Consider the following 57,671-nt stretch of genomic DNA (forward strand, 5'->3'; position numbering starts at 1 on the left):
TTTCACCTCCTGCAAGGGTAATCAATGAAGCCATTGGAGTGTTTTTACCGCTTACCATCAGCATGTTTCCTCTCGCGTAAATGAACAATACTTTTGGTTTTTTAGCAATGGGCTGTACCTGTTTCAGATCAGCGTCAATTTTATCATTCAGTTTTTGATAGTCTGTATTTCCGATCGCTTTTGCAACCTGTTCGATCAGTTTTTTGGTTCCGTCAACGGTGTACTCCTGTTTGAAAACTTCAGTCTGAATTCCTGATGATTTGATTTTTCCCATTAATTCAGGGTTGATATCTTTATCAGATGCAAGAATCAAGGTTGGATTTACAGCCATGATCGGCTCGATAGTCATGGATCTCATGTGACCCAGATCTTTAGCTGTAGCTTTTAAAGAGGCAGGATAGGTACTGGTAACATCTGTTGCTACGATTTCTTTTTCGTGGCCCAGCGCAGCTACAATTTCAGTAATTCCGCCGTTTAATGTTACTATTTTATTATTGGATTTTGGTGCTTCAGAAGTGGCTTCTGTAGTATTTTCTTTTGCTGTTCCCTCTGCTTTTTTGCAGGAATATACTGCTACAAGTACAGAAGCTGCAAGGATGAATTTTTTCATGATATACTATTATTTGATTATTTATAAAGGCTCGAATTCAAAATTGGTGTACCCACGGTTTCCGTTGTCGTCTTTCATTTTATTAAACCTCAGCTTAAAGTAAAAACCTTCTGCATCTTTCAATACAAAAAAACGGTCTGCATATACAAAAGGAACAGGATTAGCTGCCGTACCGGTAGTAGTTCTCCACTTATCACCAATGGCTCTCTGATCATTAAAAACAAATTTAGCCGGCTCTACATCTTTCAGTTTAAATGCAGTGTAAGCCTGTTCCAGACTTCCGGTAACTGTTACCTGATAGGCACCTACTCCATTTAATGTATTGGTGGTAATAAAATCTGCATAGAAATAGCTTCCTGCACTGGTTGTAGGTCCCATGAATACTTCATTGGTAAATGTAGTGAATGCAAGATCCCATTTCTTTTTCTTGGGCTGAATCTTTACCGGTGTTCCCATTTTCAGGTTGAAGAATGAGAAGTTGTATTCCGAATCTTTGGTAATGATATATTCTTTGATATTGGCTCCTGTAGCATTTAGGTCGGCATATCGGATTTTATATCCGTTCTGAGCTCTGAGGATCTGAATTTTTTTCCATCCTCTTGCATCGCCTGATAAAGAGACAGAACCTGTTCCGATATTGCTGGCGGAAGGAATTTCCCTTCCAAGATTGATCAGATAGACAGGGTTATCCGCATCATTTTCTTTTACAGCATCAATCCCGGAAGTCTGAGTAAGAAAATTTCCATTTGGATTGTCCACATATTTCATGTTGGCGGCATCAAAAGTTCCTACCTGGGCGATATCTTTCAAGCTGGCAACGTCAGATTCTTTTACCGTACTGATATCGGAGGCATTAGGAATTTTAATAACGGTCATCGCTATGGATCCATTCATAATTACCCTGTATTCATCTCCTGTATAGAAGCCAAGATCCCAATCTGTTCTTTTATTAATGGCCGGATTGGTATAGTCGCTCAGATCAATCCACACCTGGTTAGGCTCTGTAGGACCTCCTATTTTGGCATTCACTTCAGATCCTGTCATGGGAGGAACCGGAACCGGATCTTCGTCTGCAGAAAGACAAGACTGTGCGGCCATCATAACAGAAAGAACAGAAAATATTTTTAAATACTTCATCATAGTAACTTATTATTTAAAATTGAAACATTAATCGGGCAAAATAACTTCTGCCATAATATAAATTAACAAAACCGTTAGCTGCGTTATGAGCAGTACCTGCAGTAGCAGTAGAATTGAGCCTTGTTACATCAAATATATTTTTCACTCCGGCAGAGATTTCAAAATGTCTGTTCCAGAAAGGCTGGCTCACAATGAAATCCATCATATGAAAACTGTCTATTTTCCCGAGTCGGAAATCATTGGCTCCGTCTGATACGTACAGTCTGTCCGGACCTGTGAATTTATAATAAAGGGCAAAGTTGGTAGCGGTACTTTTCAGTTGGTAAGTTGCTGAAGCTCCTGCCTGCACCAAATACTGGAAATCTGTAGGCGATGAAGATTTTAGATCATTCATAGATACAGATGTACCGTTGACAGATCCTCTTAAGGATAAAGCGAACTGATCTTTTTTGAAATCTACATTTGCTGAAAATAAAAGGTTCTTATAGTTATTAATATTCATGTATTTGTAGGTGGACGGCTCTTTTACCATCACCATTTCAATCCTGTCGCGCACATCCAGATATAATGCATCTATCCCGTACGCGATTTTCCAGCCATTGTCTACGGCAAAATTCTGATTCCAGAAAAGTCCGGCCGAGAATCCTTTTTCAGGATTTAAATCAGGATTTCCCTGTACGTCATGGTTAAGATTCACAAAATAGGTATACAGCTCGTCATACTTAGGAAAACGGTTTGCTGATCCTACTACAGCTCTCAGGTTTGAATTCTCAGAAGTTTTATATCTTGCAGATAAAGAGTAATTGTACTGATTATTAAAATTCTCGCTCAAAGAAAGTCTAACTCCTGGCCTTAAAGAGAATTTATCTGAAACATTCCATTCTGCAGAAAGGAAATTGGAATAGGTAAATATTTTTCTTTTTACCGCTTCTCCAAAGAAGTCACCGGCAATAAGTGCAGCATATCCATTGGTATAATCTAACTCATATCCTAACTGAAAATCAAATATTTTACTATCGAGGAAATTACTGAACATACCTCTGGAATAGATAACATCTGTTTTATAATAAGATCGTTCTTCCTGTCTGCTTTTCACAGTTCTGTTTGGAATATCATAATTGTAGTCGAAGAATTTTCTATCCTGATTCTGATAGGAGAAGTCTCCCATATAGCGGATATGCCCCAGGCTGGTCTGCATATTAAACTGATGAATCCAGCGGTCTGTATTGTATTGTCTGTCCCTGCTTTCGTAAGCTACGCCTCCCAATCCGTCGTTAAGGGGATTTCTGCTTACTTCCGGATTATAGAAGTTAAATTTTTCATTCAGATAAGACAGTTTATAAAAGAATGTGGTTTTATTTTTTGTATACCTTACTAATGCAGAAGCATCATACTGGTCTTTCGGATTCCATTCATACCCTCTCTGGTTATCCTGTCCGAAGTATTTGTAACCTTTGCTCTCCCCTTCATATCCCATAAACTGGTTATGGTTGAAATTGATACTTGCAAACCACTCATTGCTGATATTATAGTCTACATTCAGGTTCTGAATATGTCTTCCGTTTCCTCTTTTCTTAAGATCATACTGGTCTCTTACCGTTTCTTCCTGCAATGAACCTCTTACACTGATCTTTTTTGTATTGGTTTTCTTTGTAATGATATTGATTACCCCTGCCACTGCACCATTTCCGTACTCAACCCCCATACTCCCTTTTACAATTTCAATTCTCTCTATATTGCTTAGCGTAATTTTTGTAAGGTCAATATTACTTCCTAATCCTGTATCTCCTACCACCGGAATATTATCAATAAGAATCTTCACATAATCCCCGTTAAGCCCCATAATATTGGCTGTGGAGTTCCCGGAGCGGGTATCTGGTGTAATCTGTATGTTAAGACTTTGATTTAAAACTTCGGCAACATTCGTAGCGGCCATATTTTTAATCTGCTCGGCATCAATAACGTCAACCTTATAGATAGATTTGTTGATGGACTGCTGCATGTACTGTCCTGTAATAACAACTTCTTCAATTTTCTTTAGATTAAGAGAATCCTTTTCCTGTGCATTCATCCATAAAGCCATGGATAATGATAGAACGGACAGCACTTTCTTCTTCATAAGGGTACAAATTTTCGACAAATATAAAACTTTATTTAGACTCATTAAAAATAAATGTATATTTTTGTGGAATAATTCTAAATAAAAATAATCTCATGAAATTAAAATTACTTTTAGGAGCTCTTGTGTGTACGGCTTTCAGCGCCAATGCTCAGGTAGCTAACATCAATGAAAATTTTAATAATTTCACAGTTGGAAATACTACTTTCCCTCAATTCGGATGGTCTGCCATAGTAGCTCCGATAACAGGAGAATTCCCTCCAGTGCCGCCAAGAATGATTGTTGCAGGAGATTCTAATAGATTTATACAATCGTATGCCGGAAACAATGCTACAGGAACATCTTATCTTATCTCCCCGCAAATAGAAACCCCTGCAGGAAATAAAACATTGACTTTTGATACAACGCTGGTTTCTCCTTCGCCTGGTCCCGGAAGCATCCAGATCGGTGTAGCATCCAATCCCGCGGATATGTCAACATTTGTACCTGTTGGCAACCCTGTTAACGTAACAACTATTGGTACGGTTCAGAATATCAGTGTAAACATTCCGGCTTCTACAGGATCATATCTTGTATTCAAATTTACACCAACCGCTACCCACGTGGCGATTCAGGTAGATAATGTAGTGTACAGCACCACTGCTTCCCTGGGCGTTTCAGACAGCCATAAATCAACGGAAAATTTCAGATTTGCTTTAAATTCTGATCAGTCTGCATTAGAATTTATTGTAAAAAAAGATCCTAAGAATATTGAGATCTACTCTGCTACAGGACAAAAGGCAGCAGAAGGGAAACTGAACGGACAAAGATTTGATATCAGCACACTCCAGACGGGTGTCTATTATATGAATGTAGAAACTGCAGAAGGAAAGCTTATCCAGTCAAAATTCATCAAAAAATAAGGTTTACCAGACTATTATTGACCCTTATAAAGCCTGCACGAAGAATCCTGCAGGCTTTTTTCATGTCCAGATTGATCCTCCTTTATCCTCCTTAAAAACAAAAACACGATAAAAATCATGTTTTTATTTAGACTGATTAAAAATAATTATATACTTTTGTGGAATCATTCTAAATAAGGATTTAAAAAATAGGTTATGAAAATAAAATTACTTTGGGCTTCAGTATTGGCACTTTCTGTTCAGCAGACTATTTTGGCACAAACTGATGCAATGGGATACTCGCAGGTAAATATGACGATGGGAAGCGGATACCAGAACCGCGTGTTTGTTAACCTTGCAGATGGTAATATGGTTTCTCAGCCTGCCAATAGCTGGGATATCGCTTTTTACAGAAACTCAAACTTTGCCTTCGGATCAAGAATAAATGACGCAAAAGATATTGAAGTATATACTGCTTCTACAAACTTAGCAGACTGGGATAATATCAGTATCAGTAATGAATCTTCTTGGGGAGCTCCGCTTTACAACCCGGATCAGACAACTGACTGGAGCCAGGGTGCTTTTGAACAGGGACCTGTAACGTCCCCTAATCCCAATATTCCTTCAACAGGTTGGGGAGTTTACAATCCTGTGAACCATCATATCCAGGGTAAAGCTATTTTTGTTTTAAAATATGCTTCAGGAACTTACATTAAGTTTGCCATTGAGGATGCTTTTGCGGGGTATACATTCAGGTATTCAAAATGGAACGGTACTGCATGGGGAGCTACAGAAACAAGAACAATCGCTAACGGAACAGATGATTCTTATTTCAATTATTTCTCATTTGATACAGGTGCAAAAGTTCCCGGTCTGGAACCATCCAGAACTGCATGGGATTTTGTATTTACCAAATATTACACATTCTACATGGGTGTACAGATGTATCCGCTTTCAGGAGCCATCCAAAGTCCTACAATAAAAGTAGCAATGGTACAGCCCGAAACTCAGGAAACGGCAGCTTCTGCAATCCCTGCAGCCACAAGCTTCTCATCAGCTATCACTACAGTAGGACACTCATGGAAGGGTATCGGAACTGTAAAAAATGATGTTGTATACTACGTTAAAAAAGGAAATGATTATTACAGAATGTACTTTACTACCAACGGAGGTGCAACTACAGGAAATATGTATTTCAAATACAAAAAGATCACGGAAACACTGGGCGTTACTGAGGTAGGGAAAAAAGCTTCTTTCGGTATTTATCCGAACCCTGCAACAGCAGATAAAAAAGTGACTGTTCTTTTTGATGTTAAGGAAAAAGCGGGGAACAAGGGAAGTGTGGAAGTTTATGATCTGACTGGTAAAAAGGTATATGCTGAAGAACTGACCAATCAGGCAGGATTCTACAGGCAGGATCTGAACCTTTCTACCCTTACTTCAGGAAATTACCTTGTAAAAATTACTTACGGCGGGCATTCAGAAACGAAAAAGCTTATCGTAAAATAAAAACTTTTATTGTAATACTTTCTATTTTTTCTAATAAAAAGGCGGTTTCAAACTCTTGGAACCGCCTTTTATCCTTTAAAATGAAAAGATAAAACTGTATAACAATTTTAAATCTTTTAAATCTTTAAATAAACTAATATATTTTAAATCCTTTGTAAACCTCTGCTGAGCTTTCCATGATTCTGGAAGCATCTTTACGGAAATCCAGAAGATGATCCTGACCGTTATGTCTGTTGTGGTGTTCCACACTTTCCCAAAGCTCGATCAGGAAGAAAGTTCCTTTATTATCTTTATCCTCGATAAGATCATACTGCAGGCAGCCTTCTTCTTTTCTGGTTTCTTTCACAAGGTTCTGAAAAAGCTCTACAGCATCCATCAGATAGTTTTCATTAAACTTAAAAAGTGCAATGATATGTAAATTCATGTTCTAATATTTAGTGATGTAAAAGTAAAATATTTTCAAAACCAAATATATATTTCTACCCTTTATTTTTCAACACCGGGTATAATTTCTACGTAAAAACTGATTTATAAATAGTTATGGCACTCATCACAATCACCAAGGTCCCGATAATCACAAACATTTTCTTCACCGGAAGCCTGGCGGTAAGCATAGCTGAAAAAGGAGCAGTAATGATTCCCCCTATTAAAAGCCCGAGAATGATATTCCAGTGCTGAATTCCCAGGGTAAAGAAAAAAGTAACAGCAGCCGTAATGGTAAGAATAAACTTCGCTACCGTAGAACTTCCTACGGCAAATCTTGGTGTAAAAGCATTTTTTATGAGTGTTCCTGTAACCAGCGGCCCCCATCCCCCACCGGCAAAAGAGTCTATAAAACCTCCTATAACTCCCAGTCTTGTCAGGTTGGTTTTTCTTTTCAAGGCTTTATTTTGCTTTTCTTTAAAAGCATTGGAAAGAATCTGAATTCCGAGGTATAACGTATAAAAAGCAATTAATGTTTTGGTGATTTTTGCATAATATTCTCCCAGATAAGTAAGAGATACAGCGCCTATTATTGCCCCGATTACAGCTGGAATTGCCAGTTTTTTCACCAGGCTTTTGCTTACATTCTTCAGTTTGATGTGGCTGAGGCTTCCCGCTGCTGTGGTGAAACTTTCTGCAGAATGTATACTTGCGCTTACAATATGCGGCGGAATATTCAGAAGCATCAGGGTTGTGGTACAGATAACCCCATATCCCATTCCCATAGATCCGGCGACAATTTCTGCAAAAACACCTACCAGAAGCATCCAGTAAAAAATATAATGATCTTTTGCTAAAACCGTAAGCAGCTCATCCAGATATCCTAATTCGTACATTGATAAGACAGCAATGGATATCACAGCGGCTGTCACGAAAAGGACATTAAGCCGTATCTGAATTTTTCTTGAAATTACCATATTACAGAATCTTTTTAGTCCATTTTACTCCATTAGCAGCAGCTTGTATAACAAAAAAAATGGCAAGCAGTTTTTCTTTCCTGGAACTGTTTGTGATATTTTCTTCACATAACATAAATGCAGCATCCGGACGTGCTATGGCTGCAGGGGTTATAAGCTTTTGTAACTGGTTGGCTTCTTCTTTTGAAATCATACTTTATTCATTTGAAGTAGTGCAAATATCTGATAAAAATATTTATTCTACAAAATAAGTAGACTATTAATTCAAAAAAAAGGACCGGGTCAGTCGACCAGATCCATTAAAGTTTTACTTTCCAGAATGTTCAGTGATGCATCCCGAACTTCTATCAGAACATCATGAAGTCCGCAGTGGTCTTCATTGCAGTCTTCACATTTTTCATAGAAATTCAGACTTACACAGGGAAGCATAGCAATGGGGCCATTGACAAGGCGAATAATTTTGGCCAGCTTCACATTTTCAGGGTTTTCTTTAAAAAAGTATCCGCCGCCCTTTCCTTTTTTACTGTCAAGAATGTCCGCTTTTTTCAGTTCAAGCAGGATATTTTCCAAAAACTTTAAGGGAATCTTTTTGTGTTCCGCAATTTCAGAAATAAGAATAGGGCCATCATTTCTTTTTTCAACAAGATATGAAAGCGCCTTAAAAGCATATTGAGATTTTTTTGAAAGCATTACAGCAAAAATAAGAAAATTGTTTAATATTTGAAAAAGTACAAAACAGACTGTTATAAAAGCATGAAAAGGACAGTTTTCGTATCCGTAATTTTACGGTTTTCCGCATGATACGTTGTCTTTCTCCCATTAAATCATTATGTTTGCCATATGTTCAGTAAACAAGAGGCACAGCAATTAAAAAAAGAATTTTGGACTTCTTTTGGAAAATCGTTTCCCCGCAAATGGATTCTCTATGACACCAAAATCAAGGACATGGCATTTAAATTTTCTGCAGACAATAAAAAAGCAGAAGTATCTCTGGATATCGAGATGAAAGACGAAATTTTCCGTAATGCCTACTACGAAAAGATCTGGTCACTGGAAGATATTTTAAAAGAATTCATTGGAGATTTTCACAAAGAAGAACATTTCGCTTTAGAAAACGGCAAGATTATCAGCAGAATATGGATCGAGAAGCATGGCGTTTCCATCTTTAATAAAAATACCTGGCAGGAGATTTTCGAGTTCTTTGTGGACAAAATGGATGGTTTCGAGAGGTTTTACTATGAATATGAAGATTTTATAAAGGATATTTAATATACTTACAAAATAAATACAATTTCATGCTTAGTTTTAAGATAAAAAAAGAAAACTTATCTTTGCCGCACCACTTGAACTAATAGATGAAACTAAACTAACATGATTAAAAATGAGAAAAGTATACAAAAACATTTTTGGGGAAGTTATCTCCAAAAGTAATGCTGTGAAGCTAGACGAATATCATCTGTATTATTATGAGGAAGGTTCTGATTTCCTGAAGGAAATTGAATTCATCAACGAAGACAGTGTTTACAACATCAATTATTATCTAAGTGACGGTGAAGATGAGGCGCAGGTAGTAGATTATCTCAGAGAAAAGTCAGATTTTTTTGATATTGAAAAAAAAGAAATTACCGACCATTTCATTATCTCCACCAATAAGCTGTATTCCCTGTCTGTAGATGAGCTCCCCTTAATTTCCAAGACGGTTTTCAAAACAGACGATCCTGAAAACTTCATCTGTTCACAGGTTATAGACAACGAAACCCATGAGCCGCAGCTTGAAAGAACCATAAAGTGCTGGTATACCCACGACGAAAACGGTGAAAAATACGCAGCCTTAGAATGCAGCTACCAGGAAGACGGAAAACTGGAGCTGGCTGTAGACAAAACTTCAGATCCTGAACATGAAGAAAACTGGTCCCATTATGATTATGATACTTTCCCGGACCTCCAGGCCAAGATCGCTTCTGATATCAGCTATTACAGAACAGCCGCATTACTTCCCAAAGAAGCCCTTCAACAATAATCTTTAGTCTATACCCATCAATCTTACTATTAATCCATGGAATAACTCGATTTTTTGCACATAAAAAAATGATTGAATGAGCAACAATCAAAAAACAATTGACATTTAAGTTACAATAGATAAAGAAACCTTCGGGTTTCTTTTTTTGTTCTGATAAACAGCATCGAATAACAAAAGAGATGAGTATCAGATTGAATAAAACATGGGATAAAAAACTCCCGGAAGACTGCTCTTCCGGGAGTTTGATATTTTATCCAAATTTCTTTTTTCTTAACCAGAAGAATAATCCTCCTATAAGACCGATAATTGCAAGCGGAAGCAGTAAATTCAGCCATTGCCATGTGGATTTCTCTTCAGTAATTCGTTGTCTGTCCAGCAGTCTTTCTTCAATGTTTCTGTTTCTGAGCTCCATCAGGTTGCTGTCATCCAGCAGATAATCCAACGCATTGCGAAGGAATTGTTCGTTTCCAAACTGCTCGTTCGTTAACAGATCTACTCCTAACGGCAGCGGCTTGCCTTTGATTACTTTGTTTCTTCCCACATCTCCATCAGCAATAATGATCATTTTATTTTCCGGGCTTGATGCTTTGAATCCCGGGTAAGATTTTCTTTCAATTCTTGATGCATATGCTGAGTTAAATTTCCCTTCCAGCGCTACAGCGAAGATCTTTGGTGTGCTTGGCTTTTCCATTTGTCCAAGGCTGTCTACACTCGCAATTTCTTTCAGATCCACATAGTTCGGAACCTGTTTCAATAATGTTCTTTCGCTGGATTCAAAAAGAACTTTTGTTTTGATATTCTTTCTTCCCCCCAGGGTATCAATGGAGGTTGGGAATTCAAATTTTACAGGATTGATATTTTTGGTGACCGGATTATTATCTTCAGCAATTCCAAGCGGATAATACGGCCAAGGTAGGCTTGTATACTGAGGATTTCCGCCTACTTCACCGGTTACCAGCCTTAGTAAGGCAAACTTTTTAACATCTTTTACCAATGCAGGATTAATTCTCACTCCATAATTGAAGAAGAAATCTGTCATATTAATATCTACCGGGAAAGGCATTACTTTTTTGGACCTTGTTAAAGTATCCATTTCAGCATTTACCGCATCAATCATCCAAAGCGTTTTCCCTCCATTCATGATGTACTGATCAAGAATTACTTTTTCGGTATCCGTAAATGCTTTTCTTGGTTTTGCAATCACCAGGGCGCTCATTTGCTTTAACAGGGGAACATCTTCTACGGAAAGTTCAGTCTGATTTTTAGGAATAATAGGTCCCGCATCATAATTTTCCATAGCCAGCTGTACAAATCCCTGGAATTCATCCGGGTTCAGTTCATCATGATTTACCAGAATTCCGATTTTCTTTCTTTTTGCGGCGGCTATATTCTTGATATTGGAAACCAGGTTATACTCCAATCCTTCAATAGATCTTGTCAGCTGCTGATCAGCATCAATCCCGGCCTGCTGCACTACTAGTGGTATAGAGACGCCATTACTTCCATGTTTGATTACAGCATACGGGAAAAGAGTGATCTGTGAGATTTTTCCGTCTTTTACATCCGGAAGAATAGAAGGCTGCATACCCATCGCCATCAGGGTATCCTGAGACATTTTTGTTTTGATGGGATCTATGAATTTAAAATCAATCTTCGGATTAATTTTTCTGAATTCTTCCAGCATAAATTTCGTTTCGCTTTGCAGCTGCTTGAAACTCGCAGGGAAATCTCCTTCCAGATATACTTCAACAGTGAGAGGCTTTTTCACAGACTCCAGAACTTTGATGGTATTATCGGAAAGTGTATATCTTTTTTCTTTCGTTAAGTCTAATCTGATTCCCGAATACGCCAGGATAATAACCAAAGGAACAATTACAATTAAGAATATTCCCAGTGGGGATTTAGCATTGAACTTCTTCATAATTCTACTTCTTTTTGTTAATAAAATGATTAGACAATACTAATGAAGCGCCAATAACAAGAACGAAATAGGCTACATCCTTAAAATCAATAAGCCCTCTTGTAAAGCCCAGGAAATGCTGATAAAAGCCGATATTCTGAAGAATAAAATCGGCACCTCCCAATAGTTTATAACTTGCCAGCTGCTCGATTCCAAAATACATAATAAAGCACATGAAAACGCCTAGCAGATAGGCCATAATCTGATTTTGTGACAATGAAGAAGCTAAAATTCCTACTGCAGAAAATGCAGCTATCAATAGAATCAGTCCAAAATAGCTTCCGAAAGTCATTCCGAGATCAATATTCCCTGCAGGAACTCCCAGTACATACACTGTATAAAGGTAAATTAACGAAGGAATAAGGCATAAAATACCAACAATCCAGACAGAAAGGAATTTTCCAGCTACCAGTTCAGAAACTTTTAAAGGCTGAGAAAACAGCCAGTTCAAAGTTCCGGTCTGCTGCTCTTCCGCAAAAGTTTTCATGGAAAGTGCAGGAATGATAAACATCAGCAGCCATGGAACCAATACGAAATAGCTCTGAAGCGATGCCATTCCGATCTCAAAAATATTAGAATCATTGTCGAAAAAGAACAGGAAAAGGGTTGCGATCAGATTGAAAGCAGCAATGATCACCCATGCACTCCAGTTTCCAAAGTAACTCCAAAGTTCTTTCTTTAAAATTGCAATCATAGTTTTTTTGTAAGATGTAAAAAGGATGAATGTATCAGGGACACAGCTCCTACTCCACAATTATTTGTTTTTTTTATTTTTGTTAACCAGTTTCACTGTCATCATAATCAGAAATACAAGAACGAAAAATCCTGCAATTAATTGCCACCAGTATTCGATCACCATAGATTTTAAGATGACCGTAAATACCACCAGAAACAGAATGAAAGTTGCAATTTCATTAGCCTGTCTCAGTTTGATATTGGCAATGGGCAGTGTACTGCCGTTCAGTACTTTTAAATGAAGGACTTTTTTCCAGCACCAGTAATGATAAACAGCTAGCCCGATAAGAAAGGTGAGTTTCAGATGAAACCACGCCATTTTCATCAGCCCCGGATTCAGAAGGATCATGACCAATCCGCAAACCGTCATGATTACCCCTGCCGGAACGGTGATAATATTCCACAGTCTTCTGGCCATAAAAGTGTACTGCTCTCTCAGAATTTTCTTCTTTTCTTCTTGAAATTCATCGGTATCCTTATAGTAAACAAAAATTCTCACGAGATAAAAAATTCCCGCAAAATAGCTTACCATAAAAATAATGTGCAGCGCTTTGATTATTGTATAAAGCATTCAGAAAAAATTAACAGCAAAGATAAGCTTATTATATAATTGTTAAAAATAAATTTCTTTTGATCAGGAAATTATAAGTAAAATAGGTTTATCTAAAAAATAGTTCGGCTCGGGGCAGCAAAGCTGCCCGAGCCGAACATTATATTTTCATTGTTGTAACCAATTCAATAATTAAGAGATCACTCCTAATTCTTTACCAACTTTTTCAAAAGCAGCAATGGCTTTATCCAGATGTTCTCTTGTGTGAGCCGCAGATAGCTGTACTCTGATTCTTGCTTTTCCTTTAGGCACTACAGGATAGAAGAATCCGATAACGTAAATTCCTTCATCCATAAGCTTTTCAGCCATTTTCTGAGAAAGCGGTGCATCGTAAAGCATTACCGGAACAATAGCAGCATCTCCTTCAGGAATATCAAAGCCTTTCGCTTTCATTTCCGTTCTGAAATATTCTGCATTTTCCATTACTTTATCACGAAGGGATGTATCATCAGAAATCATATCCAATACTTTCAAAGCGGCTCCTACAATTCCAGGTGCCAGAGAGTTAGAGAATAAATAAGGTCTTGAACGCTGTCTCAGCATATCAATGATCTCTTTCTTACCGGAAGTAAATCCTCCTAAAGCTCCACCTAAAGCTTTTCCTAAAGTAGAAGTGATGATATCTACTCTACCCATTACATCATTGGCTTCGTGAGTTCCACGACCAGTTTTCCCGATGAAACCTGTGGCGTGAGAATCATCTACCATTACCAAAGCATCATATTTATCGGCAAGGTCACAAACTCCTTTTAAGTCTGCCACGATACCGTCCATTGAAAATACTCCATCTGTAACGATGATTTTAAAACGGTGATTTTTTTCAGAAGCAGCAATCAATTGAGCTTCCAGATCAGCCATATTATTGTTTTTATATCTGTATCTCGCTGCTTTACACAAACGAACACCATCAATAATTGAAGCGTGGTTTAATTCATCTGAAATAATAGCATCTTCTTCTGTAAACAAAGGTTCAAAAACACCTCCATTCGCATCAAATGCAGCAGCATAAAGAATAGTATCTTCAAGACCCAAGAAATCAGCGATTTTTTTCTCCAGATCTTTATGAATATCCTGTGTTCCACAGATGAAACGTACAGATGACATCCCGTAACCATGAGACTGAATCATATCCTGAGAAGCTTTCATTACTTCAGGATTGTTTGATAATCCCAGATAATTGTTTGCGCAGAAGTTCAAAAGCTTTTTTCCATTGGCCTCAATTTCTGCACTTTGCTGAGAGGTGATGATTCTTTCTCTTTTGTAAAGTCCGTCATTCTCAATATTCTGAAGTTCGTTCTGTAAATGTTGAAGGTATTTTTCAGAGATCATTTTTTGGTAATTTTTTAGATGTGCTAATTTACTAAAAAGGCAGTAAAATAAAATCTTTTATCCGTTTAATTCTAAAAAAACAGGATAGATTTCAGTTTTAACATTATCAGTCTACAAAATTAGTAGGATAATATTTATATTTGTTTAAAATTTTAATGCATGAGATTAAAGCCGGTACAAAAAATAAAGCAAATTAGTTCAGAAACCTTTATTAATACTTATATGAAGTCTAGAACTCCTGTTATTCTTGAAGACTTTGTGCATCCGGAAAGTCCAGCCTTCAAAAAATGGAATTACGAGTATTTTAAAGAAATTGCGGGTAACCATGTGGTTAATATATACGGAAGTGAGCTAGACTCTCTGGACAGAGTGGCGAGTGATCCTATCGGACAATCCACCTTTTCAGAATACCTTGACCTCATTCTGTTTGCCCCTACAGAACATAGACTTTTTCTGTTCAATTTATTAAAAATAAAACCCGAACTCAAGAATGATATCATCTACAATGACGTTACGAATGGTAAAATACTGAAATGGCTGCCTTTTATGTTTTTCGGAGGTGAAGGCTCAGTAACCAGAAATCATATTGATATTGATATGTCCCATGTTTTCATCACCCAGTTTCAGGGGATCAAAAGAGTATGGCTGTTCCCTTGGGAACAGTCTGATTTTATGTATAAACTGCCTTACAATTTTCACAGTCTTACTCAGATAAAAAATCCGGATTACAGGAAATATCCGGCACTGCTCTATTTGAATGGTTATGAAGCGATTATCCGTCCTGGAGAAACTCTTTATATACCTTCCGGATGGTGGCATTATATTCAGTATGATACAGAAGGCTATTCCATATCTGTACGGGCGCTTCCATCGAGTGCTCTTGAAAAATGGCGTGGCTTTAAAAACCTTGTCATCACAAGGCATTTTGATAATTTTATGCGGAGAATATTCAAAGAAAGATGGTTTGACTACAAAGTACAAAAAGCAATAAAAAGAGGTGCCAGAGCGGCCAGAAAGCAAAGAAGCTTTCAAATTTAATATAAAAACAAAACGGACTTGGAGTCCGTTTTGTTGTATTTAATTACATTTAAATTTTATTTAGATTTATTTTTTAATAAACTTCTGCGTAAATTCAGATTTTTCTGTTTTTACTTTTATAATATAAACTCCTGTAGTTAAATCGGAAATATGTAAACTTTTATCAGGATTAAAAATATTTTTAATAAGACTTCCTTTTGCATCAAAAATTGAAACCAGACTGATTTTTGCATCGCTCTCAATATTCAGTATCTCTTGAGCGGGGTTAGGCGATATTTTAAAAGTTTGCTCTTTAGATGTTTCATGTACGGCCAAAGATCCTCCTAACTTTGTAATTTTCATATTATCAATGTAGAAACCTCTGGGAAAGGGAGGATAACTGAAATTAATTTTATGTACTGAGCCTATAACTGCATTAGCATTACCTGTTAAAACAAAAGGTGCTGAATATTCGAGATTACCGTCAATATAACAGGTTAAGGAATTTTCAGAATTCTTTAGAACGAATCTGATATTATGCCACACATTGGGTTGAAGAACAGGTCCTGTCGATTCTCCTCCAGTAAATGGTTTTATCCAGTTTATATTTTTGGTAACACGGGTTAGAACAAAACCGCCAAGTCCAGAAGCGCCTGGAGTATTAGTGGAAATGCTAAATCTGAAATTATCCGTGGGATAAGAAACAAAATCAAATACATAATGAAAATCAAATGATATTTCACTATCACTGCTTCCAATCAGAGCAGAGAGGTCTTTACTAATTTCTACAGGAGATCCACTGCCACCCTCTAAAGCTAACGAGCTAACACCATCAGTGGCTTTAGCAGTACTTATTTTTAAAAAATTTAAATCTAAGGATGGATTATTTGTATTCCAGATTTCCCAGCCGTTCTGTCCTACAATTGTTCCCTGATTATATCCTTCAGAAGCCTCAAATGAAATGGTCTGAGTTTGGGCATTTAAAATTAATCCTACAGGAAATAAAGCTAATAAATAAAGCAGTCTTCTTTTCATGGTTAAATTTATAGTATTATAATTTGTAATTTAATATTTTACAAATTTAATATTCTTTTCCTGGATTGTAATAATATAAGTTCCCGGAACCAATTCTGCTATTCCGATTGACTTACCTGGCTGATAAGTTCCTCTTATTACCAACTTACCATCTACTGCATGAATGGTGAAATCTGTAGCTTTCTTAATTCCTTTCAGGTTAATTTCATTTTTGGCAGGATTCGGATATAAGCCAAAGCTTTCTTTTTCAGCAGAAGAAACACTTAATGTATTATCCTGGGTAACTGTAGAGTTTTTCTCAATAATCTGGTATTCATAATTAAACTGAACACTTGCAATCGGGAAAGTTACCGATTGAAGAAAATACTGATTATTAGAAGTATTATTCAGTACCAGATAAGCAGTCTGCCCCGCAGTTCCGGTTACTTTAATCGGTAAAGGCATTTCGAAAAAGCTCACCAGAGCGCTGCTTTGGGTCTGAGAAACTTTAAATACCGCCTGATTACCGCTTTGCATCCATTTGATATTATAAGTAGGATATCCTTCTCCGTACACCCAATCGTTAAAAAACTCTGTAAAGTCAGTTCCCGTAGACTGAAGAAGGGAGGCATTAAAATCAGAGGTACGCACATAACTGTATGCCAGATTCGGTCTTGCATGATAATCTTTAAGTGCCTGATAAAAAACAGCATCCCCTAAAATCCACTTCAGCATTCTCAGGATGTATCCTCCTTTAGAATATGATAATCTGCTATCGAATATTCTGCCGATACTGGATAATCCGCTATCTGGTACATAAACGCTGCCTCCTGCACTTCCTGTAATAAAGCCAGACTGCCCCTGTAAATAGTTCAGGAATTCATTATTGGTCATCAGCAGCTTTTCATTGGCTACGTGCTCTCCGAAGGTAGCAAAACCTTCATTCAGCCAGATATCATTCCATGCACCACAGGTTACTTTATCTCCAAACCATTGATGAGCAAGCTCATGTGCAATAAGCTGTTTGCTCCAGGCTCCCATAGAAGACATGGTCTGATGCTCCATACCGCCTCCGTACATAAACTCCATATGGCCATATTTTTCATTGCGGAAAGGATAAGCGCCAAAATAGGTTTCAAAAGTATCCATCACCTGCTTTGTCCAGTTAATATTGGCGATACTGGTGGCACTTGAATTTGTGGATGGATAAATATAGTTGACAAAAGGAAAAGGAGGGTTTCCGATGGTATCTGTAAGCTTGACAAAATTAGTAATTGACAGTGCTATCAGGTACGCGGGAGTAGGATACATTGTTCTCCAGAAAGTAAGCTTCGTGGATCCTGTAGGAAAAGTTTCGGACATCAGTTTTCCATTAGCTGCAACGCTGTAATTGGAGGGAGTAGTAATTTTAAAATCGAATCTTTCAATTTTATCATTTAAACTTTGTTTTGTAGGAAACCAGTCCTGTGCTCCGTAAGGCTCATTTAAAGTAGACAGAACCGGAGTTCCGCCCTGAAGTGATGTTCTAAAAGCATCATTAACAGTAGATGGCGCACCGGCGTAATAAATAGTAAGCGAGTCTACTACATTGGCAGGTAAAGAAGCTGGAAAGTCAATCTTCAATTCTTTTGACGGAAGCTGTTGAAAACTGGTAATATTAGTTCCGTGATATTTCACCTGAGAAACTGTCAAAGAGTTGGAAAGATCAAAATAAATACTTCCCATGCTCTGGTTAGGCTTAAAGTGAGAGGTTACCGATCCGGAGATATTGTATACTGCAGGATCCAGGCTGACATCCATCCTTTGATACTGTAAATCGTAATTTAATGTATTGGGATTGGTATTCCCAATGTTCATTTTATGAGTGAAGGATTTTTTCTCTTTCTCGATCAATCCTTTCATATCGGTATTCTGCTCATATTTCTGTCCATACAATGGCTGAAACAATACAAAACCCAACAGCAACAGGTACAATTTTGTCATGTTTAGAAAAATTTAATCAAATATAAAAAAAACCTTTTAATCCATGATTAAAAGGCTGTTATAATATATAAAATAAAATATTTCTAAAGATCCAGTGCAGGTTCCAGAATTTTTTCCATTCTCTTTTTCACCATATCTACAGATCCCGAATAGTTATTCACCATTAAGGAGAATACTAATGTTTTTCCGGAATTTGTTTTCAGGTAACCTGCTAATGTTTTTACTTTATTTAAAGTTCCTGTTTTCGCAAAAACCTGTCCGTTCCCCTCTCCGATGAACATTCTTTTCAACGTTCCGGATTGTCCTCCAATGGGAAGAGAAGTCAGATAAGATCTGTAATATTTCTGATCCATCAGAGAAGTAAGAAATTTTGCTTGAGAAATAGGAGTTACATTATTGCTTCTTGAAAGACCGCTTCCATCCATATAATTAAGACCATTCATATCAAAACCTGCCTCTCTTAAGTGATTGGTCACCACTATTCTTCCGGATTCTGAAGTCTGATCTCCCATTTTCTGATACCCTACTGTTCTTAATAAAGCTTCTGCCAATGAGTTATCACTATGTTGGTTCGTGTAGTATATAATATCACCTAAAGTCGGAGATTTATAAGCAGCCAGCATTTTTCTGCTTTCCGGCGCTGAATCTGTCATTTTCGGAGTTACTTTTCCTGTAACAGGAATTCCGCTTTTTACGAGAGTCGTTCTGAATGAGTTGGCAAGATATGCCGGAGCATCAGGCAGCCTGGTTGTTAAAGCTCCGTTTCCTTCGTATTTATCAGCATATACCATTTGATGATTGTATGGAGAAACATAGAAAAATTTTCTATCAGTAGAGAAACTTCCTTTTTTAACAATCAGTTTTTCGTTGGCCGGGTTAATATCTTGAGTGCTTCCTGCAGGCAGATAATAATTATTATTTTCCAACCATACAACATTTTCCGGAAGCACTGAAATATTGCCTTTGAAAAGCGCTGTCTGAATGATAATATCACCGTTTACCTTTTTGATTCCCTCTCTTGAAACTCCGCCTGCGAAATCTGAAATAATATCTCTGTACGATGAAGCACCAGCTTTATTGGTTCCCAAAGACGGGTCTCCGCTTCCTATTACATAAAGATTTCCATTTAAAACTCCATTCTCATCAATAGTCCCTGAATACTCCAGCTGAGTCATCCAACGGTAGTTTTCCCCTAAAAGGTTCAATGCTGTTTCCGTTGTCAGGAGCTTTGTAGTGGAAGCTGGTACTAAAGGAGTGTTTTCATTGTACGAAGAGATTACCTTCTTCGTTTTCGGATCGTACACTACGAATCCCCAGTTTGCATTTTTCAGCACAGGATCCGCCATCATTGTGTTTACGTTTATGTCCACCAGTTCTTTTGCTGACAAAACAGTTTTCTCCACCATCGTACTAACGGGTGAAGGCAGGTTTAAGCTGCTTTTCTGACTGTCATAATTCTGAGAATAAAGAACGGTAGAAACGGTAGATTGAGCCAGGAAAAAACCAGAAGCCAACACCGCCGCACTTGAAAAATATTTTCTGAAATTTACCATCTATCTTCTTTTAGTTCTATAGCTTTGACTGTTCAAAAAATGATAGGTTAAATCATTCAATTCAAAAGTCAAACACTTAATCAACGTCCAAAAGTAGAAATTATTGTTATACAACGAGCTACAAGCGTCTTATAAAAGAGTGTAAAGTTTGTTAAAAATTGTTAAAAATCCACAAAAATATCTTTTTTAATGCTTTGATATGCAGTGATTTCATCAAATTCTTTTAAACTTATCAAAACCAGACTTTTGAATTTCTCATAGTTTTTTCCCCGGGGAAGCTTCAGCATAATCTGAAACTGATAGAGATTATTCAGCCTTGCAATCTGCGCTCTTTCCGGACCTAAAATACAGTCCTCCGGAAGATATTTTCTGAGGATAGAACCTAAAAACTGAGAAGCACGGTCTACCTTATCTTCTTTTCTGTGCTTCATTTCAATCATAATAAGCTTGGTAAAAGGCGGATAGTGGAATTTCTGACGTTCTGTAAGGATGTATTTATAGATTTTTGCAGGGTTATTCATTTTGATCAGCTGAAATACAGAATGCTCAGGATTATAGGTCTGAATCAGGATTTTTCCTTTTCCGGAAACTCTTCCCGCTCTTCCGGAAACCTGCGTGATCAGTTGATAAGCTCTTTCTTCTGCTCTGAAATCCTGTACATATAATAAGGAATCAGCTTTAGGAATGGTGACCAGTTCGATATGGTCAAAATCAAGTCCTTTGGAAATCATTTGTGTTCCCACAATAATATCGGTTTCTCCGTCCTCAATTTTTTCATACAGTTTTTCGTAGGCAAATTTCTTACGCATAGAGTCTACATCCATTCTGTCCACCTCATTCTCAGGAAACAGTTTGGAAATTTCCTCGTGAATCTGCTCTACACCTACTCCTCTTTCGTTCAGCTTTTCAGAATTACATTTAGGACAGGTTCTTGGTTTGGAAGCTCTTTGTCCGCAATAATGGCACTTCATTTCATTGGCTGCCTTATGATAGGTCATTACCACATCGCAATTGGAACAGTAATTAACATAACCACAGCTTTCGCACTCAATTACATTGGCATAACCACGGCGGTTGTGCAGAACAATGGCCTGATTTTTTTCATCCACCGTTTTCTTGATTTCCTCAATCATTTTCAAAGAGAAATTACCTGAAACCTTTTTAGATTCCTGGGCTTCTTTAAAATTGATGAGCTCATATTCCGGAAGATTCACATTCCCGAATCTTTCATTCAGGAAAACGTATCTCATTTTATCTTTCCGCGCTCTGTAATAGCTTTCCACAGAAGGAGTTGCTGATCCTAAAATTACACCGGCATTGTAAAACCCGCCCAGAACCAATGATGCGTCTTTAGCATTGAAATAAGGAGAAACTTCTCTTGGTCTGTATGCTGAATCATGCTCCTCATCTACCACAATAAGTCCCAGATTCTGATAGGGTAAGAATAAAGCATTACGGGTTCCAACCAGAATACGGATATCATTCTGCCTTATTCTTCTCCATACTTCTACCCGTTCAAAATCTGTCAGTTTCTGATGATAGAAGCCGAGCTGTCTGCCGTATTTCTTTTCTAATCTTTGGGTAATCTGCTTCGTCAGAGAAATTTCCGGCAGTAAAAAGAGAACATTTTTTCCGTCTCTGATGCATTCTTCAATTTTTTCTAAATAAATATGGGTTTTTCCTGATGAAGTAACCCCGTGAAGCAGGACATTTTTCCCTTCTTCAAATGCTTCATCAATCTCAGATTTGGCCAGTTTCTGCTGTTCAGACAGTTCTTCGAGTTCCTCAATTTCTCCTTCATAGCCTTCAATTCTGTCTTTTTGCATATAATATTCCTCTATAAGACCTTTGTCTGCCAAAGGTTTCAAGTGGGAGCTTCCGAAGTACCCGTCTTCAAACAGTTCCGATTTCTTAACAGGAATATCAGGATTTTCTGTCTGCTTTTCCAGAATAAGAAGGAACAGATCTTTTTGTTTCTGGGCCCTGTTCAGTTTTAAAAGGATATCCGTAAGGTTCTGATTAGCCAGAACGTCATCATTAATTCTTACATACGCTACTTCTTTTGCTCTGTATTTCTCGGCAATTTTCTCATCAATTTCAATGTACTGAAGGTCAATCAATGAATTGATGGTTTTGATAATATCTTTTTTAGGAATAAAAGCTTCGATATCCGTCAGATTGATGAGCTGGCGGACCTCCAGTGCCTGAATCAGGTACATTTCGTTGACATCCAGATTTTCAAAATTAACAACAGCACCCGGTTTTAATTTTAAATAGGTTTCACTTTCCAGCTTTAATGAGGAAGGAAATGAAAATCTATAAATTTCTCCCAGGCTGCACATGTAATACCCGGAGAGCCAGTTCCAGAAATTGATCTGCTCTTCAGGCATGATCGGCTGATCATCCAGCATGCTGATCACTTCTTTTGCCACAAAGTTTTCCGGCGCATTGTTATGAAGTTCAAATACAATTCCCGTATAGATTTTTTTTCCGCCAAAGGGTACCAGAACGCGCATACCAATTTGGATTTCAGGTATCATTTCTTCAGGAACTTTATAAGTAAAAGATCCTTTGAGATTCAGGGGTAAAACAATTTGAGCGTACTGCAAGGGAAATATTTAAAGTGTAAAATTAGATTTTTCCGGAGAAAACTGCAACTTTGTGGAGATTGTTTCAAGGTTCTTTAACAGACCATGAAATCCAATGAGCAAAAAATATTCAATAGAAATGGACTTTAATCCGTTTGACAGAGGTAAAATTTTAACAGGCTTAGCCAAAACCTGAACTAAACGCAATGTCTGCAAAAGATTAAAAGCACGTTTAATTCGTTCGTAAGGGCGCTCCACTCAGCAAAGAATATCCCTATTACTAAACGATGACTTATCTTTAAAAAAGAAGTTCTGTCATCTCATACCAGAACGCAGAGGTAAAAAATCCGACGAGAATGCTGACTCCAATGATCAGATTGGTGAGTTTTGTATTCAGCCTGAACTGTTCTGCAATAATACTTGAGGTAACCAGTGTTGGCATTGCTGCTTCAAATACCGTAATTTTTGCCACATTTCCTTTTATTCCGAATAATAAAGCCATTCCCAGAACAATGGCGGGTGCCAGAATTAATTTGTAAAGCATCGACATCGACATCTGGGGAATCAGTTTTTTCCATCCGTTGAACTTCAGCTGCAATCCTACTGAAAATAAAGCCAACGGGCTTACTGTAGCCGCCAGTTTATCAAAAAATGGTTCTGCAACAGTAAAATCTATGAACTGTGACAATACTAAAGCGGAGATACATCCTATTAACGGAGGAAATGTGACAAGTCTTTTTAAAATGAATAGTGCACTTACCTTTCCAGATTTGCTTCCTCCTTTTACTGCGGCAATAATTCCGAGTGTGGAGAGGGCAAAAAACATGGTCTGATCACAGATAATGGCAATACTCAGCAGTCCTTCACCATAAAAGGCACTGATTAAAGGAAATCCTATGAATGAAGTATTACTGTAACCGCTTGCTAATTCTAAAGTACTTCTGGAACGCCTGGAATATCCTCTGCTCTTGCTGTAGAGCATCATAAAGAAGAAACAGAACACAGAAATTAAGAACGTAGCTGCAATCGGGAACAGCATCTCTGTTGTCCATTTTACTTTGGGCAGATATTTAAACGAAACTGCCGGAAGAGCAAGATAAAGAATCCAGGTGTTGATACCTTTATGGGCATCGGGGTGGATAGATTTTGTTGCTTTGAATACCATTCCTGCAATGATACACACTGCAATCAGAACAAAATTTACCATAATTATCAAGAAATATAGTGCAAATTTACGGCTGATTTTTGAGTTGGACGGGTAAAAATCATATTTTTTTCTGTAGAATTTCTTACGCGGGATAAGAAACTTAAACCTTACAGGTCCGGAGAGCTTATTAGATTCAGAGAACTTTTATATTTAATTTTTCATCACATCCCAAAGGCTTATGACCTCCATTTTTTCCAAAGGTTTTGAAAGTACGATTCTTTTCGAAGTTCCCGGTAAAAGATCAAAGAAATTATCACTGAAATGAGCGTCTCCAACCAGGTAGATATCTTTTGCCAAAACATCTGTGGATATTTCAATTTCTGAAGGCGAAATTTTTCGGACTGTAATTTCGGGTTTTGAAAGCTTCAAATCTTTCGGTTTATTAAAAAAGAACAGCTTTTCAAATTTTGCATCTATTTCAGCACTGATTTTTAAGACAGCTCCGGAGAGATCAAACTTAGCAAATTCTGATGTACTGATGCTTTTTATCTTCTTGCTGACATCGGCATTGATAAGAACTGGCTGACTGGTTCTCCAAAGTGTTTTCCCCTTAAAATCAATCAATTCGAAATTTACGTCTGCCTTCAGTTCTTTCAACAGATCACTTATGAGATAAACATCATAACTTTTATCGGTGTCGGCTACTGACACCAACACGGGTTCGAAGCTTCTTTTCGCCTGATAATGAAAGGCTTTCCAGTTTCCTAAATAATCTATGGAAGACCATGAAACTACCGGCCAGCAGTCGTTAAGCTGCCAGTACAGGGTTCCCATATTATAGGGTTTTGCACGGCGGTGAGCTTCAATGGCGATCTGCATTCCTCTTGCCTGCAATAGTTGTGAAACGTAATTGTATTGTACAAAATCGGTCGGGATTTTATAATCGCGTTTCAGGTATTCATTAATGATATCCCAGCCCCGGGCATGCTTCTCATGGGCTTTGATGGTTGGATTCTGAAGGTTTAAATCCGGTGTTCCGGAAAACATGGACTTTGTGGTTTCAAGAGTGGGTGTTCCCTGAAATCCGTATTCAGACATGAAACGTCCTACTTTTTCGTTATACATTTCAAAGGGTTGTTCTCCCCACCAGACTCCCCAATAATGGGAATCTCCTTCTGTAAGGCTTTCTTTATGCCCCCAACCGATGGATGGAGAGCTTGGCCAGTATATATTTTTATCAGATCTTAGATTTTCTGCCAATGCATTGGGAATCACTTCATGGAAAAGCTTTTTATAGTCTTTCCAAACCTGTAAGGAGTCGTTTTTTGAATAGTTGAACTGCTTCTGATATCCCCAGTTGACAATAGCCTCATCTATTTCATTATTTCCGCACCAAAGTGCAATTGACGGATGATTCTGAAGTCTGCTGACCTGATCTTTTACTTCTTCTTTTACATTGTTTAAAAAAGCTTCGTCTGTCGGATAAAAGCTTCCTGCGAACATAAAATCCTGCCAGACCAGGATTCCGTTTTCATCACAGGCTTTGTAAAATTCGTCATCTTCATAAATTCCTCCTCCCCAGATGCGGATCATATTCATATTGGCATCTTTGGTATCTTTGATCAGTTTCCGGTATTTTTCTTTGGTCATTCTGGGTGAAAAGCTGTCTCCCGGAATCCAGTTGGTTCCTTTGATGTACAATGGCTTTCCGTTTACTTTAAAATAAAATGATTTTCCTTTTGCGTCTTTTTCCTGTATCAGTTCTACCGTTCTCAATCCAATTCTGATATTTTTACGGTCAATATTTTTATCATTTTTTAAAAGTTGTACTTCAAAATCATAGAGGTTTGCTTCCCCGCGTCCATTAGGCTGCCAGAGCTTCATTCCACGTGTTTCATAAGGAACCGAAATGGTATTGGTTCCTTTTTGTAAAGCTATCTTTTGATGGATTTTATTGAGTTCTAAGCTGTAGTCTCCTGAGTTTTGTGCATAAATTTCCACATCGAAATGTAAATCATTTTCACCTTTATCGGACCTTTTCTGAATATCTTTAACCGAAATGATTTTAGCATTATTCCAGAATTCCAGCCGAACATCTTTCCAGATTCCAGCTGTGACCAATCTTGGTCCCCAATCCCATCCAAACTGATATTGTGCTTTTCTCACAAAGCTTCTGGGTGATTCCGGCATGGTGAACGGAACTTTTTTCGCTAATTCCTTTCCGGTATTGACAGCAGATGTAAACTTGACCTGAACTGTATTCTTCCCTGCTTTCAAATATTGTTTCACCGGAATTGTCCATTTCCGGAACATATTGTCGGTTTTCTTTAATAGTTTTCCATTAAGATAAATTTCCGAAAATGTATCCAATCCATTAAAAACAAGATCAATATTGTCATTCTTCAATTCTTCGGAAGAAACCGTAAATGCAGTCTGATAGTCCCAGTTTTCGTTTTCTATCCACTGTACTTTTTTTTCATTTTCATCTTTGTATGGATCGGGAATAATCCTGTTATTCATTAAATCCAGATGAACGGTTCCCGGAACTTTCGCAGGAAGCCAGTTTTGGTCTTTTGAATTTTTGAACTGCCAGTTCTCTGAGGACAGGTTCCTTTGCGAAAACTGGGCAGATAGAATATTCTGTATGAAAAGAAAAGCAAAAAGGATAGGTCTATTCATCAATAATTTTGTTTACAATTCTATGGATTCCATATTTAATAAGTTCATTATTAAAGCTAGTTGTTGCTTAATATTCAGCCCCAACATCTTTAATTCATAAGCTAAAGCTGTTTTATATGTATTTTCTAAAGACCAACTCCTAGGTTTTTATGTACTTCTATAGCTGCTCCTATTATTTTGTAGGATAATTCGTTTTCGGTCATTCATTTGTGTGTTTTTATTTTTATTGTGTAGTTTTTAAACGCAAAGTTTCGAATCTGGCCTAATACTATTTTGAGGAAGCGAAGATGGAATCGATTTTCAATCAATTGGATTAAGCTGGCTGGTTTTTATGCTTGAACTTAATCAGCGGCACAGTCGCAACGCTTTGCTTCCTCAAAATACAATACAGTTTGTTTTTTAAACTTTGCGTTTAAATATCTTTCATCTTATTTACTCTTCAAGGCAGCCACTTCATCAGGATTGGCAAAAGCTCCGCCATCCGTAATGGCCGAAGAGTGAAAATAACCTGCATTGGTAACCGCTCTTATTTCCTCAATATTGGATGAGCGAAGTCCACCTCCAACAAGGATTTCTATCCTTCCATCTGAAAGTTCGACCAGTTTTTTAAGATTTTCTTTTCCTTCAGATACATTGGGTTTCTGTCCGGAAGTAAGGATGGTTGTAAAGCCACATTCAATTACTTTCTCTAAAGAATCCTCCAGACTTGCGGCGCGGTCAAATGCGCGGTGGAAAGTACAGGGGAGCGGCGCTGCCAGCTGGATTAAAGCTTTATTCTGATCTACATTAACCTCATCATTTTCATCCAGAATACCGAATACAAATCCATCTGCCTTTAAAGATTTTAAATGAACAAGATCCTTTTTCATCTGCTCAAATTCTGAATCTGTGTAAGTGAAATCTCCTCCTCTGGGACGGATCATCACAAAAATCGGGATTGTCATTTTTTCACGAAGGTTCTTCAATGTTTCAAAACCCGGAGTGGTTCCGCCTTCACTGAGGCCATCACATAACTCTATTCTGTCTGCACCATTTCCGAAAGCAATCATTGCTGATTCAGGATTAAAGCATGCTATTTCTATCTTTGACATTGTATTATCTCTATTTAAATTTACTTTGGTTCATCCTGAAGTACATCTGCAATCAGAAATGAGCCGTTTTCTTTTACTACTTTTATGACTGATGGGTAATGAGCTTTAAAGCCATCATCTCTGAGCACAACATTGAATACATATTCATCTTTAGAAGTTGATTTCAAATTACAGCTTTCCACTTCAATATTGATCCAATCCTGTGCAGGGATAAGAAATCCGATCCCAATACCTGCTTTACGGGGATCAAACTTAGACTTCCATTTATCCTGAAATTCTTTTTCCGTAAGACTTCCGTCAACATCCAGATCAACATTCGCAGCATCCGTTTTGTACTCAAAATAATCTTCCGTTGTAATTTTCTGCAAATTCTTTTCTCCGTTTCCAATATCGTCTTTAAAATAATCTACAATACTTTTTTCTAACCACTTTTTCGCCTCTTCTGCTTCATTGGACTGATTATTCTGAACCATTTTCTTTTCTGTTGGATGTGGTTCTACGACTGTTTTACTCTCCTTCTTTTCTTCCTTACAGGCGATCATCATAAATAAGGAAGCAATGACTGTTCTTTTCATATTTTATGTTTTGGCTAAAGCCAATAGGTGTATTGATTTGTTATTTTCTTGTTGGAATAACGCAAAGACGCGAAGATTTTTCCTATAGTATTTATTTTAGGTCGCAAGGATTTTATCTCCGATAAAATTCATCCATAACTCCGGCAATTGATTGTTTTTATTATTCAATTATTTTAAAGCAAATTCCGGTTTTTCAAGGCGGTTTCCTTTCTGATCGTAAACGGCAAAGTTGAAGCCGTCCTGAATACAGTAAGATCCATATTCTCCCTGCTTATTGATGGCAATAAAGCCTACCTGAATATCTTTCAGGTTTTTGTTTCTTCGCTGATTGATTTTTACAATTCTCTCCACGGCTTCTTTGCAGGCTTCCTGTGGATTTCTGCCTTGTCTCATCAGTTCAACCACCAGATGGGTTCCCACGGTTCTTATCACTTCCTCACCATGACCTGTAGCTGTAGCGGCTCCTACTTCATTATCTACAAAAAGACCAGCCCCTATGATCGGGGAATCTCCTACTCTTCCGTGCATTTTGAAAGCCATTCCGCTGGTTGTACAGGCACCGGAAAGATTACCCTGCGCATCCAAAGCGATCATTCCTATGGTATCGTGGTTTTCAATATTGGCAACAGGCTTATACTGGCTGGTTTTTAACCATTCTTTCCATTCTTTTTCTGATTCGGGAGTGAGAAGGTTTTCTTTTTTAAATCCCTGTGAAAGGGCAAACTGCAATGCTCCATCTCCTACCAGCATTACGTGCGGTGTTTTTTCCATTACTGCTCTGGCAACAGAAATGGGGTTTTTAACGTGTTCAAGACATGCAACGGAACCGATGTTATAGTTTTCATCCATAATACAGGCATCCAGTGTTACTCTTCCATCTCTGTCCGGCCGGCCGCCATATCCAACACTTCTTTCTTTAGGGTCTAATTCTACGAGACGGACTCCTTTTTCGACCGCATCCAGAGCTTTTCCTCCTTTTCCAAGGATTGTCCATGCTTCTTCATTGGCTTTTAATCCGAAATTCCAGGTAGAAAGTACAATGGGCCTGTTGATTACTTTAGGATTTTCAGGAATATCTTTAGCGATTAAATCCAGAGGATTCACAGCAAGTGCAAGAGAGGCTGCAGCGGTTTTTTTAATAAAGTTTCGTCTACTTTGCATATCAGGTTTATTAGGCCTACAAATTAACAATTTTCCGGCTGGTAGAAAAGTAAAAAGACTACAGAAAATGATCTGCAGTCTTTATGTACTGTCAATGAAGAAAAACGGATGATATTATTTTGTTCCGAGCATCATCATGATCTTTTTTAATGTGGTAATTTATCCCGGAAATAGCCGTATACCCACGTTCCTGCAATAGCACTTAATAGGGTAACGGATACGGCTAATGCTCCTGTTCCGATCTGTGCAAACAAAGGCCCGGGGCATGCTCCTGTAACAGCCCAGCCAAAACCAAATATCAATCCCCCATAGATCTGACCTTTATTAAACTTTTTGGGAGTCAGTGTGATCGGTTCACCATCTATTGTTTTTATATTGAATTTTTTGATCAGCCCCACAGAAATCATGCCCACCAATACAGCGCTTCCAATGATTCCATACATATGAAAAGACTGCAGCCGGAACATTTCCTGTATTCTGAACCAGCTGATCACTTCTGCTTTCACAAAAATAATCCCGAAGATGATTCCTGCAACCAGGTATTTAAGATTATGATACCAATGGTGGACCCGAACATTTTTGTTCACACCCAAATTATGTTGATTGATATCCTGTTGCTGTTCTTTTGTCATGATAAAACTTGTTTCTTTTAAAATTTAATTACAGGGTAAGAATGAGAGGCAATATTACATTAGCCATTAAAAATCCTCCGATCATAAAACAGATTGTTGCTACCAAAGACGGCCACTGCAGGTTAGAAAGTCCCATAATCGCATGTCCGCTGGTACAGCCTCCTGCATATCTGGTTCCAAAGCCTACCAGAAATCCGCCTACAACCATAGTGATAAATCCTCTGATCGTCAGCAGACTTTCAAAATTCATCAGTTGTACGGGAACCAGATTGCTGTAATCTGTTATTCCGTAGCCTGCCAGTTCTGCTTTCAGATTGGGATGTACTGCTATTTCATTGGGATTCACTAAAAAATGGGCAGCAATCATACCTCCCAAAAAGATACCCAGCACAAAAAATAAATTCCAGGCTTCTTTTTTCCAGTCGTATCTGAAAAAATTCACATTGGCAGGTATACAGGCCGCACAGATATGCCTTAGTGAAGAGCTTATACCAAAGGATTTATTTCCCATAATCAGCAAAGCCGGAACGGTAAGTCCAATCAACGGGCCTGCAATATACCAAGGCCATGGCTCTTTTATAATTTCCAACATTTTTTATTTTTAATCTAATTTATTTAAAATTTTAGTTTGACACACATAATCACTTTTAGGAATTCCTGTGGAGGCAATTGCTTTAAAACCTCCTTCAATTTCGGAAAAATTACGGTATCCTCTTGCCTGAAGAATGCTTGCCGCTATGGTACTTCTGTAGCCACTTCCACAATGCATGTAGAAATGTTCTGCTGGATTTATCTCATGAATCCATTCATTGATATAAGCCAAAGGTTTGCTGTAGGCTTCATGAATATGTTCTGCACAGTATTCAATTTCTTTTCTTATATCTATAATCTTTGCTTCTTTTTCTTTGATTTCGGATTCAAACTGCTGTGCAGAGATACGGTTCACAAAGTCAGTTTCTTTTCCGCTCTTTTTCCAGGCTTCAAAGTTTCCTTCCAAAAATCCTAAAATATGATCAAATCCTACTCTACTCAAACGGGTCACTGCTTCTTCTTCATTTCCATTTTCCGTTACCAATAGAATGGACTGATTTACGTCTGCAATTAAAGCACCAACCCAAGGAGCAAAATCTCCATCCAAACCTATATTGATAGACTGTGGAATAAATCCTTTGACAAATTCATGACTGGTTCTTACATCTAAAATCAAAGCTCCTGAAGCTTCAGCAATTTCTTCAAACTGTTCTGGAGAAAGCGCATGCAGTCCTTGTGAAAGGACCTCATCAAAACTGCTGTATCCTTTTTTATTCATCATCACGTTCATCCCAAAGTAAGCTGGAGGAGGTAAAAGTCCGTCAGTCACTTCATTGATAAAGCTCTGTTTATCCTTTTGATTCAAAGCATAATTGGTTTTCTTCTGATTTCCCAGTGTATCTGCGGTTTCTTTCTGCATATTTTTACCACAGGCGGAACCGGCACCGTGAGCTGGATAAACAGTAATACCATCATCTAAAGGCAATATCCTATGGTACAAGCTATCATATAAGAGTCCAGCAAGTTCTTCCTGAGTCATATTCGATCCCTTCTGGGCCAGATCAGGACGGCCTACGTCTCCAAGGAATAAAGTATCGCCACTGAAAAGCGCTTTTTCTGTTCCATTTTCGTCAATCAACAAGTAGCAAGAACTTTCTAGCGTGTGTCCTGGTGTATGAAGAACTTTAATTTTAATATTTCCTATTTCGAATATCTGCTCATCTTCTGCGATAATGGCTTCAAATTCAGGTTGGGCTGTAGGACCGTAAACTATTGGAGCGCCCGTTTTGCGGCTTAGGTCGAGGTGTCCACTTACAAAATCTGCATGGAAATGGGTTTCAAAAATATATTCTAATTCCACTCCATCCTCATTCAGTCTGCGGATATAGGGCTCCGTTTCTCTTAAAGGGTCAATAATTGCGGCTTTTCCTGCTGAGGTAATATAATAAGCGCCCTGTGCAAGGCATCCTGTATAAATCTGCTCTATTTTCATTGTATTTATATTTCATATTTTTATTATGGTACAAATCTCCTGTTTTTGTTTTTCCTCTACAGCTACTTTTGTTACACAAGAAAATTATAGAAAGATTTCTTTAATGACAATGTAAATGCCCATTATCAGGATAAACCATCCGAATGCGGGCTTGAGTTTTTTACCATCTATCTTTTTTGACCATTGAGAGCCGATTATAATGCCTGCAATGGCAATACCTGTAATAGACAGCAGAAGTCCCCAATCTATTTTCATGTAGCTTACAGAGAAAACAAACCCTATAAGAGAATTAAAGGAAATAATAACCAATGACGTTCCTATGGCCTTCTTCATTGGAGTTTTTAAAAGATTAACCAATGCAGGAATGATCATAAAACCACCTCCTGCACCTACCAGGCCTGTTAAAAATCCGACTATTGCGCCTTGACCCGCTAACAGCAAAATATTGCTTTTATTCTCATTATTTCCTAAAGGCTTTTCCGAAGTATTTTTGCGGATCATTGTATAAGAAGCGAGGATCATTAAGACTGCAAAGATCAGGAGTAAAAAGATGTTGCGTGTCAGAATAAATTTCTGTGTTCTGAAAATTTCCTCAGGAATTACAGGGAGAAGATAAATTCTCGTAAGAAAGATGAATACAACAGAAGGAATTCCGAATAGCAATGCTATTTTAAAATTAACCAAACCTTTTTTGAAATAGTCGACAGATCCTGCCAGACTGCTTATTCCCACTACAAAGAGCGAATATTCCGTTGCCAGAAAAGCATCAATCCCAAACAGGTAAACGAGGACAGGTACAGTAAGAATACTTCCTCCTCCCCCAATTAATCCCAAAGAAATCCCTATGAAAACTGCTGCTGCATACCCTATAATTTCCATTTCACTATTCAAATTATTATGACGCAAAAATGGGAATGTTCAAAGACGGCTACAGCTACTTTTGTTACATAAGGAGATTTTTTAACATGAGGAATACTGATATGTCACAAAGAACAAATAAGTTTTTTAATGTTGAGTAATTTCTCTGCTCAGTTTACTTCACCCTCGGCCTGTAATAATTGCCGGCCACCCTGTTAAAAATTCTTTGAATTTGACACCATTCCGAGGAAGCGGAATCGTACTTTTCCTAAGATTGAGAGAAAGCTTATGAGCTGAAGGTTTTCAGAATCGTGATTTTATTTCTGCCCAGCTTCAGTTTTCCGTCTTCTTCCAGCTGTTTCAGAAGCCGGGACACCACTACTCTTGCTGTTCCCAGCTCATTTGCCAGCTGTTCGTGGGTGGTATGGATGGTTTGAGAGCCGGTAATTCCAGACTTTTTATGCAGCAGATTCAGAAGTCTTTCGTCTACTTTTTTGAAAGCAATCGCGTTGATAATATCCAGCAGCTCTTCAAATCTTTTGTGATATAACCTGAAAATATAGTCCAGCCATTCCGGGTATTCTTTTATGAATAAGGAAACTTTGTCTACCGGTAAAAAAAGAATTTCTGCATCCTCTTCTATTTCGGCTTTAACGATGCTTTTTTCATTGTGCATCCCTCCCAGAAAAGACATGATGCAGCTTTCACCAGCTTTGATATAGTATAATAAAATTTCACGTCCGTCTTCTTCAGTCCTGATGACTTTCAGCATTCCCTTCATCACAATAGGAATAGAGCGGATGGAAGCATTTTCATCCAAAATAATATCACCTGCATGGTATTTTTTTGTTATACCATACTGATACAGCTTTTCTACGAGTTCCGGTGATGATGAGAATTCCGAAGAAAGTATCGTGTCGTCCTGCATTTTTATTAATTTATACCAATTTCATCCACAAACAGCCACGCTTTGGAATCTGCTCCGGGATTTCCAGCCGGAATAATCCCTGCATTTTCAATCGTTACTTTCAAATATTTTGCATTTTGAGTTCCTACATTCACTTTGATTTTTCCATGGGCATCCTGAATTTCTGCGGTTCCGATTTCTTTGATCAGCTTAAAATTCGTATTGTCATCGGAAATAAAAATTTTTGCTGATTTAGCCAGATGAATCCAGCTGCCTTTATTTTCAAGAGTATTAAAATAGACTTCCGTAAAAGCGGTCTTCTTACCCAAATCTATTGTAGCCAGCACATCCTTCCCCTGGAAGCCCAGCCATGTTTTGCCCAACTGTTTTACATTTCCGATGATACCGTCTACCAATGTAAAAGCTCCTCCAAAAGAGTAATTCTCGTTGGGCTGCTGTTCAAGGGTAATGTTTTTTCCGGTCGTCTTTGAAACCGTAAATTCCTGTGCAGAAACTGCGCTCTTCAATTGTCCTTCTTCAAAATAAGCGGATTTAATCGTTAAAGAATTAGGAATCTGAACGGCATTCTGATAGGTTTTAGAATTGATTGTAGGATTTGTTCCGTCCAGCGTATATCTGATACCTTTCGAATTCTGTGAAGTTGAAAGCTCATATGCAATTCCGTTATTGGCAGGAACTACTTTTCCAATGATGTTGTAGATACTTTTTGCATAATTTACCTGCATATTATCCAGCACTTTAAACTGACTGATCACTCTGTTTTCAAATTCTTTGTATTTTTTAGGATCTGATGTTCCCCATCCCACTTCAGACAGAGCCATTAACCGGGGGAAAATCATGTACTGTACATGTTTAAAATCTAAGATATATTCTGTCCAAAGGTTAGCCTGAACTCCCATAATGTACTGAGCCTGTTCTGCATTCAGTTCAGAAGGAATAGGATTGTAAGCATAAACTTTATCCAAAGGGGTAAAGCCTCCAAAAGCATTAGGTTCAGACTGTGGATCTCCCTGGTAGTGATCAAAATAACAATAAGCGCCGGGGGTCATTACGGCAAAGTGTTTTGATTTTGCTGCTTCAATGCCTCCGTTTACACCGGTCCAGCTCATGACCGCTGCATTCGGGGCTAATCCGCCTTCTAAAATTTCGTCCCATCCGATGATTTTTCGCCCTTTGCTGTTGACATATTTTTCGATTCGGTGAATAAAGTAGCTTTGTAAGCCATGTTCATCCTTTAGATTATTCTTCTTGATCAGTTCCTGGCAGTGTGTGCATTCTTTCCATCTTGTTTTCGGGCATTCGTCACCGCCAATATGAATGTATTTGGAAGGGAATAATTGCATTACCTCATCCAAGACGTTCTCAAGAAAGGTAAATGTTTCATCTTTCGGGCAGAAAACATCATCAAACACGCCCCATTTTGTAGCAGGTTCAAAGGGTCCTTTTGTACATGCCAGCTCAGGATATGCAGCTAACGCGGCCAATGCGTGCCCGGGCATTTCTATTTCAGGAACTACAGTAATATGTCTCTCATGCGCATATTTCACGACATCTTTGATGTCTTCCTGAGTATAAAAATAAGGTCCGTAAGGCTTCCCGTCAAATGTATTATCAACATACGCTCCAATCATGGATTCTTTACGTTTTGATCCGATCTGAGTAAGCTTAGGATATTTTTTGATCTCAATTCTCCATCCCTGATCGTCTGTCAGATGCCAGTGAAAAGTGTTCAGCTTATACATTGCCAGATAGTCTATATACTGCTTTACCTCATCCACTGTGAAAAAATGACGGCAGACATCCAGATGCATTCCTCTCCATGCAAACTTTGGCTGATCTTCGATTTTCATCACCGGAATTTTCTTAGTATCCTTATACTGATCAATAATCTGAATTAAAGTCTGCAGAGCCAGAAAATATCCTTGTCTTGTATAGGATTTAATATGAATCTGTTTTGGAGAAATTTCCAATGCGTAATATTCTTTTTTCTCTTCTGCATCTGCTGCGGAAACCGGAGGAATTACAGAATGTATTAAATGAATATCTTCCCCCTTCTGAGCATATTGAAATTCGAGCTGTGAGCCTGTTCTTTTTTTGAAATATTCCGTCTCCTCTTTCGGCAGCTCGCCACTTAGGATGAAAATGTCCGGAATTGCAAATTCTCCCTGCAAAGTCTGAACTTTTTGCGGGTAAGGGATTAAATTTAATGTATTTTGGGCCAGAATCACGTTTGAAATCAGTATAAAAAATGCTAAAAAAGTCCGTATCATGGGATGGGGTTAAGGTTTGAGCTAAGATAATTATTTTTCAAAACTCTTTGAACCTTTTTAAAAAACAAATTTCAATATCTTCCATGGTTCTGGTTCTTCTGAAAGGGCCGCTCTGGAATAGTTAAAATGTATATGTAAGAAATTGTTCTATAAGATTTTAATACTTATGGTTTGTTTTTTGATCAATTTAATCAACTTAAAAAAATTTAAAGGTTTAAATTTGTAAAAAAATACGATGAAAAAAAGCATTTTTCTGGCGGCCGGATTATTATTTTCAATGTCAGCACAAGCACAACTTCTGGATATCATAAAATCTACCGTTAAAAGCAAAACCGGTGTAGATCTGAATCTACCTGTAAAAAATAATGGTACTGCAACTTCTACCACAACCAGTACATCTTCCGGTCAGACGACTCATTCATCTGCCAACCTTGGGAATCTTACTTCTACTCAGATCTCTTCAGGATTAAAAGAGGCTTTAAGCATGGGGGTAACAGATGGAGTAAAAAAGCTGGGAGTAACGGACGGTTTCTTTAAAAACGAAGCCGTTAAAATTTTAATGCCTGAAAAGTTAAGAAAAATAGATGCTACTTTGCGGTCCATCGGAATGGGAAGTCTGGCTGACCAGGGGGTAAAATTACTGAACAGAGCGGCCGAAGATGCAGTAACAGAGGCTGCACCGATCTTCGCAAATGCAATCACCTCTATGACGATTACCGATGCCAAAAACATTTTACTGGGAAGTAATAATGCGGCTACGAATTATCTGCAGGGAAAAACCCAGACTCAGCTGTTTAATGCCTTTCAGCCTAAAGTAAAAGCTTCTTTAGGAAAAGTAGGTGCTGATACACTTTGGAAAAACCTGATTTCAAAATATAATACTTTTACAGGACAGGCTGTAACGACTGATCTTAATGAATATGTTACTACAGAAACCATTAACGGCGTATTCAAAATGGTTGCGGATAAAGAAAGCGGAATCAGAAATACGCCCGCTATGAGAACGACAAGCATTCTGCAGAAGGTGTTCGGGGCTCAGGATGGGAAATAAATATAATTAGACTGAATATATAAAAGCTGTTTCATGATGAAGCAGCTTTTTTGGTTTTAATTTCTTTTGTCCTGAAACAAAAGAAACAAAAGTTCAAGACCTGGATCTCTCCACTAAAAATAATTCCTGTTCTCTAAAAATTCTAAACTTGCGCGAAGTCATTATTTTTTTTAAGTTCCAGATTGGTCTCGCGCTTCAAACAGGAGAATGTTCTTTACGTTCACAGGAGTTATTTTTTGACGCTGCGAGTTCTTATGTCGCTTTTAAGGTGTTCCATAGAAATATTGATCAGTATTTTAAATGATAAAAGATGATTTATGGTGAAGTATTTTTTTGGTTTTCTTTTGTCTTGAAACAAAAGAATCAAAAGTTCAAGACCTGGATCTCTCCGCTAAAAATAATTCCTGTTCTCTAAAAATTCTAAACTTGCGCGAAGTCATTATTTTTTTAAGTTCCAGATTTGTCTCGCGCTTCAAACAGGAGAATTTTCTTTACGTTCACAGGAGTTATTTTTTTGACGCTGCGAGTTCCTATGTCGCTTTTAAGGTGTTCTATAGAAATATTGATCAGTATTTTAAATGATAAAGATGATTTATGGTGAAGTATTTTTTTGGTTTTCTTTTGTCTTGAAACAAAAGAATCAAAAGTTCAAGACCTGGATCTCTCCACTAAAAATAATTCCTGTTCTCTAAAAATTCTAAACTTGCGCGAAGTCATTATTTTTTAAGTTCCAGATTTGTCTCGCGCTTCAAACAGGAGAATGTTCTTTACGTTCACAGGAGTTATTTTTTTGACGCTGTGAGTTCCTATGTCATTTTTAAGGTCAATTATAGAAATATTAATCTAATTTTAAGTGATGAAGGGCTATATTGTGATGAGTCAGATTTTTTATTTTAAATTTCTGACGTGTTATAAAAGTTTCGGCCTCACTTTGTGAGGCCGAAACTTTTATATTTTTTTAAACAGATCAGAACTGCATTTCAGGAATTTCTCCTTCAATAATCAGGTCAGCCTCTGTAGCTTTAACAATATCTTCTACTGAAACACCTGGTGCTCTCTCCACCAGTTTGAATCCTGCCGGAGTGACATCCAGAACAGCTAATTCAGTTACTACTTTTTTCACGCAGTTGACGCCCGTTAAAGGAAGCGTGCATTTTTTAAGGATTTTACTTTCTCCTGCTTTGTTTACGTGCATCATGGCAACGATAATGTTTTCAGCAGAAGCCACAAGATCCATGGCGCCTCCCATTCCTTTTACCATTTTTCCCGGAATTTTCCAGTTAGCAATATCTCCGTTTTCCGAAACTTCCATCGCTCCAAGGATGGTAAGATCTACTTTCTGACCGCGAATCATCCCAAAACTAAAGGCAGAATCAAAGAATGAGCCTCCTTCCAGAATAGTAATGGTTTGTTTTCCGGCATTGATGATATCAGCATCTTCTTCTCCTTCGAAAGGGAAAGGTCCCATCCCCAACACTCCGTTCTCACTCTGGAATTCTACGGAAATCCCTTCCGGAACATAGTTGGCAACCAAAGTAGGAATTCCAATTCCCAGGTTTACATAATAACGATCTTTCAGTTCTTTTGAAATTCTTTTGGCAATTTGTTCTTTTGTAAGCATAATAAAAACTTAGACTGCAATTTAATTATTTTCACTTGAATACAAAAGGGCTTTGTTCTCTGCAACAATTAACACTGTTAGTTAAAATAATATCTGTAATTTTGCTCCATTATTTTATCAGAATGAAAATACTTTTTAAATATCTTAAACCTTATCAGTGGCTGATAATCATCTCGTTATTTCTGGCTACAATTAACCAGGTTTTTTCTTTATTCGCACCGGCTATCACAGGAAACATCCTTGACCAGCTGGTTACTCACCCCAACTTTTTTGATAAAGAAAAACTTCTGCCGAGAAATCTGAATGAATATTTATACGGAAGTTCTGCATATCATGGCGCATTTTATTTTTTGGGGCTTCTTATCGGAACCGCAATGGTGAGCAGAATTGCCAAAGCTTTTCAGGATTATGTGGTGAGTGTGATTACCCAAAAGTTTGGAGCAAAAATATTTACAGATGGCTTAAAGCACTCTATGGCACTTCCTTATCAGGAATTTGAGGATCAGAGAAGTGGTGAAACGCTTTCTATTTTAACCAAAGTACGGGAAGATACCGTAAAGTTCATCACTAATTTTATTAATATTTTCTTCGGAATTCTGGTGAGTATTATCTTTGTTTCGGTATATGCCATCCGTTTACACTGGTCTATCATGCCGGTTTATATCTGCGGAATTTTTCTGATTGCCATTGTGACGAATTTATTGAGCAAGAGAATCAAAGTAATTCAGAAAAATATCGTGACTGAAACAACTGCCTTAGCCGGAAGTACTACTGAGAGCTTAAGGAATATCGAGATTGTTAAAAGTTTAGGATTAACCAATCAGGAGGTAATCCGTTTAAATAACAATACCTACAAGATTCTTGGTCTTGAACTGAGAAAAGTGAAAAGCATCCGTTCTTTAAGCTTTATTCAGGGAACGATGGTTAATTTTCTTCAGCAGATGATTACGCTGACCTTATTATATTTAATTTTTAAAAATATTGTAACTCCGGGTCAGTACCTGTCTCTGATGTTTTACGGGTTCTTTATTTTCGGGCCTATGCAGGAAATCGGGAATATTATTATTTCTTACCGTGAAGCTGAGGCCTCTCTCCAGAATTTTGACCGTTTGATGAAAAAGGAGGTGGAAGAAAAGCCTCTTCATCCTAAAAAAATTGGCGCGATTGAAGAACTGGAATTCAAACATGTTTCTTTCAAGCATCAGTCTGCTCAGTATAAAGCGTTAAATAATATTTCTTTTGATCTTAAAAATGGTGAAACTATAGCTTTTGTAGGACCTAGCGGTTCCGGAAAAAGTACACTGGTAAAGCTCCTGGTTGGTTTATACAGACCTCAGGAAGGAAATATTTTTTATAATGGCATTAATGGAAAAGAGTTTGACTTTGATGAGCTGAGAAACCAGATCGGTTTTGTTACGCAGGATACCCAGTTATTCGCAGGAACCATTAAAGAAAATCTTCTTTTCGTTAATCCTTCGGCTACTGAAGAAGAGCTGGCCGCTGCTTTACAGAAATCAAGCTGTACAGCTCTGCTGGAAAGAGCCGAAAAAGGAATCGAGACAGTTATTGGAGAAGGCGGTCTGAAGCTGAGCGGCGGCGAGAAGCAAAGAATTGCCATTGCAAGAGCGCTTTTAAGAAAACCACACCTGTTAATTTTTGACGAAGCAACTTCTGCACTGGACAGTATTACTGAAGAAGAAATTACCACGACTATCAAAGACATTTCGAAGGAAAGAGAACAGATCACGGTTCTTATTGCACACCGTTTAAGCACGATTATGCATGCAGACAAAATCTATGTTCTGGAGCGCGGGCAAGTAGTAGAAACAGGCTCCCATGCCAATCTTATTGATGAAAAGGGACTTTACTACGCCATGTGGAGACAACAGATCGGAGAAAGAAAAACACTTACTCCTCAGGGATAAAAAAAGCGCTGAATGTATGTTCAGCGCTTTTTTTATTGTTTGAACTTATTCTTTAGTTCTTACTGTTCTCTGTTCAATTCTTTTTTCAAATTTTTCTCCCTGGAAAATTCTCTGAATCATAATTCCCGGAATATGAATCTCGTTAGGATCCAATTGTCCAGGCTCTACCAGTTCTTCTACTTCAGCAATGGTAATTTTAGCAGCACCGGCCATCGGATGGTTGAAATTTCTTGCAGATCCTTTGAAGATCAGATTTCCTGCATGATCGCCTTTCCATGCTTTTACGATAGAAAAATCTGCATCATACGCGTGTTCCAGAATATGGGGCTTACCTTTAAATTCTTTCACTTCCTTTCCTTCTGCTACTTCAGTTCCGTAACCTGCAGGGGTATAAAAAGCAGGAATTCCTGCCTGAGCGGCTCTGCATTTTTCCGCTAAAGTTCCTTGCGGCGTAAGTTCTACGTCCAGTTCACCTGAAAGCATCTGTCTTTCAAACTCGGCATTTTCTCCTACATAAGAAGAGATCATTTTTCTGATCTGTCTTTTATGAAGCAGCAGTCCCAATCCGAAATCATCTACTCCTGCATTGTTTGAAATACAGGTAAGATCTTTCACATCACTTTCTACCAAAGCATTAATTGAGTTTTCGGGAATCCCGCAAAGTCCGAATCCGCCAAGCATCAGTGTCATTCCATCTTTAATTCCTTCAATGGCCTCCTTTGCATTTTTTACTCTTTTATCTATCATGAAATATTAGATTTTTCTGTTGGCTAAATTTAATAAATTTTCTGGTATATCTGATGAATGGAAGCCGTACTGAATTTCATACATTTTATAAACAGCATTTTTTACGATTTAAAAATAACATAATCAAAAAGTTACGTAAAAAACCGAACAAGTCTGTTCATTTTTTGTTTTATTTCTCGTCAATTCGATTTATATTTGAAGCCTCAAAGATGAAAATCAAGTAAATTTTATTGTCTTTGAATATAATTTAAACACAATTTTAATGTAAAAATTATTCTATACGAACATCATTATCTGCTTTATTTAGTCTTCCGCAGACAGATCATCACATTCATTATAATATCAATCAAATTTCAACAAAAACATGAAAAAATTATTGACCTCAGCATTACTTGCCCTGGTCCTGAGTGCCAGCGTATATGCACAGGAAAAAACGTATTTCGATGAAAACTGGGAGAAAACCACTCAGGATAAAATGGAATATTACCGTGAAACAACGCCAAAAGGAAAGCTCACTCTCATCAAAGATTTCTACAAGGACGGAAAGCTCCAGATGGAAGGGCTTGCTTCCGACACTACCCCAAACAATGAAGTTTTCGACGGAAAGGTAACCTGGTATACTCCGGAAGGAAAAGTAATGTCGATAACCACGTTTTCTAAGGGTAAACAGCTGGGAGTTTCTCAGTCTTATGACGAAAAAGGAAGACTTACAGAAGATGTGAATTATAAGGCTGACGGCACTTTCGATGGAAAAGCATTTCTTTATAAAGATCCTGAAAGCGAATATTTTTACAACAGCATTACCACCTATGAGAATTCTTTACCTGTAAAAACAATTGTTTATGATGAAGATATAAAAGGAATAAGATACGAAAACTACTCAACCAAAGACGGCGGTACCGAAACCAAATATTATGATGAAAAAGGGAAACTTATCGGGACGGCTCCTTCAGGCTCCGGAGAAACTCTGCTGGTAGATTATTACCCGAATCCCATGAGAATTTCTAAAATTGAAAAATATAAAAGTGACGGCAGCGTAAAAGAAGGCGTTGTATATGCTAAAAACGGAAAGCTCCTGCAGGAACAGAAAAATAACAAAAAAGACGGCTATAAAACCACTTACGATGAATCCGGTAAGAAAATAGGACATCTTGTATATCAATATGATAAAGAAAATGATGCTTTTAAGCCTATGGATGGTGAAGATTATCAGCTAAATTATGATTATACCCAGATTTCATCCATTGATATTTATAAAAACGGGAGTATTATAACCAGCCGGTATTTTGATGAGGCAGGAAAATTATCATCAGAAAAAACACTGAAAGACGATGTGACACAGGAGATCAAATACTACAGTCCTGACGGAAAACTGAAATCTACACTCACCTATAGTGATGACATGCCCTACAATGGCACCTCTTATGAAGGACTCACCGAGACCCAATATAAGGAAGGTATCGTAGTGAATACCAAAATATATCATGAAGAAAAAAAGCTGAAATCCGAAAAGAAATTAAATGCTAAGCAAACCGCTTATGATGCCACCATCTACGATATTAAAGGTACCGTTTTATACACCTATAACCAGCCTTTGAATGAGGAAGAGGGTAATTATTTCTTCACGGCACAGATTGTACAGTATATGAAAGGAAAACCTGCCGGTAAATCTTCTGTCAAATCAGGGATTCTTCAATCCGGAAAAATAAAGTTAACCACATTAAACGGTTCTAAAGAACTTGAGCGCAGCGGGAAATGGGTGCTCTTAAAGCTTTATGATACGGATGGAAAGCTTATTCAGGAAACCAAAACGCTGGCCGATGTACCCGAAGAGTATTCATCCACAGAAAATCCGGCAATGCTGAGCGAGGATGATCTGTACTATTTTGACTAATCATTTATGTAATAAAGGCAGTTTCAATTGGAAACTGCTTTTTATTTGCCCGCCGCAAGCACAGATTTTCACGGATAATGATGGATAATTCAATAAAAAAGAGGCTGCCATTGCCGGCAGCCTCTACAATGATAATTGCACTCAGCTTATCTTACTGAATGATCAGTTTTAAAGTAAATAGTTTTCTTCCGTGAACTTTCACAAAATAAACGCCTGCCGGAAGATTCTCATTCACCAGGGAGAAACGCTGGTTATTGATATTTTTTGATACATAAAGCAGTTCTCCTGAAGCTGATACCAATTCAATTTTTTCAATCGGGTAATCGCTCTTAATAAAAGTAGGCTGTCCCGGTTTGGTTGGGTTTGGATAGAGCACTACATTCTTTTCTGTGCTTCTTGTTTCTTCAGTTCCCAAAGTAGGTGAAGCCACCTGAAACTGTACCCTGTTGGACACTTCTGTATAAGAATCATTGGTAAACATAACCATGTAATAGTTTCCCGGAGTGGCTGGCACCGCTGTTCCCTGAATTGTTTTCGTTCCTTGGGTGACGCCATCAAAATACGTATAAGAAACAAAGTTATCATCCGGTGTCTGAACACTTTGAGGATAAATTCCTAACCAGTCTTTGATGATTCCCGGAGAATCTGTCCATGAAGCAGTAATATTTTCTCCTAAAGTATACACAGGTTTGTTAATCCATAGATCCGTCACAATATCCCCTACTTTAAAGAAGACTTTTTCGCCGATTCCGTTATATCCGTCCTCCAGCAGGTACTGAGCATAATAATATCCTTTAGGAAGCCCCGTGAAATTAAGCGTTCCTGAAGCCGCTGTTACATAGCTCCATTTGATGGAAGCAGTGGTTCCGGGAGTCTGTCCCATTTTATAAATTCCAATCCAGTCTTTCTGAAGGTTCGGGCCATTGGTAAAGTTGATAACCACTGTTCCTCCTACCGGATAAGTATCAGCAGTAGCCTGAAGCTGCACTTTTGGGCCTACATAGAAATTCTTTCTTGCAGTAATTTCCGTATACCCGCCATTCGCAAAGAATCCTGCAAAGTACTGGCCTTTATTAGCTAAACCATTGGTAAAAGTAGCTGTACCGGCAGTCTGCCCGTTGGTATAAATATATCCCTGAGAAGTGCTGGTGGCCGGAGTCTGTCCTTTCTTATAGATGCCTACCCAATCCTGCTGATTTCCCGGGCCTCCTGTATAAGTAGCTGTGATAGCTTCATTCTGGGCATATTCTGCTTTGTTTAAAGTGAATGTAGGGTTTGAAACCACGCTTCCTGTAATTTCGAACTGCTTTACATCGCTCCAGTCGCTCCACTCAAGGTTTCTGTCTCTGTACCGTGTTTTTACATAGTAGATGCCATTAGGAATAGAGTTTGCAGCTAACGTTGCTTTTGTAATATCCACTCCGTCATTCAGGTTTTTGGTTTTATCAGGAGTTCCGTTTCCGTCTTTCCCGAACCAGTTTTCAAAATCGCGGTAGAATTCTTTTTCAATCACAGAGAAATCCGCAGTTTTGCTGATCAGAAACTGTGTGGTATTTAAAAGTTCTCCGTTTGAAGAAGAGAATGCACTTCCATTCAATGTTAAAGGTAAAGTAGTAGCAGTACCTGCGAAATTGTTTGTGATGGATGGTTTGGCCGGTTTAGGCTGGTTTTTATATCTGTGGAAAGCATCTACAAGCACATTGTTTTTCTTGTTGTACACACCACCGATGGAGTAACATTCAATGTCCACTTTTCCTGTGGGAATATCCACTTCCACAATCTGGTATGTCCAGTCGGTTAAGGTTTTCTGAACATCATCAAAATCCTGTTCATTAGACATTCCCCAATACTGATCCCAAGCCGTTCCTCCAGAAATAATCTGATAGTTGGGTGTATTTTTTAGCTGGCCTCTGTGATACAGATGATGGTGAGCTCCTACATGCATTAAATACTTATCTGAAGTTACCAGAAGCGGTACTGCATTTTCTCTTACCCATGTAGAAATATCCCCTACATACTGCTCAGCCTGATAAGGTCTGTGGCTTAAAGAAATAATCCAGTCTACTGTGGGATCATTGTTAGCTGCGGTTAAAACCTGCTGCAGCCACGTCTGCTGGGCAGATCCCGTATGTTCTGAACTTAAGCTCACAAACAATACATTTCCTGCCTGCTGGGCATAATAATTTTCATTCCCCGAGCTTATCCCTTTATAACTGATTTCATCAATATAAAAGTGAGCATAATAGGAATTCATTCCCATTGTTCCATAGGTTTCATGGTTTCCTACCGTTGTCTGGATAGGAAGATATGGGGATAATTTGATATTCTTTTTGAAGTGAACATTCTCATAATGATCCAGCGTACCAACGTCTACCTGATCACCCACCATGAAGGTAAGCGCGATGTTATCAGAAGGATCTGAAGCAGGTCCAAACTTTTCTTTTAGTTTTTTATAGGCATTCAAAGTAAGCGTATCATACCTCGGCTCTGCTTTGATCTGATTGTCTCCCATAATAAGAAAACGGATTTTCCCGTTGGCAGTTACCGGCTGCCCCGGCAAAGGAAGTGTTCTGAAATTATAAACAGCAGACTCACTTGTTCCTGTTTTAATTTTATAGTAGTATTTGGTATTGGGCTGCAGATTATTAATCTTTGCCGTGTGATAATAATAGTTGTTGTTATATCCGGTATCTGAGAAGATATTGGTGGTTCCCGTTACCGTAACGTTAAGGTTGGTTGGAGAGTCTCCGTAGATCACTGTTGTTTCATTATTGGAAGCTGTTTTCCAATTGACAATCATAGAATTTGGAGTCGGGTTTTGCAGATAAGGATACAAAACCTGCCCGAAAGCCATCTGGACCGCGAAACAAAAAAAGAAGAAATAATGTTTCATAATCGTTTTCGTTTTAAAATAACATATAGAATTTCGAATTGTAAATCAGTTCATTAAAAAAATCACTGCTCAGATTTTTTACTTCGGGCAAAAGTAGATTTCCCATATAAACTCTGTCTGATGGTATTTTGAAGAAACCGTTAAGTTTTCAGCAAAAAAGGAGTAAAAAAATTATAGTTTTTAGTACATTAATTATTTGGCATATTCAAAAACTATTTTGTACATTTGCAACCTGTTATTCAACCTCTGACGAAGAACGTGTAAGTTGCTTAGCTTTAACATTTTATTTTATTAATAATGGATTTATTAAAGTACGTACAAGACAAGTACATTGCGAAAAAAGAATTCCCTGAATTCAAAGCAGGTGATACAATTACTGTGTATTACGAAATTAAAGAAGGACAAAAAACCAGAACTCAGTTCTTCAAAGGAACAGTTATCCAACTAAGAGGTACTGGATCTACAAAAACTTTTACCATCAGAAAAATGAGTGGTGATGTAGGTGTAGAGAGAGTATTCCCTATTAACATGCCTGCACTTCAGAAGATTGAAGTTGATAGAAGAGGTAGAGTTAGAAGAGCTAGAATTTACTACTTCAGAGACCTTAGAGGTAAAAAAGCAAGAATCAAAGACGCTGCTTACAAGAAGAAATAATTCAGACAACAATACATACAAAAAGAGGCTGTTTACTTATAAACAGCCTCTTTTTGTATGTATCACTATTTTTACTTTCTGTAGGGAGTTCCGTTTCCGGTTTCCAGAAAGAGTTTCAGACTTCCGATAAACTGATCCCAGCCACCGGAACAAATGGCATAACATTCCACAGCCGGATTTAATCCTAAATGCGTAAGCTGAAGCAAACTGCTGTTTTCCTTTTGTTCCATTTCCCAGACTATACTCGTTCCAATCCATTCTGTCTGATTCTTCAATTCAGGAAGGGCAATTAAAGAATCTTCAACACACCAGATAATTTTTGAATTATGTATTGATTCTTTTATTCGTATGGTTTTATAAATAAGGTCTCCAAATCTTACAGTAAATACATCTCCTTGCTTTGCCGATGTTCCGGTAAAACATTCAGACCACCAAAGGGGAATCTGATGAGTAAGAGCCTCATAAGCTTTCTCTGCTGGTGCTTTAAGTTCAATTGTAGTGGTATAATTGTCCATATCTTTTATTTTCACAGCGTTATATGATTAACACATATAATGTTACGCAAATTACTTTTCAATAAACTTTGCATAGGACAAGAAATATTTTATAAGCTTTTTATCTTGATAACTCCTGATTTTTCATAAGATACTGCAAAGGCGTGGAACCTGTATGTTTTTTGAAAAACTCAATAAACGCACTGTCTGAAGAGAAATCCAGAATATGAGATACCTCTCCTATGGAATTTCCTTCCACTAAAAGCTCTATTGAACGCTGCAGCCTCCATTGCTGTCTCCAGTCCTGATAAGATAATCCCGTTTCTTTTTTAAAAATACGACTGATTGTTTTCTCTACCGATTCTGTCTTTTCTGCGAGCTCTTTCAGCATTGGCGGTGTAGAATGCCTCAGAGTCCAGGATTCTGCAATCTTCTTAAAACGGCTATCCTGAGGCATTTTGAGCTCAAGCTTTTCTTCCCGAGCTTTTTGCACTTCATCCCAGAAAACCTTCAAAAGATGAGCCTGATCCTCTTTAAGAGCCGACCATTCCCAAAAGCAAATCCTTTCAATAATTTCCTTCAATAAAGGGTTTACATGTAAAACTTTGAGGCCGGTATTGGTATATTTTGCAGCGTACCTTTCATCAAAATAGATGGATCTGTAAGCGACAATATTGCGAAAATTAACACGATGCACTTCATTGGAAGGAATCCAAAGCATGCGGAAAGGAGGCAGAATCAATTGCCTATCTGAAGTAGTCACCGTCATACAACCTGAGGGCGCATACAACAGCTGAGCTTTCGTTGTATGAAAATGAAAACCAGAGTCATGCAGTACCATATCTGAAGCTATTCCTACTACTTTCTCCTGTATAGAATCGGCATCAAATTCCTCATTCTGTTTCAATACTGCCATGTCTTATTTTTGATATTTTTTGTTTTTATATCATTATAAATATACATTGTTTTTTTAGAAACTTTGCAGAAAAAAATGAAAAAGACAAATCCTATATGGCTGTTGACCTTGCTGGTAATGCTTCCGCAGTTTGTAGAAACCATTTACAGTCCGGTCTTACCCATGGTACAGGAAAAATTTGGTGTGAAAGAAGAATCGGTTACATTGACCATCAGTTTATACTTTATAGCGTTTGCTTTGGGAGTGGCATTTTGGGGTATTCAATGTGACAGAATAGGAAGAAAAAAATCACTGGAATATGGTCTTATCACTTATGGAATAGGAGCATTGGCAGCAATTTTCGCTCCCGATTTTATTGTTTTTCTCGCCGCCAGAATAATTTCCGCTTTTGGAATTTCTGTAGGTTCTATTGTAACCCAAACCATTTTAAGAGACAGCTTTGATAAAGATAATCTCAGTAAAGTATTTTCCTGGGTTGGAATCGGTCTTTCTATAAGCCCTATAGTAGGCATGATCACAGGTTCAGTAGTGGTGTTTGCTGCCGGACATCAGGGAGTATTCCTCACCTTATCTGTACTGGCTATCCTTTTCTTTATTCTTTCGAGACAAAAAATTGCTGAAACCCATCATTCAGTAAAGGAAATCAATATCGGCACTTTAGCAGGTCTCTTCAAGCGGATGATTCAGGATCGGGGTATCATCAAATGCTGTTTACTAATCATGAGTTTTAATGTTCTCTTGTTTTCGTATTATTCGCTGGCACCGTTTATTTTTAAAGAACATCATTATCCTGCGTACGCGTTTGGATACAGCAGTATTGTACTGGCAGGTGGGATATTTGCAGGCGCGAAACTTAACAGGTATATGCTCTTTAGGAATGTACAGCCTGAATTCTTAGTTAAGATAAGTATAATTACAGCATTTGCAGCGTCTGTTTTCGTATGGATTCTTGGAAATAAAGGAATTTACTTTTTACTTCCCTATTTTTTTATTGTGATGGCATTCAGTACGGCTATTCCAAATATTTTGAGTACAGCACTCATCAATTACAAAAATGAAACAGGAAGTGCCGGCGCTCTCTTAGGACTGATCTATTATATATTGATAGGCTCAGGATTGATAAGCATTGGTCTTATACAGCACCTGGGAATTTCTTGTATCCTGTTTTCCGGCATTGGTGTTTTCACAATACTATTTTTGGAAAATAAAAAGAAACATTGAGTTTAATGAAAGTGATAAGAACCGATTTATTGATTGTAATCATCTACAAAACTTAATGTTTCAAAATGCTTTATGGTTAGCAATGGGTTTATTGAATAAAATTATAGAGTGCTTCAATGAATTTCGGGTAAACTTCGATATGTGGAAGGTGCCCCACGTTTTCAATCTCTACTAATTTTGACCCGGCAATTTCCCGCTGGGTTTTCTTTCCTAATTCCTGATACTGCCCCATTTTCGGCTGAAGTTCTTTAGGCGCCCTGTCCTTTCCTATGGCTGTTCTGTCTCTTGTACCAATGATAAGCAATGTGGGAACTCTGATGTTTTTAAATTCATAGCAAACGGGCTGGTTATAAATCATATCTGAAGTAAGTGCTGCATCCCAGGCAACTTGTGGGTAATCTTTATGAAGTGTCCACCCTGCTATCAGATCAAGCCAGGGCTGATATTCTTCTTTCCATTTATTATCATAATAGAACTTCAGCTGATAGTTTTTATAGGTTTCAGCTGTATTTTTAAGTTCGGACTGATAGGCCTGATCAATCGTCTGATAGGCTGCAAAAGTCTTATAATCTTCCAGTCCTATCGGATTTTCAAGAATCAGTTTCTGCACTTTCTCAGGATATAATAACGTAAACCTGGTGGCTACCATTCCGCCCATTGAATGGCCCAGCACGATTGCTTGATCAATTTTTAGCTCATCCAGAATTTCTTTCGTATTTTCTGCCAGCTGCGAAAAAGAAAACTGGTATGCATGGGGTTTTGAAGATTTCCCAAATCCTATCTGATCCGGAATTAGAACTCTGAATCCTTTGGCAGAAAGATCTTTAGCCGTTCTCTCCCAATAAGCACCATTAAAATTTTTACCATGCAGCAGCATGATTGTTTTTCCATTCGATTTTTTTGGGTGTACGTCCATATAGGCCATTTTTAAATCTTGACCCTGGGACTTCATCTGGAGAAAATGAACTTCGTAAGGATATTGATAATCAGACAGCATCGCGTCCAGAGGTCTTACCTGTGAAAACATAAAGCCGGAGACCGATACTGTAAAAGCGATCATTATATTTCTGAAATGTTTCATGAAACTCTTATTTAAAGATTAAAATTAAAAAAAACCGCTCCAAAAGGAACGGCTTCAACTGTTATTTTTCGTTAATTTTTTTAAATCTTTAAGCCATTGACACTTCTTTTTCTTTCTTTGAAGGTAAATTCATCAGAACAATAGCAAAAAGAATAAGGACGATACCGACCCACTGAATAAGAAATACTTTCTCGCCCAGTAAAACAAAAGCCATCGTTACAGAAACCGGAAGCTCCAGTGAAGAAACGATACTTCCCAGCCCCAATCCTGCATTCGGAAATCCTACGTTAAATAAAATAGGGGGTATAATTGTTCCAAACAGCGCTAATACAAATCCGTACGTCAGGAATATTGAATAGTTAAATGAATGGATATGTTCTGTATTGTCTGTGAAATGTAAGTACAATGATTTTAAACCATCAAAATACATCGGCCCTATCTGAGCAAAGAATAAAAATGCAAAAACAACTACAGAACCGCCAGCAAGCATAATAATACTCTTTCTGAAAACCGGTAGATGAGTGGCCAGTGTATTAGAGGTAAACATCGTCAGAGTATATGAAGCTGCCGCCATCAGTCCCCAGAATACGCCATGCCAATCCAGTTCTATTTCCATATTAATAAGATTCGTTGCCAGAATGGTTCCCAGCAATACGATAATTACAGAAATTACTTTTCTGGCATTGGGCAGTTTTTTTGTAATGATACTTTCCACCACCACGCTGAACCATACCGACTGCATCAGTAATACAATAGCAATGGAAACATTGATATATTGTACCGCTATATAATAGAATAAACTTGTTCCTCCCAATGAAGTTCCTGCAAGCAGCAGCATTCTTACTTCTTTAGAGCTCGGCAGCGATAATTTCTTTTTTGAGGTTAGGGTTTGAATAAAGTTAAGGATCAATAGTCCTACTAAACCTAATACGAATTGAGAGGTAGTTACTTCAGAGGTGGTAAAACCATCGTGGTAAGCCATTTTTACAAATGTGGCCAACATACCGTATATACTAGCTCCAATCCCTACAAATAAAACACCTTTTAGTATATTTTTCTTCTTCATAATTTTTTTAACAGCCTGCAAAGGTACGATATATAAATTAAATGATTTGGGAGCTTATAGAGTAATAGATAAATAAAATCGCCACAAGCAAGCTTGTGGCGATTTTAAATTGATGATTAAAAATTATTTTTTAACCATTACTTTTGACGAAGCTTCAAAACCAAGTCCTTTGATTTTAACCATATAAGTTCCGTTTACCAAATTGCTTGTAGAGATGGCTTTCTTGGCGTCCGGTGAAATTTTATCTTCAGAAGAAACCAGTTTTCCAGACATATCATACATTTCAACACTTACTTTTCCTAAAGTATTGCTTGGGAATTTAATATAGAACTCATCTTTAGCCGGATTTGGATAGATAGAGATATTTTTGTTTTTATCTGCATTTACTTCACTGGTAGCTAATAATGCACACTCTTCCGGTACATTAAGATCCTGAATCTGGTCGTTAATGTTATTTTTAACTCCGGCTGAAGCATTCACCCCTAACCCTCTTCTTGCAAAAACGCCCCAGATCATACATTTATCCTGTCCTTGTGTAGTTGCCAGTTCTGCGGCCAATATTGCATTTCTTCCGTCAATAAAGCTAGGGTTACATCCCTGAAGCTTCAGCGCATCTGTTACCAATTGCAATACTTTTGTGCTTCCATTAGGAGTTGCAGACAATACATCTGAAGAGTATCCATATTTTTCAACATACTTCCAGTGAAGATCCCATAACATGGTAGCCCATACAAAACCAATAGAATGTACATCCGGAACTATTGCCGTTCCGTTGTTGTATTCCATTCCGTTGGTACTTCCGTAAGTATATCCGTTAACTGAAAGGTTTGTGGAATATTTTGCCGGTCTGATACCACCTCCTGTAATTGCCTGACCTAATGCATAAGTACCTGTACCTCTTGCTACGGTCGCATTATCTCCGGCTTTATTGGTCAGCATTAAGGCAAAGAAATCAGACCATCCTTCTCCCATTTGCTCTTTACTTACATTGGAATTCAGACATGCAGATCCTGTACCTGTCATTCTGTTGGATATCCCGTGGCCGTATTCATGGATTACAATACCATTATCAAAGCTTCCGTCCGGCGTCATATTTCCTTTCAGGGTAATATTTACATTGGTATTTGCTGCAAGCTGAGATTTTATGTATTCTCCTTCAGAATTAATAATAAGCACTGAAGGAATAGTAATAGTAGGATCATTACCCGCCATATTACCTAGTGTAGCACCATTCGCTGTATTGTTATAAACAATAGCAGCCTTGGCACCTGCGTCCTGAAGATTTTTTACTTTAACAGTGAAAGCACATGTTCCCCTTTCAACCAAACCAATTTTTTCTGTCAATGAACCTGCAGGCAACGCAGTACATCCATCTAAAACCGGAGATAATGCTACATCACCTGTTATTCCGTTCATGGGTACCGGCATACCAAACTGAGCTGTTCCAGCTCCCGGTGTACGTGACACAGCGGCACTTGGTGCATTGTAATATAAGATTCTACCGATAGATGACCATAGATACATCTGCATTCTGGGAGTATAACCATCTGCTGGTGAAGAAAAATTGGCATTATTTAATCCGCTCCCATCCTGTGCCTCTGCATATACAGAATCATCATCTCCTCCTACAGGACCCATTCCAAAATTATTCTGCTGAAAGTTCTTCGCAGATTCTGTAAATCCGAACTGATAAAAAACATCATGAATTTTATTATTCAGATAAAATAAATTGGTGATGGCCGCATTTCTGTTGTTTACAGGCGCTTCGTTGATATCAAAAGGGAAATTAAAGTTTCTGGTAGCACCTCCTTCTGCCGGAGTTCCGGTAAGATAATTGGGAGCCGTTAAGGCTGTTCCTGCAACATCCTCGTAAGCAAAAACGTTATTTCCTCTTGTAACTGTATAATGGTTTACTCCGTCAGAATGCCATCCTTCAGGAGATGCATTCAGAAGCCACGGGTTGGTAAGAATAGATCTCGAACCAAAAGTAGGTGCTTCAATAGGCAAAGGAAAGACATTATACGTTGCATTGTCCGGCACAAGAAAAGGGATATTATTTTGTACTGTGCTGTTCTGAGGCCCGGTTAATCTATTCTCAAAATGATCAGCATGGCTATAATCAGTATCTGAACTGTAAGCATCATGATGGAAATTACAAGATACTGTCAGATTATTTTTTACCAGGATATTCCCGTTGCCGGCATCTACTAAAATATTCCAGTAGTTTGGAGATTTTGGCTCCATTAAGGTATATTCATACGCCAGGCGAAGGTTTCCGCTGTCGTCGTTTGTATACACTAATCTCTGGTGGGCAGATGTAGATTTTTTCTGAGTTTTTTCAAGATATTCCAGAATTGTAAAATTGGCAATATCAGGATTTTTAAGATCTTCAGCAATTTTTTGAAGTGCTGTACCTTTATCAATAACAGCGGTACCCGATGTAGATGCCGTATAGTCTTTTACAAAATTATCTGTGTAGTAAACAACTTTATTTTCCTTAATCAAAGCTGTTCCTACAGAACTGTATATCGGGAGTCCATGATAGGTCTGTAAAAATTTGACAACATTCCCATTCATTGATTTTGAAGGATCAACATTATCAATAATAATATTATTAAGATCAGACTTTTTATATTCTCTTATTTTATTTTGAGAAATATAATCTTTAATCAGTTTTTCATTATCTTGTCCCAACAATATTGTAGGAAATGCAGAAAACACTGCAAATAGAAGAGGTAGAGCTTTGTTTTTCATATCCATTATTAAAGCCGCTAATCTACAAATAATTCACAAATTATAGTTGTTTTTTTTAATCAAAATTTAAAAATATTTCAATACAAATACACTAAAAAAAAATAAAATATATTTTGAATATTTCTCAAAAGCAGAGCATCTCCATTGATTTTATCCCTAAAACATTGGATTTATTATACTTTTATTTCTTTCGATGCAATATTTCGTTGCGTGTAATCATCAATCAATCAATCAATCAATCAATATTCTTTGCATTATTTTTCTCTTTTTGAAAATCTTTTTTTTCTTGGCAGTAATATCATAATTATCAAAAAAAAGCCGCTCAAATGAGCGGCTCCTTATGTATGAATGGTTCAAAGATTATTTACCTTCTTCCATTTTTCTTTTCAACTCTGCTAATGCATCGATGTCTCCAAGTGTAGATCTTTCTTCGTTGTTAGAAGAAGAAGTTACGTTTCTAGAAGAAGATTCTTTTACGTTTTTCTTTTCTTCGTCTCTGAAGATACCTGTGTGAGATACTACTACTCTCTTGAATTCTTTGTTGAATTCGATTACTTTGAACTGAGCATCTTCACCTTTTTTGATTTTAGATCCATCTTCTTTCTCTAATAATCTTGAAGGGCAGAATGCTTCTACTTCAGCATCTTCGAATTGAACAGAAGCTCCTTTATCGTGAACTTCTACAGCTTTACCAGCGTGGATAGTTCCTTCAGCATATTTAGTTTCGAATTTATCCCATGGGTTTTCAGTCAATTGCTTGTGACCTAGAGATAGTCTTCTAGCCTGAATATCTAATTCAAGAACTACAACGTCTAATTTATCACCTACTGCGCAGAACTCAGACGGGTGCTTGATTTTCTTAGTCCAAGAAAGATCAGAAATGTAGATTAATCCGTCGATACCTTCTTCTAACTCTACGAATACACCGAAGTTAGTGAAGTTTCTTACAGTTCCTACATGCTGAGATCCTACAGGATACTTAGCTTCAATGTTTTCCCATGGATCTTTAGACAATTGCTTGATACCAAGAGAAATTTTTCTTTCTTCTCTATCTAAAGTTAATACTTCAGCTTCTACTTCATCACCTACTTTTACGAAATCTCCGGCAGATCTTAAGTGAGTAGACCAAGACATTTCAGAAACGTGGATTAATCCTTCTACACCTGGAGCAATTTCTACGAATGCACCATAGTCAGCAAGAACTACTACTTTTCCTTTTACTTTGTCTCCCACTTTCAGGTCAGCAGAAAGAGCATCCCAAGGATGAGCTTCTAATTGCTTCATACCTAGTTGGATTCTTGTTTTCTCATCATCGAAATCAAGGATTACCACTTTTACAGTCTGTCCGTCCTCAAGGATTTCAGATGGGTGGTTCACTCTAGACCAAGAAAGGTCTGTAATGTGGATCAATCCATCTACTCCTCCTAAGTCAATGAATACACCGTAAGAAGTAATGTTCTTAACAGTTCCTTCAAGAACCTGACCTTTTTCAAGCTGAGCGATGATTTCTTTTTTCTGACCTTCGATATCTGCTTCGATCAATGCTTTGTGAGATACCACTACGTTTTTGAACTCAGGGTTGATTTTCACAACTTTGAACTCCATAGTTTTTCCTACGAACTGATCGTAATCTTTAATTGGCTTAACGTCAATTTGAGAACCAGGTAAGAATGCTTCGATTCCGTGAACGTCTACGATCATACCACCTTTAGTTCTGGATTTAACAAAACCGTTAACGATTTCTCCAGTTTCGTGAAGTTCGTTTACTTTATCCCAAGCTTTAAGCGTTCTTGCTTTTCTGTGAGATAACTGTAATTGTCCAGTTTTGTCTTCTCTCTTGTCAACCATTACTTCTACCTCATCACCTACTTTTAGGCCTTGGTTGTAACGGAATTCGTTTAGAGAGATAACACCTTCTGATTTGAAGTTGATGTCTACGATAGCTTCTTTATCAGTTAATCTTACAACTTTACCAATTAGAACGTCGTTATCGTCTAAGTTGTTTAATGATCCGTTGTAGATTTCTTCTAAATCGCTTTTTTCTTTTCTCGCATCTGCATCAAGACCTGATTCGAATGAATCCCAATCAAATTGTTCTGGTGCTACGTTTTGGTTTAATAAAACCTCTGCTGAATTTGTCTCTTTTGACATTTTCTAATAAAATTTGTATTCCTTCTTTTTTAACGGTTTGAATAAATGCAGATTAAAAAATACGGAAGTAATTAATTGTAAGTAATTTACCCTTCAAACCTTCTAGCCACAAAAGTGGGTGCAAAGATAAGAATTTTATTTAAGATAAACAATAGATTTCCCTATACTAATATTTAACTTATATGTTTAAAAATCAATACCTTGATTAAAAGAATGCTTCGACTGTACTCAGGATGACCTATCTAATACTAACAGTTTTTAAATTAATTTAGAATAAGGTAATAATCCTCTGTCATGCTGAGCGCAGTCGAATCTTCTATAATAAGTACAAGACAATATGATATTCTTCATTTCGCTACGCTTCATTCAGAATGACAGTAACACACAATTAAAGAAGCGCAACACTTCCCTATCTTTGCAAACTCTTAAACTCCTGTACTCTCACCAACACCACCTAAATTCATTACCTTTGCACTATGGAATTACAACCGATCTATCAAAAACTGCAGATTCAGGATATGAATCAGATGCAGAAATCTGCTTATAAAGCGTCTGAAAACAATACAGACATTGTTTTGCTCTCTCCTACAGGATCTGGAAAGACACTTGCTTTTTTATTTCCTGTATTGAGAAACCTGAAAAAAAATATTCAGGGAGTTCAGGCATTAATATTAGTTCCTGCCAGAGAACTGGCTTTACAGATTGAGCAGGTTTTTAAAGCGATGGGATCAGATTTCAAAGTATCTGTCTGCTATGGCGGACATGATAAAAAAATTGAGGTTAATAATTTAATTGAAGCTCCCGCCGTACTCATCGGAACTCCGGGAAGAGTTACCTACCATTTAAGAAATAATAATTTTGATCCTAAAACCATTAAAACCCTGGTTCTTGATGAATTCGACAAAGCTTTGGAACTGGGTTTTCATGATGATATGGAATTTATTTCCCATTCTTTAAAAGGACTTTCTCAAAGAATTTTAACCTCTGCCACGGCTATGGACGAAATTCCTGCTTTTACCGGTTTAAAAGATGAAAAAGTCATCAGTTTCCTTAAAGAAAATGATGTAAAACCAGATCTTCAGCTGAGAAAAGTGATGACTATTCCAGAGGAAAAGCTGGACACACTTTTCAATCTGGTGTGTAAAATCGGGAATAAGAGAACATTAATCTTCTGCAACCACCGTGAAGCTGTAGACCGTATCTCTGAACTTCTTCATCAGATGGGAATCGACAGGGAAACCTTCCATGGCGGTATGGAGCAGGACGAAAGAGAACGCGCACTGCTAAAATTCAGAAATGATTCTGCAAGAATTCTCATTACCACCGATCTGGCCGCCCGCGGACTGGATATTCCTGAGGTGGAATCTATTG

46 protein-coding genes (2 of these 46 only partly in view) are annotated in these 57,671 nt (G+C 37.7%); 11 read left to right on the top strand and 35 right to left on the bottom strand.

Features of this window, described 5'->3' with window-relative positions:
- The 3 genes in view from BLW74_RS20210 to BLW74_RS20220 are tightly spaced (at most 21 nt apart) and all read right to left on the bottom strand, a layout consistent with a single transcriptional unit that may run on beyond the window.
- A protein-coding gene (locus BLW74_RS20210) for a heme/hemin ABC transporter substrate-binding protein (protein ID WP_089695990.1) crosses the window boundary here: on the bottom strand, positions 1-610 show its 5' portion. It extends 269 nt beyond the left edge of the window; 610 of the gene's 879 nt are visible here — the first part of the coding sequence; the start codon lies at positions 608-610; its stop codon lies beyond the left edge, outside the window.
- Between the two features lie 21 nt (positions 611-631).
- Positions 632-1,750 carry an HmuY family protein gene (locus tag BLW74_RS20215; RefSeq protein ID WP_089695993.1) on the bottom strand — a complete coding sequence of 373 codons (1,119 nt, stop codon included), beginning with the start codon at positions 1,748-1,750 and terminating at the stop codon, positions 632-634.
- Positions 1,751-1,763: 13 nt separating this feature from the next.
- Entirely contained in the window at positions 1,764-3,869 is a 2,106-nt protein-coding gene (locus tag BLW74_RS20220; RefSeq protein ID WP_089695996.1) for a TonB-dependent receptor plug domain-containing protein, read from the bottom strand.
- Between the two features lie 95 nt (positions 3,870-3,964).
- Here BLW74_RS20220 and BLW74_RS20225 point away from each other — a divergent pair, with 95 nt between their 5' ends.
- Complete coding sequence (locus tag BLW74_RS20225; protein ID WP_089695999.1) at positions 3,965-4,771, top strand: T9SS-dependent choice-of-anchor J family protein; 807 nt, start codon at positions 3,965-3,967, stop codon at positions 4,769-4,771.
- 195 nt (positions 4,772-4,966) lie between these two features.
- On the top strand, positions 4,967-6,259 hold the full coding sequence (locus tag BLW74_RS20230) for a T9SS type A sorting domain-containing protein (protein WP_089696002.1): 1,293 nt from the start codon (positions 4,967-4,969) through the stop codon (positions 6,257-6,259).
- A 133-nt stretch (positions 6,260-6,392) separates the two neighbouring features.
- Here BLW74_RS20230 and BLW74_RS20235 read toward each other — a convergent pair whose 3' ends face one another.
- The 4 genes from BLW74_RS20235 to BLW74_RS20250 form a co-directional block, all read right to left on the bottom strand.
- Positions 6,393-6,683, bottom strand: coding sequence for a putative quinol monooxygenase (locus tag BLW74_RS20235; protein WP_089696005.1), 291 nt, complete (start codon positions 6,681-6,683; stop codon positions 6,393-6,395).
- An 88-nt stretch (positions 6,684-6,771) separates the two neighbouring features.
- Complete coding sequence (locus tag BLW74_RS20240) at positions 6,772-7,659, bottom strand: sulfite exporter TauE/SafE family protein (RefSeq protein WP_089696008.1); 888 nt, start codon at positions 7,657-7,659, stop codon at positions 6,772-6,774.
- Position 7,660: 1 nt separating this feature from the next.
- Positions 7,661-7,852, bottom strand: coding sequence for a hypothetical protein (locus BLW74_RS20245; RefSeq protein ID WP_089696011.1), 192 nt, complete (start codon positions 7,850-7,852; stop codon positions 7,661-7,663).
- A gap of 89 nt (positions 7,853-7,941) precedes the next feature.
- Complete coding sequence (locus tag BLW74_RS20250; protein WP_089696015.1) at positions 7,942-8,349, bottom strand: RrF2 family transcriptional regulator; 408 nt, start codon at positions 8,347-8,349, stop codon at positions 7,942-7,944.
- 150 nt (positions 8,350-8,499) lie between these two features.
- Between BLW74_RS20250 and BLW74_RS20255 the strand changes: the two genes are divergently transcribed.
- Together BLW74_RS20255 and BLW74_RS20260 are read left to right on the top strand one after the other, a co-directional pair.
- Positions 8,500-8,928, top strand: a complete 429-nt coding sequence (locus BLW74_RS20255; RefSeq protein WP_089696018.1) for a DUF4268 domain-containing protein — start codon at positions 8,500-8,502, stop codon at positions 8,926-8,928.
- Between the two features lie 112 nt (positions 8,929-9,040).
- Positions 9,041-9,679 carry a hypothetical protein gene (locus BLW74_RS20260; RefSeq protein WP_089696020.1) on the top strand — a complete coding sequence of 213 codons (639 nt, stop codon included), beginning with the start codon at positions 9,041-9,043 and terminating at the stop codon, positions 9,677-9,679.
- Positions 9,680-9,929: 250 nt separating this feature from the next.
- Here the strand turns inward: BLW74_RS20260 and gldG are convergent, their stop codons facing one another.
- The 4 genes from gldG to kbl all read right to left on the bottom strand — a co-directional run bounded on the left by gldG (position 9,930) and on the right by kbl (position 14,313).
- The gene (gene gldG, locus BLW74_RS20265) at positions 9,930-11,600 is read right to left on the bottom strand and encodes a gliding motility-associated ABC transporter substrate-binding protein GldG (protein ID WP_089696024.1); all 1,671 of its coding nucleotides are present in this window, start codon (positions 11,598-11,600) and stop codon (positions 9,930-9,932) included.
- A 4-nt stretch (positions 11,601-11,604) separates the two neighbouring features.
- Positions 11,605-12,333: an ABC transporter permease gene (locus BLW74_RS20270; RefSeq protein WP_089696027.1), complete on the bottom strand. Its 729-nt coding sequence runs from the start codon at positions 12,331-12,333 to the stop codon at positions 11,605-11,607.
- Positions 12,334-12,393: 60 nt separating this feature from the next.
- Entirely contained in the window at positions 12,394-12,945 is a 552-nt protein-coding gene (locus tag BLW74_RS20275; protein ID WP_089696030.1) for a CopD family protein, read from the bottom strand.
- A gap of 171 nt (positions 12,946-13,116) precedes the next feature.
- Entirely contained in the window at positions 13,117-14,313 is a 1,197-nt protein-coding gene (kbl, locus tag BLW74_RS20280) for a glycine C-acetyltransferase (RefSeq protein WP_089696033.1), read from the bottom strand.
- A 159-nt stretch (positions 14,314-14,472) separates the two neighbouring features.
- On the opposite strand from kbl, the gene BLW74_RS20285 reads away from it, so the two are divergent.
- Positions 14,473-15,351, top strand: a complete 879-nt coding sequence (locus BLW74_RS20285) for a cupin-like domain-containing protein (protein ID WP_089696036.1) — start codon at positions 14,473-14,475, stop codon at positions 15,349-15,351.
- 66 nt (positions 15,352-15,417) lie between these two features.
- Here the strand turns inward: BLW74_RS20285 and BLW74_RS20290 are convergent, their stop codons facing one another.
- From BLW74_RS20290 to BLW74_RS20360, 15 genes are all read right to left on the bottom strand, one after another.
- On the bottom strand, positions 15,418-16,365 hold the full coding sequence (locus BLW74_RS20290; protein ID WP_089696039.1) for a T9SS type A sorting domain-containing protein: 948 nt from the start codon (positions 16,363-16,365) through the stop codon (positions 15,418-15,420).
- Between the two features lie 30 nt (positions 16,366-16,395).
- Positions 16,396-18,327, bottom strand: coding sequence for a M1 family metallopeptidase (locus BLW74_RS20295; protein WP_089696042.1), 1,932 nt, complete (start codon positions 18,325-18,327; stop codon positions 16,396-16,398).
- 83 nt (positions 18,328-18,410) lie between these two features.
- Positions 18,411-19,880 (bottom strand): D-alanyl-D-alanine carboxypeptidase/D-alanyl-D-alanine endopeptidase, encoded by a 1,470-nt coding sequence (dacB, locus tag BLW74_RS20300; protein ID WP_089696044.1) that lies wholly within the window; start codon positions 19,878-19,880, stop codon positions 18,411-18,413.
- Between the two features lie 161 nt (positions 19,881-20,041).
- The gene (gene priA / locus BLW74_RS20305) at positions 20,042-22,489 is read right to left on the bottom strand and encodes a replication restart helicase PriA (protein WP_089696047.1); all 2,448 of its coding nucleotides are present in this window, start codon (positions 22,487-22,489) and stop codon (positions 20,042-20,044) included.
- Between the two features lie 277 nt (positions 22,490-22,766).
- Positions 22,767-23,675, bottom strand: coding sequence for an AEC family transporter (locus BLW74_RS20310; protein ID WP_089696049.1), 909 nt, complete (start codon positions 23,673-23,675; stop codon positions 22,767-22,769).
- Between the two features lie 150 nt (positions 23,676-23,825).
- A complete protein-coding gene (locus tag BLW74_RS20315) occupies positions 23,826-26,294 on the bottom strand; it encodes a beta-mannosidase (protein ID WP_089696052.1) in 2,469 nt (822 codons plus the stop codon).
- A 428-nt stretch (positions 26,295-26,722) separates the two neighbouring features.
- Complete coding sequence (locus BLW74_RS20320) at positions 26,723-27,385, bottom strand: copper homeostasis protein CutC (protein WP_089696054.1); 663 nt, start codon at positions 27,383-27,385, stop codon at positions 26,723-26,725.
- A 20-nt stretch (positions 27,386-27,405) separates the two neighbouring features.
- Positions 27,406-27,960, bottom strand: coding sequence for a hypothetical protein (locus BLW74_RS20325; protein ID WP_089696057.1), 555 nt, complete (start codon positions 27,958-27,960; stop codon positions 27,406-27,408).
- A 168-nt stretch (positions 27,961-28,128) separates the two neighbouring features.
- Positions 28,129-29,121, bottom strand: a complete 993-nt coding sequence (locus BLW74_RS20330) for an isoaspartyl peptidase/L-asparaginase family protein (protein WP_089696060.1) — start codon at positions 29,119-29,121, stop codon at positions 28,129-28,131.
- A gap of 146 nt (positions 29,122-29,267) precedes the next feature.
- On the bottom strand, positions 29,268-29,753 hold the full coding sequence (locus BLW74_RS20335) for a DUF6691 family protein (RefSeq protein WP_089696063.1): 486 nt from the start codon (positions 29,751-29,753) through the stop codon (positions 29,268-29,270).
- Between the two features lie 28 nt (positions 29,754-29,781).
- Positions 29,782-30,345, bottom strand: coding sequence for a YeeE/YedE family protein (locus BLW74_RS20340; RefSeq protein ID WP_089696066.1), 564 nt, complete (start codon positions 30,343-30,345; stop codon positions 29,782-29,784).
- Between the two features lie 9 nt (positions 30,346-30,354).
- Positions 30,355-31,776, bottom strand: coding sequence for an MBL fold metallo-hydrolase (locus tag BLW74_RS20345; protein WP_089696069.1), 1,422 nt, complete (start codon positions 31,774-31,776; stop codon positions 30,355-30,357).
- Between the two features lie 84 nt (positions 31,777-31,860).
- Positions 31,861-32,655 (bottom strand): sulfite exporter TauE/SafE family protein, encoded by a 795-nt coding sequence (locus BLW74_RS20350; protein WP_089696072.1) that lies wholly within the window; start codon positions 32,653-32,655, stop codon positions 31,861-31,863.
- Positions 32,656-32,920: 265 nt separating this feature from the next.
- Positions 32,921-33,562 carry a Crp/Fnr family transcriptional regulator gene (locus BLW74_RS20355; protein WP_089696075.1) on the bottom strand — a complete coding sequence of 214 codons (642 nt, stop codon included), beginning with the start codon at positions 33,560-33,562 and terminating at the stop codon, positions 32,921-32,923.
- A gap of 5 nt (positions 33,563-33,567) precedes the next feature.
- Entirely contained in the window at positions 33,568-35,832 is a 2,265-nt protein-coding gene (locus tag BLW74_RS20360; protein ID WP_089696078.1) for a glycoside hydrolase family 20 protein, read from the bottom strand.
- 235 nt (positions 35,833-36,067) lie between these two features.
- On the opposite strand from BLW74_RS20360, the gene BLW74_RS20365 reads away from it, so the two are divergent.
- Positions 36,068-36,883 (top strand): DUF4197 domain-containing protein, encoded by an 816-nt coding sequence (locus BLW74_RS20365; protein ID WP_089696081.1) that lies wholly within the window; start codon positions 36,068-36,070, stop codon positions 36,881-36,883.
- Positions 36,884-37,850: 967 nt separating this feature from the next.
- Here the strand turns inward: BLW74_RS20365 and BLW74_RS20370 are convergent.
- Entirely contained in the window at positions 37,851-38,504 is a 654-nt protein-coding gene (locus tag BLW74_RS20370; RefSeq protein WP_089696085.1) for a CoA transferase subunit B, read from the bottom strand.
- A gap of 122 nt (positions 38,505-38,626) precedes the next feature.
- On the opposite strand from BLW74_RS20370, the gene BLW74_RS20375 reads away from it, so the two are divergent.
- Positions 38,627-40,429, top strand: coding sequence for an ABC transporter ATP-binding protein (locus tag BLW74_RS20375; RefSeq protein WP_089696088.1), 1,803 nt, complete (start codon positions 38,627-38,629; stop codon positions 40,427-40,429).
- Between the two features lie 45 nt (positions 40,430-40,474).
- On the opposite strand, the gene BLW74_RS20380 is transcribed toward BLW74_RS20375, so the two are convergent.
- Positions 40,475-41,176, bottom strand: a complete 702-nt coding sequence (locus BLW74_RS20380; RefSeq protein WP_089696092.1) for a CoA transferase subunit A — start codon at positions 41,174-41,176, stop codon at positions 40,475-40,477.
- A gap of 364 nt (positions 41,177-41,540) precedes the next feature.
- Between BLW74_RS20380 and BLW74_RS20385 the strand changes: the two genes are divergently transcribed.
- On the top strand, positions 41,541-43,070 hold the full coding sequence (locus tag BLW74_RS20385) for a toxin-antitoxin system YwqK family antitoxin (protein WP_089696095.1): 1,530 nt from the start codon (positions 41,541-41,543) through the stop codon (positions 43,068-43,070).
- A gap of 151 nt (positions 43,071-43,221) precedes the next feature.
- On the opposite strand, the gene BLW74_RS20390 is transcribed toward BLW74_RS20385, so the two are convergent.
- Complete coding sequence (locus BLW74_RS20390) at positions 43,222-45,963, bottom strand: fibronectin type III domain-containing protein (RefSeq protein ID WP_089696098.1); 2,742 nt, start codon at positions 45,961-45,963, stop codon at positions 43,222-43,224.
- A gap of 297 nt (positions 45,964-46,260) precedes the next feature.
- Between BLW74_RS20390 and rplS the strand changes: the two genes are divergently transcribed.
- A complete protein-coding gene (rplS, locus tag BLW74_RS20395; protein WP_002980648.1) occupies positions 46,261-46,617 on the top strand; it encodes a 50S ribosomal protein L19 in 357 nt (118 codons plus the stop codon).
- Positions 46,618-46,688: 71 nt separating this feature from the next.
- Here rplS and BLW74_RS20400 read toward each other — a convergent pair whose 3' ends face one another.
- A complete protein-coding gene (locus BLW74_RS20400; protein WP_139265772.1) occupies positions 46,689-47,132 on the bottom strand; it encodes an SRPBCC family protein in 444 nt (147 codons plus the stop codon).
- A 100-nt stretch (positions 47,133-47,232) separates the two neighbouring features.
- Positions 47,233-48,027 carry an AraC family transcriptional regulator gene (locus tag BLW74_RS20405; protein WP_089696107.1) on the bottom strand — a complete coding sequence of 265 codons (795 nt, stop codon included), beginning with the start codon at positions 48,025-48,027 and terminating at the stop codon, positions 47,233-47,235.
- 75 nt (positions 48,028-48,102) lie between these two features.
- On the opposite strand from BLW74_RS20405, the gene BLW74_RS20410 reads away from it, so the two are divergent.
- Positions 48,103-49,248 carry an MFS transporter gene (locus tag BLW74_RS20410; protein ID WP_089696113.1) on the top strand — a complete coding sequence of 382 codons (1,146 nt, stop codon included), beginning with the start codon at positions 48,103-48,105 and terminating at the stop codon, positions 49,246-49,248.
- An 88-nt stretch (positions 49,249-49,336) separates the two neighbouring features.
- Here BLW74_RS20410 and BLW74_RS20415 read toward each other — a convergent pair whose 3' ends face one another.
- From BLW74_RS20415 to rpsA, 4 genes are all read right to left on the bottom strand, one after another.
- Positions 49,337-50,329 carry an alpha/beta fold hydrolase gene (locus BLW74_RS20415; RefSeq protein ID WP_089696116.1) on the bottom strand — a complete coding sequence of 331 codons (993 nt, stop codon included), beginning with the start codon at positions 50,327-50,329 and terminating at the stop codon, positions 49,337-49,339.
- A gap of 88 nt (positions 50,330-50,417) precedes the next feature.
- On the bottom strand, positions 50,418-51,395 hold the full coding sequence (locus tag BLW74_RS20420; protein ID WP_089696118.1) for an EamA family transporter: 978 nt from the start codon (positions 51,393-51,395) through the stop codon (positions 50,418-50,420).
- Between the two features lie 123 nt (positions 51,396-51,518).
- The gene (locus BLW74_RS20425) at positions 51,519-54,149 is read right to left on the bottom strand and encodes a T9SS-dependent M36 family metallopeptidase (protein WP_228424985.1); all 2,631 of its coding nucleotides are present in this window, start codon (positions 54,147-54,149) and stop codon (positions 51,519-51,521) included.
- Positions 54,150-54,509: 360 nt separating this feature from the next.
- Positions 54,510-56,300, bottom strand: coding sequence for a 30S ribosomal protein S1 (rpsA, locus tag BLW74_RS20430; RefSeq protein ID WP_089696123.1), 1,791 nt, complete (start codon positions 56,298-56,300; stop codon positions 54,510-54,512).
- A gap of 476 nt (positions 56,301-56,776) precedes the next feature.
- Here rpsA and BLW74_RS20435 point away from each other — a divergent pair, with 476 nt between their 5' ends.
- A protein-coding gene (locus tag BLW74_RS20435) for a DEAD/DEAH box helicase (protein ID WP_089696126.1) crosses the window boundary here: on the top strand, positions 56,777-57,671 show its 5' portion. The gene runs 413 nt beyond the window's last position; 895 of the gene's 1,308 nt are visible here — the first part of the coding sequence; its start codon is at positions 56,777-56,779; the stop codon falls past the right edge of the window.

Origin of the sequence: Chryseobacterium culicis (genome assembly GCF_900108365.1) — a bacterium.
GTDB classification, from domain to species: Bacteria; Bacteroidota; Bacteroidia; order Flavobacteriales; family Weeksellaceae; genus Chryseobacterium; species Chryseobacterium culicis.

Excerpts from the sequence above, each read along its gene's own strand:
- BLW74_RS20215 (WP_089695993.1), bottom strand. The coding sequence starts at position 1,750 with ATGATGAAGTATTTAAAAATATTTTCTGTTCTTTCTGTTATGATGGCC.
- BLW74_RS20220 (WP_089695996.1), bottom strand. The coding sequence starts at position 3,869 with ATGAAGAAGAAAGTGCTGTCCGTTCTATCATTATCCATGGCTTTATGG.
- BLW74_RS20225 (WP_089695999.1), top strand. The coding sequence starts at position 3,965 with ATGAAATTAAAATTACTTTTAGGAGCTCTTGTGTGTACGGCTTTCAGC.
- BLW74_RS20230 (WP_089696002.1), top strand. The coding sequence starts at position 4,967 with ATGAAAATAAAATTACTTTGGGCTTCAGTATTGGCACTTTCTGTTCAG.
- BLW74_RS20235 (WP_089696005.1), bottom strand. The coding sequence starts at position 6,683 with ATGAATTTACATATCATTGCACTTTTTAAGTTTAATGAAAACTATCTG.
- BLW74_RS20240 (WP_089696008.1), bottom strand. The coding sequence starts at position 7,659 with ATGGTAATTTCAAGAAAAATTCAGATACGGCTTAATGTCCTTTTCGTG.
- BLW74_RS20245 (WP_089696011.1), bottom strand. The coding sequence starts at position 7,852 with ATGATTTCAAAAGAAGAAGCCAACCAGTTACAAAAGCTTATAACCCCT.
- BLW74_RS20250 (WP_089696015.1), bottom strand. The coding sequence starts at position 8,349 with ATGCTTTCAAAAAAATCTCAATATGCTTTTAAGGCGCTTTCATATCTT.
- BLW74_RS20255 (WP_089696018.1), top strand. The coding sequence starts at position 8,500 with ATGTTCAGTAAACAAGAGGCACAGCAATTAAAAAAAGAATTTTGGACT.
- BLW74_RS20260 (WP_089696020.1), top strand. The coding sequence starts at position 9,041 with ATGAGAAAAGTATACAAAAACATTTTTGGGGAAGTTATCTCCAAAAGT.
- gldG (WP_089696024.1), bottom strand. The coding sequence starts at position 11,600 with ATGAAGAAGTTCAATGCTAAATCCCCACTGGGAATATTCTTAATTGTA.
- BLW74_RS20270 (WP_089696027.1), bottom strand. The coding sequence starts at position 12,333 with ATGATTGCAATTTTAAAGAAAGAACTTTGGAGTTACTTTGGAAACTGG.
- BLW74_RS20275 (WP_089696030.1), bottom strand. The coding sequence starts at position 12,945 with ATGCTTTATACAATAATCAAAGCGCTGCACATTATTTTTATGGTAAGC.
- kbl (WP_089696033.1), bottom strand. The coding sequence starts at position 14,313 with ATGATCTCTGAAAAATACCTTCAACATTTACAGAACGAACTTCAGAAT.
- BLW74_RS20285 (WP_089696036.1), top strand. The coding sequence starts at position 14,473 with ATGAGATTAAAGCCGGTACAAAAAATAAAGCAAATTAGTTCAGAAACC.
- BLW74_RS20290 (WP_089696039.1), bottom strand. The coding sequence starts at position 16,365 with ATGAAAAGAAGACTGCTTTATTTATTAGCTTTATTTCCTGTAGGATTA.
- BLW74_RS20295 (WP_089696042.1), bottom strand. The coding sequence starts at position 18,327 with ATGACAAAATTGTACCTGTTGCTGTTGGGTTTTGTATTGTTTCAGCCA.
- dacB (WP_089696044.1), bottom strand. The coding sequence starts at position 19,880 with ATGGTAAATTTCAGAAAATATTTTTCAAGTGCGGCGGTGTTGGCTTCT.
- BLW74_RS20310 (WP_089696049.1), bottom strand. The coding sequence starts at position 23,675 with ATGGTAAATTTTGTTCTGATTGCAGTGTGTATCATTGCAGGAATGGTA.
- BLW74_RS20315 (WP_089696052.1), bottom strand. The coding sequence starts at position 26,294 with ATGAATAGACCTATCCTTTTTGCTTTTCTTTTCATACAGAATATTCTA.
- BLW74_RS20320 (WP_089696054.1), bottom strand. The coding sequence starts at position 27,385 with ATGTCAAAGATAGAAATAGCATGCTTTAATCCTGAATCAGCAATGATT.
- BLW74_RS20325 (WP_089696057.1), bottom strand. The coding sequence starts at position 27,960 with ATGAAAAGAACAGTCATTGCTTCCTTATTTATGATGATCGCCTGTAAG.
- BLW74_RS20330 (WP_089696060.1), bottom strand. The coding sequence starts at position 29,121 with ATGCAAAGTAGACGAAACTTTATTAAAAAAACCGCTGCAGCCTCTCTT.
- BLW74_RS20335 (WP_089696063.1), bottom strand. The coding sequence starts at position 29,753 with ATGACAAAAGAACAGCAACAGGATATCAATCAACATAATTTGGGTGTG.
- BLW74_RS20340 (WP_089696066.1), bottom strand. The coding sequence starts at position 30,345 with ATGTTGGAAATTATAAAAGAGCCATGGCCTTGGTATATTGCAGGCCCG.
- BLW74_RS20345 (WP_089696069.1), bottom strand. The coding sequence starts at position 31,776 with ATGAAAATAGAGCAGATTTATACAGGATGCCTTGCACAGGGCGCTTAT.
- BLW74_RS20350 (WP_089696072.1), bottom strand. The coding sequence starts at position 32,655 with ATGGAAATTATAGGGTATGCAGCAGCAGTTTTCATAGGGATTTCTTTG.
- BLW74_RS20355 (WP_089696075.1), bottom strand. The coding sequence starts at position 33,562 with ATGCAGGACGACACGATACTTTCTTCGGAATTCTCATCATCACCGGAA.
- BLW74_RS20360 (WP_089696078.1), bottom strand. The coding sequence starts at position 35,832 with ATGATACGGACTTTTTTAGCATTTTTTATACTGATTTCAAACGTGATT.
- BLW74_RS20365 (WP_089696081.1), top strand. The coding sequence starts at position 36,068 with ATGAAAAAAAGCATTTTTCTGGCGGCCGGATTATTATTTTCAATGTCA.
- BLW74_RS20370 (WP_089696085.1), bottom strand. The coding sequence starts at position 38,504 with ATGCTTACAAAAGAACAAATTGCCAAAAGAATTTCAAAAGAACTGAAA.
- BLW74_RS20375 (WP_089696088.1), top strand. The coding sequence starts at position 38,627 with ATGAAAATACTTTTTAAATATCTTAAACCTTATCAGTGGCTGATAATC.
- BLW74_RS20380 (WP_089696092.1), bottom strand. The coding sequence starts at position 41,176 with ATGATAGATAAAAGAGTAAAAAATGCAAAGGAGGCCATTGAAGGAATT.
- BLW74_RS20385 (WP_089696095.1), top strand. The coding sequence starts at position 41,541 with ATGAAAAAATTATTGACCTCAGCATTACTTGCCCTGGTCCTGAGTGCC.
- BLW74_RS20390 (WP_089696098.1), bottom strand. The coding sequence starts at position 45,963 with ATGAAACATTATTTCTTCTTTTTTTGTTTCGCGGTCCAGATGGCTTTC.
- rplS (WP_002980648.1), top strand. The coding sequence starts at position 46,261 with ATGGATTTATTAAAGTACGTACAAGACAAGTACATTGCGAAAAAAGAA.
- BLW74_RS20400 (WP_139265772.1), bottom strand. The coding sequence starts at position 47,132 with ATGGACAATTATACCACTACAATTGAACTTAAAGCACCAGCAGAGAAA.
- BLW74_RS20405 (WP_089696107.1), bottom strand. The coding sequence starts at position 48,027 with ATGGCAGTATTGAAACAGAATGAGGAATTTGATGCCGATTCTATACAG.
- BLW74_RS20410 (WP_089696113.1), top strand. The coding sequence starts at position 48,103 with ATGAAAAAGACAAATCCTATATGGCTGTTGACCTTGCTGGTAATGCTT.
- BLW74_RS20415 (WP_089696116.1), bottom strand. The coding sequence starts at position 50,329 with ATGAAACATTTCAGAAATATAATGATCGCTTTTACAGTATCGGTCTCC.
- BLW74_RS20420 (WP_089696118.1), bottom strand. The coding sequence starts at position 51,395 with ATGAAGAAGAAAAATATACTAAAAGGTGTTTTATTTGTAGGGATTGGA.
- BLW74_RS20425 (WP_228424985.1), bottom strand. The coding sequence starts at position 54,149 with ATGAAAAACAAAGCTCTACCTCTTCTATTTGCAGTGTTTTCTGCATTT.
- rpsA (WP_089696123.1), bottom strand. The coding sequence starts at position 56,300 with ATGTCAAAAGAGACAAATTCAGCAGAGGTTTTATTAAACCAAAACGTA.